The organism is Stenotrophomonas sp. AG209 (assembly GCF_003550055.1).
In the GTDB taxonomy this organism is placed as follows: Bacteria; Pseudomonadota; Gammaproteobacteria; order Xanthomonadales; family Xanthomonadaceae; genus Stenotrophomonas.
This window is the reverse complement of record NZ_QXDB01000005.1, coordinates 110,913-164,189: the sequence shown is the minus strand read 5'-3', so window position 1 is coordinate 164,189 and position 53,277 is coordinate 110,913. Positions and strand designations below refer to the sequence as shown.

Here is a 53,277-nt window from a genome sequence, read left to right as displayed (position 1 = left end):
TGAGCGTGCGCACCGGCAACGGCGCCACGCCCGGGCGGCGCTGCCACTCCGTGATGGGGGTACCGGTCAGGCGATAGACCTCCAGCGCCCGCTGGATCCGCTGCGGGTCGGTGGCATGGATGCGTGCGGCGGCCGCCGGATCGACCTTGGCCAGTTCGGCATGCAGTGCCGCCCAGCCGCGTTCGGCGGCTTCGGCGCTGAGCGCTTCGCGCGTCGCCGGATCGGCCTCCGGCATCGGCGACAGGCCCTGCAGCAGTGCGCGGAAGTACAGGCCGGTGCCACCGGCCAGGATCGGTGTTTTGCCACGCGCCACGATGTCGGCCACAACCCGGCCGGCATCAGCGGCGAATTCGGCCGCCGAGTAGGTCTGCCAGGGATCGCGCAGGTCCAGCAGATGGTGCGGTGCCTGCGCGCGCTCGGCCGCATCGGGTTTGGCCGAGCCGATATCCAGGTGTCGGTACACCAGCGCCGAATCGACGCTGACGATTTCGCCGTCCAGCTGCTGCGCCAGGGCAATAGCGGTGGCGGTCTTGCCACTGGCGGTCGGCCCCATCACGGCGATCGCCAGCGGGCGCCGGTCGATACCCATCAGTCTTCGTCCGGCCAACGGATCGTCGGCGCGGCGTCGGCGCGCGGCGTGGGCACCGCCTCGACCGCCTGCCAGACCTTCAACGCATCGACGGTGGCCGCCACGTCATGCACGCGCACGATGCGTGCACCGCGCTGCACCGCGATCAGATGCGCGGCCACCGAGGCCGCCACCCGCTCGGACGGCAGGTCGCGGCCAGTCAGCTCACCCAGGCTGCGCTTGCGCGACAGGCCGGCCAGCATCGGCACGCCCAGTTCCAGGAAGCGTTCCGAGCGCGCCAGCAGAGTCATGTTGTGGGCCGTGGCCTTGCCGAAGCCGAAACCGAGGTCGACCAGCAGGTTCTTCTTCGCGATGCCGGCCATTTCTGCAGCGAACAGGCGCTGTACCAGGAAACCGTGCACCTCGGCAACGACGTCGTCGTAGTGCGGATCAGCCTGCATGTGGCCGGGGTCACCCTGCATGTGCATCAACACCACCGGCACGCCGGCTTCAGCGGCGGCGTCCAGCGCCCCCTCCTGGCGCAGGCCGTAGATGTCATTGATCATGCCCGCGCCGGCGGCCACGGCCGCACGCATCACCTCCGGCTTGAAGGTGTCGATGCTGATCGGAACCCGGGTACGGGCAGCCAGCTGCTCGATTACCGGAATCACCCGGCGCAGCTCTTCCTCGACCGATACCGGCGCGGCGCCCGGGCGGGTCGATTCGCCACCAATATCGAGCAGGTCCGCGCCCTCCTCGACCAGCTTCAGGCCATGGGCGACCGCCGACTCGGTGGTGTCGTGCGCGCCGCCATCGGAGAACGAGTCCGGGGTGACATTGACGATGCCCATGACCCGGGCGCGGTCGAGGCGCAGGATGCGGCCGGCGCAATCGAGCTGGGGCGAGGTATCGAACATGGGCAATCCTGCAGGGACAACGGCGGGTAGTTTAGTTCGGCAGGGCGGCGCCCTGCACCCGCAGAGGCCAGAGCGACAGCAAGAGCCGGAGCAACAGCTGGCTTGCTGAGGAATGGCGGGGTGGGTCCGGTTGCGGGGGGCCGCTGCAAGTACGTCCATGTAAGCTCGGTCGCCGCATCCATGCGGCTCACGCCCCCGCAACCGGACCCACCCCACCTTCGACAGATTTCTGCGATCTGTGGGAGCAGCTCTTGGGGTCAGATCCATTTTCCTCCGGAAAACGGATCTGACCCCATTCTTGTACATCGATATCTGACAGATGTGTCGACCAAGGTCCACACCTACCAACAGCTCCCGGAATCTGTCAGAGGTGGGGCGGTGTGGGTTGGCAGGACCGTTGGCGCCATGGATGGCGCCATCGAGCCCCCATGGACGGGTTTACGGCGTGTCCTGCCAACCCACACCGCCCCGCCATCCCAAGGAATGCCCGCTTCTGCTGTTGCTGTTGAGGTTGCCGGTCAGCGGCCGGCACTACCACGGGTGCAGGGCGCAGCCCTGCCGACACCCTCAACGGCTGCGGCGCTTGCGATCCACGTACAGGGTCTTGGCGATGCTCAGCACGATGCCGACCGCGATACCCACCACACAGCCCAGCAGCAGGTTGTCAGCACCCAGCCCTACCCCCACGCCGACCACGGTGGCGATGATCATCTCGACGGTGTGGGAAATCGGTTCGGGCTTCGGGGCGGACATGCGGGCTCCAGCGTCAGTTCGGTACTTCGGGATGGGCCAGCGGCCCAGAAACGACGAAGCCGGGTCGCCCCGGCCTCGTCTGGTGTCACGTGCAGCGGGCCGTCAGTGCGACTCGGCCGGGCCTGCGATCGGCGGCAGCGGACGGGCATCGCCGCCCTTGTCGTTGCCACCATCCTTGTTCGACTTGTTCCAGCCGGCCGGCGGCGGCGGATCGCGGCCTTCCATGATGGCGTCGATCTGCGGCGCGTCGATGGTCTCGTACTGCAGCAGCAGCTGGGACATCGCGTGCAGCTTGTCCAGGTTGGCCGTCATCAGCTCGGTGGTGCGTGCGTAGGCTTCGTCGAGGATGTTGCGCACTTCCTCGTCGATGCGACGCGCGGTGTCGTTGGACACGCTCTTGTGCTGGGTGACCGAACGGCCAAGGAACACCTCGTCGTCCTCTTCGCCATAGGCGATCGGGCCGAGCTGATCGGACAGGCCCCACTTGGTGACCATGTTGCGGGCCATCTTGGTGGCGCGCTCGATGTCGTTGGAGGCGCCGGTGGTGACCTTGTCGGCACCGAAGATCAGCTCCTCGGCCACGCGGCCGCCGTACAGCGAGCACAGCTGCGACTTGATCGCCACGCGGTTCATCGAGTACTTGTCGCCTTCCGGCAGGTACATCGTCACGCCCAGCGCACGGCCGCGCGGAATGATGGTGACCTTGTAGACCGGGTCATGCTCGGGCACCAGGCGGCCGACGATGGCGTGACCCGCTTCGTGGTAGGCGGTGAGGGTCTTCTCTTCTTCGCTCATGGCCATCGAGCGGCGCTCGGCACCCATCAGGATCTTGTCGCGGGCACGGTCGAAGTGGTCCATACGGACTTCCTTCTCATTGCCACGCGCGGCGAACAGGGCCGCCTCGTTGCAGAGGTTGGCCAGATCCGCACCGGAGAAGCCCGGGGTACCGCGCGCGATCACCATCGGCTCGACGTCGTCGGCCAGCGGCAGCTTGCGCATGTGCACCTTCAGGATGTGCTCGCGGCCCTTCACGTCCGGCAGGCCGACCACGACCTGGCGGTCGAAACGGCCCGGACGCAGCAGCGCCGGATCCAGCACGTCCGGACGGTTGGTCGCGGCGATCACGATCACGCCCTCGCCACCTTCAAAACCGTCCATCTCGACCAGCAGCTGGTTCAGGGTCTGCTCGCGCTCGTCATGACCGCCGCCCAGGCCGGCACCACGGTGGCGACCGACGGCGTCGATTTCGTCGATGAAGATGATGCAGGGGGCGTGCTTCTTGGCCTGCTCGAACATGTCGCGCACGCGGCTGGCGCCGACGCCGACGAACATTTCCACGAAGTCCGAACCGGAGATCGAGAAGAACGGCACCTTGGCTTCGCCGGCAATGGCCTTGGCCAGCAGCGTCTTGCCGGTACCCGGCGGGCCCACCATCAGCACGCCGCGCGGAATCTTACCGCCCAGCTTGGTGAACTTGGAAGGATCGCGCAGGAAGTCGACCAGCTCGCCCACTTCTTCCTTGGCCTCGTCACAACCGGCGACGTCGGCAAAGGTGACCTTGATCTGGTCTTCGCCCTGCAGCTTCGCGCGCGACTTGCCGAAGGACATCGCGCCCTTGGCACCGCCGCCACCGCCCTGCATCTGGCGCATGATGAACAACCAGAAGCCGATGATCAGGATGACCGGCAGGAAATTCATCAGGATCGCGCCCAGGGAGATGCCGCTGGACGGCTCCTCCTGCACGATCTCCACGTTCTTGGTGCGCAGCACGTTGATCAGATCACGATCGAACGGTGCGGTGATGGTGGACGACTGCCCACCCCGGGTGGTGTAGGTCAGCTGGCTGGTGCCGCCGCGCATGTCGCCGCCGAAGGCGACCTTCTGCACGTTGCCGCTGTCCACCTGGTCCAGGAACTGCGAGTACGACGCACCCTGCGCCCCAGCCCCGGAGGTCTTGGGCGAGAAGCTCTGGAAGACCACCATCAGCACGACGGCGACGACCACCCATAGCAGGAGGTTCTTGGTCAAGTCGTTCATCCTCATTGGCTCCGGTGTTCCTCTCAGTGCTGGCGTTGCGTTGGGGTCGAACTTGCGTACATTGCGAGCTTACTTCATGTGGGCGCGTTTTCCCTGACCCAAGGCATACACCTCGGGAGAGCGCTTGCGCGAGGCTTCCGGCTTGCGGATGGAGACCTTGTCGTACCGGCGGCGCATGTCGCGCACGTAGTCGTCAAAGCCCTCGCCCTGGAACAGCTTGATCAGGAATGCCCCACCGGTCTTCAGGTGGTTGTCGGCAAAATCCAGGGCCAGCTCCGCCAGGTGCATCATCCGCGGCTGGTCGACCGCGCCCACACCACTCTTATTGGGGGCCATGTCCGACAGCACAAGGTCTACCGGCTGATCCCCGAGCATGGCTTCAAACTGCGATAGGACGGCTTCTTCCCTGAAGTCACCATGAAGGAACTCCACGCCGGCCAGCGGCGGCATGTCCAGGATGTCCAGGGCCAGCACGCGCCCGGTGTCGCCAATCTGTCTCCGAACCTGCTGAGACCAGCCACCCGGCGCCGCGCCGAGGTCGACCACCACCATGTGCGGCTTCAGCAACCGGTCACGTACGAGCAGCTCCTCGAGCTTGTAGGCGGCGCGCGAGCGCATGCCTTCGGCCTGCGCCTTCTTCACGAAGGGGTCGGAGAAGTGTTCCTTGAGCCAGCGCTGGCTGCTTTTGCTGCGGGTAGCCATTGAAAATAGGGGCTGATGGGGTCCTCATGATACCCTGATCGCCCCATTCAACCGTGTTTTCCTGCATGTCCATCGCCCTGACCGCCTCCCAGACCCGTTTCCTGCGCGGCCAAGCCCACGACCTGAAGGCCCTGCTGCAGACCGGCGGCAAGGGCGTGACCCCGGCCTTCATCGCTGAGCTGAACGAAGTGCTGGAGCGCCACGAACTGGTCAAGGTGAAGGTCGCTGCCGAGGATCGCGACGCCCGTGACGTGATGATCGGCGAGATTGTCGAAGCCACCGAGAGCGCGCTGGTGCAGCGCATCGGCCACGTCGCCGTGCTGTACCGCCCGAGCAAGGAACAGCGCCAGATCGTGCTGCCGCGCGGCTGATCGCCCTGACGCCATGCAGCTGAACCACGAACCGCCTGACTACGCCTACAGCCTGCGCGCCGCCGATGGCCGCTCGGCCAAGGTCAACGACCAGGTGCTGGGCAGCAGCTTTTTCCTGACCCCGGACCAGCTGGTCACGGACTGGCCGGTGGCGGCTGCCGCCGCGCTGCAGTTGTCGGACCTGGAACCGATCCTGGCGCTGAATCCGGCGCTGATCGTGCTCGGCACCGGTGACCGCCAGGTGTTTCCGCCGGCTGTGGTGATGGCCGCCTGCCTGTCGCGCGGCATCGGCCTGGAAGTGATGAACAACCCGGCCGCCGCGCGCACCTTCAACATCCTGGCCGGCGAAGGCCGCAAGGTCGCGGCCGCCTTCATCCTGGAAGGCTGAGTTCGGGTTGCCGGGCGCGTCCCGGCGCTAGCCGCCCGAAGGTGTGCAGCGGAAGGCCGAAAACTGCTGCAATCGACCGATCAGGCTGCCGCCCTGCCCCCAGCGGATATCCATGACCTTCCAGTCCGGGCCCTGCCGCTGCAGCAGGACCCGGTCGGTCCAGCGATAGTCGCCCACCGCCATGTCGACGCGGATCCAGGTGGCGTCACCGCTCGATCCGGGCGTTCCCATCGTTATCGTCTCCGGCCGGTCCGGCGCCAGCAGATAGGGGCTCTGGTCGAGCATGTGCGGCTTCTCGTCGTGCGCAGCAAGCGCAGCGCAGGCCCGCTCGTAAGTGCGCTGCGCGTCGACGGCTGAGCGCAGGGCATCGCCCAGCAGCGACGGAATGGTCGATTCGTTCGACGCCGGCGCCTGCACTGCGTCGTAGAGACGGGTGACCACGCCACGCGGATCGCTGGCTGCGATGGCCAGCGGCGCGACGATGAGCAACGCGAGAGCGAAAGCAACGCGGAACACGGGGCACCGGGACGGATGGGTCGGCTCAAGAATGCCGGGTATTCCCTACGCCGTGAAGGTGGGCCAGCGACACATAAGATCGCAAATGGCCGCATCTCTGCGGTACCCGGGTCGAGCATGGCTCGACGCTACAGGTCAACAACGCCGGGCAAGGCCCGGCGCCGCCTGATCCAACGGCGTCAACGCGCCGGCAGGTACTGCTGCGGGTCCACCGGCTTGCCGTTGTAGCGAATCTCGAAGTGGACCATGTCGCGGTTCGCACCGGTGCGGCCCATCTCGGCGATCTGCTCGCCGGCCTTCACGCTCTGCCCTTCATTCACAAGGCGCTTGCGGTTGTGGCCATAGGCCGACAGCCACTGGTCGCTGTGCTTGATGATGATCAGCTCGCCGTAGCCGACCAGGCCGGCACCGGAGTACACCACCACGCCGTTGGCAGTGGCCTTGACAGCCTGGCCGCTGGTACCGGCGATGTCCACGCCCTGCTTGGTCGCGTCACCTGCAACGTAGCGGCCGACGATCGCGCCATCGGCCGGCCAGCGCCAGGCGATGTTGCTCTTCACCGGACCAACCGGCGCCGGGGCTGGCGCGGTGCTGCCGGCGCTGCTGCCACCCGAGCGCGGCGGGGTGACAACCGTGGTCGGTGCGCGGCCGCCGCTGGCACCGGCCGGGTACAGCCGGATCACCTGGCCCGGATGGATGGTCGAAGGGTTGTCCAGGCTGTTCCAGGCGATCAGGTCGGCCGGCGTGATGTCATGGATGCGGGCCAGCGCGTAGATGGTGTCACCCTTGCGCACCACCACGGTCTGCCCGGGCTTGGGCACCGAAGTCTTCGGCGTGGTGACGCCACCACCGGCACTGCCGCCGCCGGGGCGGACCACGGTGGCGGTGCCGCAGGCGGCCAGGGTGGAAACCAGCAACGCCAGCGCGCCGATGCGCACTCCCTTGCTCAGACGATCAGGACTCATGCGAACTTCGACCTCCATACAAGCCAGACGATCAGCACCACCACCAGCGCGGTGGCGATCCAGCCCAGCGGTTCAATCCAGCGACGCAATGCCGCTTCGGCACGCGCACCACCGATACGGATGACCGCGGCCAGCACGAACACGCGCTTGCCACGACCGATCAGCATGCTCAACAGGTACTGCGGCATCGGTACGCCGACGATACCCGATGCCCACGTGAAGACCTTCATCGGGATGGGCATGAAGCCGCCCAGCACCAGGAAGGTGAACACCGCCCACGGCGACTCGACCATCTTCGCCTGCACGGTGGTGATGCCCTGCTCGATCGCCGGCAGCATGCCCAGCGCTTCGAACAGCGGCTTGATCGCCTCGAAGGCGTAGTGACCCAGCGCGTAGCCGACCAGCGCACCGACCATCGAGCCGGCCAGGCTGAGGGTGGCAAACCACCAGCCTCGCTTGGGCTGGGCCACGCACATCGGTGCCAGCATCACCTCCGGCATCACCGGGAAGATGATCGCCTCGAAGAAGCTCAACACCGTCAGGTAGGTCGGCGCGCGTTCGTGCGCGGCCCACTTCATCGCCCGCTCGTACAGCGGCCCGAAAATCTTCATGCAACCCTGCTCCGTGGATTAGTCGAGCATGCCAGACAGCAGCGGCACGAACGTGACCGGCGCCAGCACGCGTTGTTCGATGCTGCCATCGGGCTTGCGGTCCAGCTGCACCAGCGACTGCCCGCCCGGGCCACCGACCGGCGCCACCAGGCGCCCGCCTTCGGCCAGCTGCCCAACCAGTTCATCGACCAGTGCCGGCGCCGCGGCGGTGACCACGATGGCATCGAACGGGCCGTGCTCGGCCCAGCCGGCGCGGCCGTCGTCATGCTTGGTGCGGATGTTCATGCCCAGTGCGCGGAAGCGCTTGCGTGCCTGCCGCAGCAGGTCGCCGATGCGCTCCACGGTGTAGACCTCCAGGCCCAGTGCGCCGAGGATGGCGGCCTGGTAGCCGGACCCGGTGCCGACTTCCAGCACGCGCTTCGGCGCGACCTGGAGGACCGCCTCGGTCATCCGCGCGACCACCCAGGGCTGCGAGATGGTCTGGCCATGGCCGATCGGCAGCGCGGTGTCCTCATAGGCACGCGAGGCCAGCGCTTCATCGATGAACAGATGGCGCGGCACCACCCGGATCGCGTTCAAGGTGGATTCGTCGACAATGCCGACTTCACGCAGGCGGTCGACCAGACGATCACGCACGCGTTGCGAGGTCATGCCGATACCGACGGCTTCCGGCTGCAATCGCAGGCGTGGACTCATGCCGGCTGATCCAGCGCGGCACTGAGGCCGCCCACCCAGCTGGCGACCTTCTCCAGCGCCTGGTAGCGGGTGAGGTCGACCTGGATCGGGGTGATCGAGATGTGGCCGGTGCGCACCGCGTGGAAATCGGTACCGGGACCGGAGTCCTGCTCACGGCCGGCCGGGCCGATCCAGTACACCTCGTTGCCGCGCGGATCCTTCTGCGCGATGCAGCCTTCGGCACGATGGCGGTTGCCGAGGCGGGTGACCTCGAAGCCCTTGACCTCGCTCCACGGCAGGTCCGGCACGTTGACGTTGAGGATGGTGTCGGCCGGCAGCGGATCGGCCTTCAGCCGGGCGACGATCTCCACCGCGGCACGCGCGGCGGTCTCGAAGTGCTTCGGATCGTGGTTGCGGCTGACCAGCGAGACCGCCACGGCCGGCAGGCCGAGGAAGCGACCTTCCATCGCCGCCGAGACGGTGCCGGAATAGATCACGTCGTCGCCGAGATTGGCGGCGTTGTTGATGCCGGACACGACAATGTCAGGCTCGAATTCAAGCAGGCCGGTCAGCGCCAGGTGCACGCAGTCGGTGGGTGTGCCGGCCACCGAGACGGTGTAATGGTCGATGCGCTTGAGCCGGATCGGCAGGTCCAGGGTCAGCGAGTTGCTGGCGCCGGAGCGATCGCGGTCGGGCGCAACCACCGTGACTTCGTGACCGGCCTCGCGCAGGACCGAGGCAAGCATCCGGATGCCTGCGGCGTCGACACCATCGTCATTGCTGACCAGGATTCGCATCTTCGATTTAACCGCTTGATTTTCCAAGAATTCGATTCCATCACCGTGCAGTGTGGGCGGGACCGTCGCGCTCCCCTGCGGAAGCGGTCGACCCTGCAAGGGCATCGTCTATTGTGCCGCATGCGAGCCGCCGGTCCTACCCTGTCGGCGGTCACGGCCGACATCGAACCGTCATAGGCAGACCTGCGCCGGCGGTTTACCCTGTGCGCATGTCGCACCCTGAAGACGAAGATCCGGCCGCATTGTTCCGTGCGGCCATCGGCGAAGTGACGCCGCTGCGCAAGGATGCCGAGCCGGCACCTGCCGCGCCCCGGCCGAAACCGCGTGCACGCATGGCCGAACGTGACGAGGCCGAAGCGGCCGGCGAGTTCGCCCGGCTGCTGCGCGACAGTACGCCACTGGAAGCCGGCGACGTGGCCAGCTATCGCCGCGACAACCTGCCACCACGCCTGTTCCAGCGTCTCAAGCGCGGCCAGTACTCGGTGCAGGACGAACTGGATCTGCACGGCGCCACCGCCGCGCAGGCCGAAGCCCTGCTGCGCCAGTTCCTGCTGGAAGCGCATGCACACGAGTACGGCTGCGTGCGCATCATCCACGGCAAGGGTCTGCAGTCCGATGGCGGTGCGCCGGTGCTGAAGAACCTGGTCGATCGCCTGCTGCGGCTGCGCAACGACGTGCTGGCATTCCATTCGGCACCGACCGGACAAGGTGGCACCGGCGCGGTACTGGTGCTGCTGGCACGGCGTTGAGGTAAACCATCCACGCATGGCGTGGATCTACTGTGGCGAGCGGAGGAAAGTAGGTCCACGCCATGCGTGGATGCTCTTCGCCTCCGTCCCCTTTTCTGCTCAGGCCTGCGAGGCGTCTTCGACCGGGCCGAGCTCGTGCAGCACGGCGGTGGCGTAGCAGCCTGGCGGCAGCGCGAACGACAGTTCCAGCACGTCGTCGGCCAGCCACTGGTGCTGCAGCAGCGCCGGGCGCAGGCGCAACGCGCGGCGCTCCTGCTTCAGGCGCGCGTCTTCCAGGCCGGCCCGCAGTGCCTTCGACTCGTCGTCGGCCAGCGCGGCCAGCTCCAGCTCACGTGCCGCGTCGGTGCTGCGCAGCTCGCCTTCGCCCCACAGCGGTGCACTGGGATGGATGTCGAAACGCGCCAGCCGCTCGGCCAGCACATCGGTGTACGGCTCGGGGCCGAACACGCTGCGACTGCCATCGAGCATCCAGACTTCGCCATCGAGCGGCTGGTCCCAGTTGCCCTGCTCCACGCGTGCGGCCAGCACGCGATTGAACAGCGCCGAACGCGCCGCCGACAGCAGCAGCGAGCGCTGGTCCTTGCGCATGCGACGGCCACCGAACATCGCCAGCGCGGCCGGAACATTGCCACCGTCACGCCCGAAGCGCTGCTCACCGAACCAGTTCGGCAGGCCGCGCGCGGCAATCTGCTGCAGGCGCTCGCTGATCGCGGCGGCATCCCCCTGCACCTCGCGCAGCACCAGCTTGAAGCGGTTGCCGGCCAGTGCACCGCGCTGCAGCTTGCGGTTGTGCCAGGTCGCTTCGAGCACTTCGATCTCGTCACTGGCCAACCCGGCCAGGTCCGGCGCGATGCGCTTGGGCAGGTGCACGCTGAAACGCTGGGTGGTGACCGCGTGGCGGTCTTTCATCCCGGCGTAGCTCACCGCCATTTCCGGCAGGCCCGCCCACGTGGCCAGCAGCTTGGCCACATGCACGGTGTTGGCGCCGCGCTTGCGGATGTGCAGCAGCAGGTGCTCGCCTTCACCGGTGGCCTCGAAGGCCGGCAGTTCATCCACCTGGAAATCGTCCGGCGTGGTGCGGATGCGCGCCGTCAACAACGGCGCACCAAACGCCAACGGCAACGGAATCATGCCGCCACCAGCAGCACAACGGCCTGCGCGGCGATGCCTTCACCACGGCCGGTGAAGCCCAGCTTCTCCGAGGTGGTGGCCTTGACGCTGACCGCGTCCAGCGGCAGCTGCAGCAGCCCGCCGATGCGCTCACGCATGGCCAGCGCATGCGGACCGACCTTCGGCCGCTCGCAGATCACGGTGATGTCGGTGTTGCCGACGCGCCAGCCGCGCTCACGCAGCAGGCTGTCGCAGTGGCGCACGAAATCGCTGCTGTCGGCGCCCTTCCAGCGGTCATCACTGGGCGGGAAATGCTGGCCGATGTCACCCAGCGCCAGCGCGCCGAGCATGGCATCACACAGGGCATGCAGGATCACGTCGCCGTCGCTGTGTGCGAGCACGCCGCAGCTGTGCGGCACGTTCACTCCGCCAAGCATGATGTGATCGCCTTCACCGAAGGCATGGACGTCGTAGCCCTGGCCGATGCGGACGGGCGGGAACGGTGCGGTGCTCATGGATGCAACCCTTGCTACAGGGCCGCGCGGGTAATCAGCCGGCGCGGCGGGAAAGTACGAATTCGAACCGGTCCAGATCGGCCGGGGTGGTGACCTTGAAGTTGTCCTCGCTGCCTTCCACCAGCAGCGGGCGCTGGCCCTGGCGCTCCATGGCCATGGCCTCATCGGTGACTTCAATACCGGCGGCGGCGGCTTCGGACAGCGCGCGGCTGAGCTGGTGGCGGCGAAACAGCTGCGGTGTCAGTGCACGCCACAGGCGCTCGCGCGGCTCGGTGCCATCGATGCCACCGTCGTCGCCGGCGCGCTTGAGGGTGTCGCGCACCGGTGCGGCCAGGATCGCGCCGACCGGATCGGCACGGCCGACTTCAAGCAGGCGGCCAAGATCGGCCAGCGACAGGTTGGGTCGCGCGGCATCGTGGACCAGCACGAATTCATCGGCGCGCACCGAGTCCGGCAGCGCCTGCAGCCCGGCCAGCACCGAGGCGGCACGGGTCGCGCCGCCGATGCAGGTCAGTACCGGTTTGCCGGCCCATTCACTCCAGCCCGGCCAGTCGGCATCGTCCGGACCGATCACTACCATCGCCCCGGCCACGGCCGGATGCGCCAGCAGCGCGTCCAGGGTGTGGGCAAGCAGGATCTGCCCGCCCGCCTGCAGGTACTGCTTGGGCAGCGGCGCGCCGAAGCGGGCGCCACGGCCCGCGGCCGGAACCACCACCCAGATCGCCGCGCTCATGGCACGTCCGCCGGGTGTTCGCCGGCCTGGGCATTGACGCCTGCTGCGGGCTGCGCCGGGCGAACCGGCGCATCCTCGACCACGCGGTAGAACTTCTCGCCGGGCTTGATCATGCCCAGCTCGCTGCGCGCGCGCTCCTCGATGGCGGACTGGCCTTCCTTGAGGTCCTTCACTTCGGCAGCCAGTGCGTCGTTGCGCTGCTGCAGACCCTCATTGTCCCGCTCCTGGTTGGCGACCTGGGCTTCGAGCATCATCACTTCGCCCGAATTGCCCGGACCAAACCAGAAGCGGTACTGCAGCCAGCCCAGCAACAGGGCCAGCACCAGCAGCATCCAGCGCCAGTCGCGCATCGGCTCAGCGCTTCAGCGAAACGAACGCGTCACGACCGGCGTAACGCGCGCCGGCGCCGAGGGCTTCCTCGATGCGCAGCAGCTGGTTGTACTTGGCCACGCGATCGCTGCGGCACAGCGAGCCGGTCTTGATCTGGGTGGCGGTGGTGGCCACCGCGATATCGGCGATGGTGGTGTCTTCGGTTTCGCCCGAACGGTGCGAGACCACGGCGGCGTAGCCGGCACGGTCGGCCATGGCGATCGCTTCCAGGGTTTCGCTGAGGGTGCCGATCTGGTTGACCTTGATCAGGATCGCGTTGGCGGTGCCCGAGTCGATGCCTTCCTGGAAGATCTTCGGGTTGGTCACGAACAGGTCGTCGCCGACCAGCTGCACCTTCTTGCCGATGCGGTCGGTCAACAGCTTCCAGCCGGCCCAGTCGTTCTCGGCCAGGCCATCTTCAATCGTGATGATCGGGTACTGCGCGGCCCAGTCGGCGAGGAAGTCGACGAACTGCTCGGAGGTCAGGCGCTTGTTCTCGCCGACCAGGTTGTACTTGCCGTTCTCGAAGAATTCGCTGGAGGCCACGTCCAGGCCCAGCAGCACGTCTTCACCGGCGGTGTAGCCGGCCTTGCCGATCGCTTCGAGGATGGTGTCGAGTGCTTCGACGTTGCTGCGGAAGTCCGGCGCGAAGCCACCTTCGTCGCCCACCGCCGTGCTCAGGCCGTGGCCCTTCAGCACCGACTTCAGCGAATGGAAGATTTCGGTGCCGGCACGCAGCGCTTCGGAGAACGAGGTGAAGCCGACCGGCAGCACCATGAACTCTTGGAAGTCGACGTTGTTGTCGGCATGCGCGCCGCCGTTGATGATGTTCATCATCGGCACCGGCAGCGACGGGGTCACGCCGGTCTTGGCAGCCAGGTACTGCCACAGCGCCTGCTTGTTCGATGCAGCGGCGGCATGCGCGGCGGCCATCGAAACACCCAGCAGCGCGTTGGCGCCCAGGCGGCCCTTGTTCTCGGTGCCGTCAAGGTCGATCAGGCGACGGTCGAGGCCAGCCTGGTCGGTGGCTTCGAAGCCCTTCAGCGCATTGGCGATGGTGGTGTTGACGTTGTCGACGGCCTTGCGAACGCCCTTGCCCAGGTAACGGGTCTTGTCGCCGTCACGCAGCTCGACCGCTTCCTTGGTGCCGGTCGAGGCGCCGGAGGGAACCGCGGCACGACCGAACGAACCGTCCTCCAGGATGACTTCGGCTTCCAGCGTGGGGTTGCCACGGCTGTCGAGGATTTCACGGGCGTGGATGCTGCGGATCGTACTCATGGTCGGGCCGGTTACCTGTATGGAGAGGGGGCGACAAAACGAATGCCGCGTGATTATCCCCGGCTGCCCGCCACTTGCCAAATGGCCTGGGCGGCATCAGCCCCAGCTGGACCCGATCACGATCAGGACCATCGACACCAGCAGCGTCAGCAATGCGCCTGCAATGGTGGCGCAGACCGCTCCCCGCCTGCGTCGCCAGGCCAGCACCATCGCCACCAGGCTGCCGAAGAACGACAGACCCAGCATGACCAGAGCAGCCAGAATCCAGTACTGCATGGCCCGCATGCCGTGGTTGCCGTCACCCGGTGAGCCGAAGCTGGCCGCGAAGGCCATTACACCCAGCAGCAGGGACGTCCAGGCGAGCACGGACAGCCCCAGCGCGATCAGGCCCCAGGGCCAGCCGCGCGCTGACGTGCTCGTATTCATCAAAGCAATCCGTAGAACAGGGCGCCAAGCCACAGCGAAAGCAGGATGATCGCCAGGCCAGCCGCCACCTTGCCGCGATTCAGCCGCCACGCAAGTACAGCGGCAGCGACGCAGCCCACGGCACCGAGCAGCTCCGCGACCAGCAGCGCAATGAAGTACGTCCGCAGATCGAGCGCGCTGCTGCCATCACCCGGGGGACGCACCGACGCCGCACCGATCAGCGCCAGGCCGAACATGCCCACGGTGAACAGCACGGCCAGGCCCAGTGCGATCAGGCCCCACGGCCACTGCTTCCAGTGCCGGCGGTGGCGCTGGTCTTCCAGCGCCACCCACGGGTCACGACTCACGCGAAGCGCGAGAAGCCGTGCTTCTTGGTCACCGCGTCGAGCTCCATCAGGGTCTCGAGCAGCGCTTCCATCTGGTCCAGCGGCCACGCATTGGGGCCATCGGACAGGGCCTTGGACGGGTCCGGATGGGTCTCGGCGAACAGGCCGGAGATGCCTACCGCCACGGCGGCACGGGCCAGCACCGGCACGTGCTCACGCTGGCCACCGGAACTGGTGCCCTGCCCGCCCGGCAGCTGCACCGAATGGGTGGCATCGAACACCACCGGGCAACCGGTATCGCGCATCACCGCCAGCGAACGCATGTCGCTGACCAGGTTGTTGTAGCCGAAGCTGGCACCGCGCTCGCAGACCATGATCTGCTCGTTGCCGGTGGCCTTGGCCTTCTCCACGACCGGCTTCATGTCCCACGGCGCCAGGAACTGGCCCTTCTTGATGTTGACCGGCTTGCCGGCCGAGCACACCTTGCGGATGAAGTCGGTCTGGCGGACCAGGAACGCCGGGGTCTGCAGCACGTCCACCACCGAAGCCACTTCGTCCATCGGGGTGTATTCGTGGACGTCGGTCAGCACCGGCACGCCGATCTGCTTCTTGACCTCGGCCAGGACCTTCAGGCCCTCTTCCATGCCCGGGCCGCGGAACGCGGTGCCCGAGGTGCGGTTGGCCTTGTCGAAGCTGGACTTGAAGATGAAGTTGACACCGAGCTTGTCGGTGACTTCCTTCAGCTTGCCGGCGGTATCGAGCTGCAGCTGCATCGACTCGATCACGCAGGGGCCGGCGATCAGGAACAGGGGCTGGTCCAGCCCGACCTCGAATCCACACAGTTTCATGGCGTTTCCTTGTTGTCCGCGGCACCGGCTGGGCCGGTGCGCTGGGGGTTGAAGCGTGCAAGATGGGGGCCGGCGGCCCCCATCACAAGTCAGGCGCGGGCTTCCTGCAGCAGCTTGCCGCCGGCCTTGCGCTCGCGCGCGGCACGGATGAAACCGATGAACAGCGGGTGGCCATCACGCGGCGTGGACAGGAATTCCGGATGCGCCTGGCAGGCCAGGAACCACGGATGCGCATCGCGCGGCAGCTCGACCACTTCCACCAGGGTGTCGTCCATCGACTTGCCGGCGATCACCAGGCCCGCATCTTCCAGCTGGGTGCGGTAGCGGTTGTTGAACTCATAACGATGGCGGTGGCGCTCGGCGACCACGTCCTTGCCGTACAGCTCACGGGCCAGCGTGCCCGGCTTCAGGCGCTGCTCCTGCAGGCCCAGGCGCATGGTGCCACCCAGGTCGCTCTTGTCGTCACGCTTCTCGACATCGCCGGTGGCGGTGCGCCATTCGGTGATCAGGCCGATCACCGGGTTCGGCGACTGGCGATCGTTCTCGGTGCTGTTGGCGCCTTCCAGGCCGACCACGTTGCGCGCGTAATCGACGACGGCCGCCTGCATGCCATAGCAGATGCCGAAGTACGGCACGTGCTGCTCGCGGGCGAACTTCGAGGTCAGCACCTTGCCTTCGAAACCACGGTCACCGAAGCCACCCGGCACCAGGATGCCGTCGACATCGGCCAGTGCAGCCATGTCGGTGCCTTCCAGGTCCTGGGCTTCCAGCCACTTCAGGTTGACCTTGGTGCGCTGGCGCAGGCCACCGTGCTTGAGTGCTTCGCCGACCGACTTGTAGGCGTCCTGGTGGTCGACGTACTTGCCGACCACGGCGATGGTCACTTCGTCCAGCGGGTGCAGGGTCGCATCGACCGCGTCTTCCCACATCGACAGATCGACCGGGCCGGCCTTGTCGGCCAGCTTCAGCTGGTTGACCACGATCTCGTCCAGGCCCTGCGCGTGCAGGCCCGACGGAATGCGGTACAGCACGTCCACGTCCGGCACGCTGATCACCGCGCGCTCGGAAACGTTGGTGAACTGGGCGATCTTGCGGCGCTCCGAATCCGGCACCGCCTGCTCGGAACGGCACAGCAGCACGTCCGGCTGGATGCCGATCGAACGCAGTTCCTTCACCGAGTGCTGGGTCGGCTTGGTCTTCAGCTCGCCGGCGGCGCCGATGTACGGCACCAGGGTGAGGTGCATGAACAGTGCCTTCTCCGGGCCACGCTCGGTGCGCACCTGGCGGATCGCTTCCAGGAACGGCAGCGACTCGATGTCGCCGACAGTACCGCCGATCTCGACCAGCGCCACGTCGTAGCCTTCGGTGGCTTCGTCGATGCAGCGGCGGATCTCGTCGGTGATGTGCGGGATGACCTGCACGGTCGCGCCCAGGTAATCGCCGCGGCGCTCCTTGCGGATCACGTTCTCGTAGATGCGGCCGGTGGTGACCGAGTTCTTGCGGCTCAGGCGGGTGCGCACGAAGCGCTCGTAATGGCCCAGGTCGAGGTCGGTCTCGGCGCCGTCGTCGGTGACATAGACCTCACCGTGCTGGAACGGGCTCATGGTGCCCGGGTCGACGTTGATGTACGGGTCGAGCTTCATCATCGTGACCTTCAGGCCACGGGCTTCGAGAATGGCGGCCAGCGACGCGGCGGCAATGCCTTTGCCGAGCGAGGACACCACGCCGCCGGTTACGAAAATCAAGGGAGTCATGGCTGCAAGCATCCTGTCTGGAAATGGAAAACGGCAGCACCACGCGCACCCGGAGGGCGGGCATGGTGCTCGGAGGGGGTTTTCCGGTTCGCTGGGACAGCGAGGGAGGTGCGGGTCCGTGCGGCGGCACGCGCCGGACGGGGACCATCGTGCGAGGTCGGGGTGGCCGTGCCGGTCAAATCGACCGTCACCTGCGACCCGCCATGCTGGAAGCCACGCTTGGCCGCTCCAGCCCATTCGCAAATGGTGGACACGCACTTACTCCCGGAAAGCCATAGTTTACAGATTGATGGCCGCCAACCCAAGGGGCTTGTGCGGCCGATCCAACAAAAAACGCCCCGCTGGGCGGGGCGTTCCGGTGCGCAACCCTTGTCGCAAGGGCGCTTGGCAGGTTGCGGGATCAGCGCTTCTTCCGCGCCTCTTCCTCTTCTTCCTTCTGCGGGGCCGGCTGGCCCTGCGCCTTCATTTCGGCATTGGCCTGGGCCCGACGCTTGGCCTTGGCATCGGCCTCGGCCTGCGCTTTGTCGGCCTGGTCACCCTGCTGCGGGGCCGGCTGGCCAGCGTTCTGCGCCACCACCAGCGGCACCGCAACGGCGGCAGCGGCCAGGATTGCAATGGTCAGCAACTTCTTCATGAGGTCCTCCTCGCGGTATGGCTTGGACGTTTCGACCCAACGGGGGCCGCCGGCGTTCAGATTCCAGCGGCTGCCATTTTACCCCCTCCCCGGCGCCGAGGCTGAACCGCAGGCGTGCAAAATCGCCGTCCAGACCGCACACTTGCGCGTCGCTCCGCGCTTTAGAAGATAGATGAACGCCCGCTATAACGCCGCCGATATTGAAGTCCTGTCCGGCCTTGACCCGGTCAAGCGCCGTCCCGGCATGTACACCGACACTGCGCGCCCGAACCACCTGGCGCAGGAAGTGATCGACAACTCGGTGGACGAGGCCCTCGCCGGCCATGCCCGCTCGATCGAGATCACCCTGTACAAGGACGGCAGCGTGGAGGTCAGCGATGACGGCCGCGGCATGCCGGTGGACATCCATCCGGAAGAGAAGATCCCGGGCGTCGAACTGATCCTCACCCGCCTGCATGCAGGCGGCAAGTTCAGCAACAACAACTACACCTTCTCCGGCGGCCTGCACGGCGTCGGCGTCAGCGTGGTCAACGCGCTGTCGACCCTGGTGGAGGTGCACATCAAGCGCGAAGGTGCTGAACACCGCATCACCTTCCGCAATGGCGACCGCGCCACGCCGCTGGAAGTGGTCGGCACCGTCGGCAAGAAGAACACCGGTACCCGCGTGCGCTTCTGGCCGGACCCGAAGTACTTCGACACGCCGAAGTTCGCGGTGCGCGCGTTGAAGCACCTGCTGCGTGCCAAGGCCGTGCTGTGCCCGGGCCTGACCGTCAAGCTGACCGACGAAGCCACCGGTGAAGTCGATACCTGGTACTACGAAGACGGCCTGCGCGATTACCTGAAGCTGGAACTGGGCGAGCGCGAATCGCTGCCGGCCGACCTGTTCGTCGGCAACCTGAAGAAGGACACCGAGGTGGTGGACTGGGCCGTGGCCTGGCTGCCGGAAGGTGAGCTGGTCCAGGAAAGCTACGTCAACCTGATTCCGACCGCCCAGCATGGCACCCACGTCAACGGCCTGCGTACCGGCCTGACCGAGGCGCTGCGCGAGTTCTGCGACTTCCGCAACCTGCTGCCGCGCGGCGTCAAGCTGGCCCCGGAAGACGTGTGGGACCGAGTGTCGTTCGTGCTGTCGCTGAAGATGACCGACCCGCAGTTCAGCGGCCAGACCAAGGAACGCCTGTCCTCGCGCCAGGCCGCCGGCTTCGTTGAAGGCGCCGCGCACGATGCCTTCAGCCTGCTGCTGAACCAGAACGTGGAACTGGGCGAGAAGATCGCGCAGATCGCCATCGAGCGCGCCAGTGCGCGCCTGAAGACCGAGAAGCTGGTCGTCCGCAAGAAGGTCACGCAAGGCCCGGCCCTGCCAGGCAAGCTGGCCGACTGCATCAGCCAGGACCTGTCGCGCACCGAGCTGTTCCTGGTGGAAGGTGACTCGGCAGGCGGCAGCGCCAAGCAGGCGCGCGACAAGGACTTCCAGGCGATCCTGCCGCTGCGCGGCAAGATCCTCAACACCTGGGAAGTCTCGTCCAACAGCGTGCTGGCTTCGGAAGAAGTGCACAACCTGGCCGTGGCCATCGGCTGCGACCCCGGCAAGGACGACATCGCCGGCCTGCGTTACGGCAAGGTCATCATCCTGGCCGACGCGGACTCCGACGGCCTGCACATCGCGACCCTGCTGACCGCGCTGTTCCTGAAGCACTTCCCGGCGCTGGTCGATGCCGGCCACGTGTTCGTGGCGATGCCGCCGCTGTTCCGCATCGACGTGGGCAAGCAGGTGTTCTACGCCCTGGACGAGGAAGAGAAGCGCACGATGCTGGACAAGATCGAGCGCGAGAAGATCAAGGGCGCAATCAACGTGACCCGCTTCAAGGGCCTGGGCGAGATGAATCCGCCGCAGCTGCGTGAATCCACCATCCACCCGGATACGCGCCGCCTGGTGCAGCTGACCGTGGACGATGGCGAGCAGACCCGTTCGCTGATGGACATGCTGCTGGCCAAGAAGCGCGCGTCCGACCGCAAGGGCTGGCTGGAGTCGAAGGGCGACCTGGCTTCGCTGGAAGTCTGATCCCGGCGCGGGGTCGGATCCGTTTCCTGACAGGAAACGGCTCTGACCCGGTTGCCCGGTAGTGCCGGCCCGGGGCATTACACCCCCATCGGCAAACCCGGCGGCGCCATAATGCGCGTCCATCCGCGTGGACCACCGTATTGGCCAGCCACTCGCTGCTGTTCCCCGGCCTGCCGCTGCACAGTGCACGGCTGGTCCTGAGCCCGATCCGCCGTGACGACGCCGCCGCGCTGTTCACGCTGCAGTCCAACCCGGATGTGATGCGCTGGTGGAACCATCCGGCCTGGACGCGACAGGCCGAAGCGCGCGAGCAGATCGACGATGACCTCGCCGCCCATGCCATCGGCACCCAGCTGAAGCTGGCCGTGCGCGAATCGCTGGAAGGTCCGCTGCTGGGTATCTGCGTGGTGTTCGCGGTGGACCGCGATGCCGCGCGCGCGGAGATCGGCTACCTGCTGGCACCCGATCGCCAGGGCCAGGGCTATATGCACGAGGCCCTGCAACAGGTACTGGCCTACCTGTTCCGCACCCTGCACCTGCATCGCGTGGAAGCCGAGATCGACCCGCGCAACGCGCCCTCCGCGCACGTGCTGGAACGCCTGGGCTTCCACCGCGAGGGGGTGCTGCGCCAACGGTGGCGCATCCAGGGGAAACTGGCCGACTCGGCCGTCTATGGCCTGCTGGCCGACGACGACGCGGCAGCCACCCTGCCCGCTTGACCCAATCTGGCCAGTGGCGGCCTCGACGCGCGGCCATGCCTTTGGACACATACGGCATGGCCCGTCACCGGCCTAGCATCGGAACCCCCTTCCGCTGCCGATCCGGTGCCATGAAGTCCCTGTTGCATACTGCCGCGCTCTGCGTCGGCCTGCTCATCGCCCCAGCCAGCGTGCTGGCCGCGCCCGACGCCGAGGCCAAGCCTGATCCGAAAGAGGAGAAGACCGAAGCGCCTGCGCTGCCCGCCGACGCCTCGGTCCGCCAGAGCATGCGCCTGGCCGGCCGCATCCTGGACTACACCGCCACCGTCGGCACCCTGCCGGTACGCGATGCCAAGGGCAAGGTGATCGCCGACGTGGTGTTCACCGCCTACACGATGCCGGGCAAGGACCGGCCGGTGACCTTCGCGCTCAATGGCGGCCCCGGGGCATCGTCGGTGTACCTCAACATGGGTGCCATCGGGCCCAAGGTGGTGACCTTCGGCTCCGAGGGTGACAGCGCATCGGCGCCGGCCACCCTGCACGACAACCCGGGCACCTGGCTGGACTTCACCGACCTGGTGTTCATCGATCCGGTCGGCACCGGCTTCAGCCGCGCGCGCATCGGCGACGACGAAGCCAAGAAGGCGCTGTACAACCCCAGTGCCGACGTCGAATACCTGTCGCGTTCGATCTACGACTGGCTGCTGCGCAACCAGCGCATGGCCTCGCGCAAGTACCTGACCGGCGAGAGCTACGGTGGCTACCGTGGCCCACGCATCACCCACTTCCTGCAGACCCGGCTGGGCGTGGCGATGAACGGCCTGGTGCTGGTCTCGCCCTACCTGAGCCCGACCCTGGAAGACAACGCTGATGTCTCGCCGATGGCGTGGATGCAGACGTTGCCGTCGATCGCCGCGGCGCACCTGGAGCGCCAGGGCAAGCTGACCGATGCGGCGATGCGCGAGGTGGTGGAGTACACCCGTGGCGACTACGCCACCGCGCTGATGAAGGGCCGCAGCGATCCGCAGGCTACGGAAGCCATGCTGCGCCGAGTGACCGCGCTGACCGGACTGGACCCGCAGTTCGTGCGCCGCGCCGGCGGGCGCCTGGAAACCCAGGCCTACCTGCGTGAAGTGTTCCGCGACAAGGGCACGCTGGGCAGCCGCTACGACTCCAACGTGACCGCGTTCGATCCGTTCCCGAATGATCCGGAGCAGCGCGCCAACGATCCACTGCTGGACAGCATCATCGCGCCGACCACCACGGCGATGGTCGACTTCGTGACGCGCGTGGTCGGCTGGAAGGTCGATGCGCGCTACCAGGCGCTGAACTACGACGTGAACCGGTTGTGGGACCGCAATGGCGAGCTGCGCCAGGGCGCGGTGACCCAGCTGCGCCAGGCGGTGGCGATCGATCCGCATCTGCAGGTACTGATCGTGCATGGCTGGAACGACCTGTCGTGCCCGTTCATGGGCTCGATCCTGACCGTGGACCAGATGCCGACGATGGGCAGCAATCCGGACCGGGTGCAGGTGCGGAGCTATCCGGGCGGGCACATGTTCTACAGCCGGGCGGACAGCCAGGCGGCGTTCCGCAAGGATGTGCAGGCGTTGTTCCAGCGTAATTGAGGGGGTCGGCCGGGCCTGCGGCCCGGCACCCGCTGACTGCAACGGCAACGTCCAACGTCAAAAGCCGGGGTTCCGTGGGCTGGCGAGGTGGGGTGGGGTTGCAGGACACGCCGTGAACCCGTCCATGGGGGCTCGATGGCGCCATCCATGGCGCCAACGGTCCTGCAACCCCACCCCACCCCGCCGCTGACAGGTTCCTGCGGCGGTTGGGGAGGCGACCGTCCGCTGTCGGTGGGTGTCTACTTCCTGCTGATTTGGTGGGTGTCGACCTTGGTCGACACGCTGGATACCGAGAAACGATCTGCCCATGAAAAAAGCCCGCCGGAATACGGCGGGCTTTTTCGTTTGTCGGGGTCAGATCCTTTTCCCGCAGGGAAATGGCTCTGACCCCAAGGCCACTGGCATCAGGTCCAGCCGAACAGCTCGAACAGCTTCAGGATCAGGTACGCGCAACCGCCGGCGGCCGGGATGGTCAGGATCCAGGCCCAGACGATGCGCTCGATCACGCCGAATTTCAGCGAGCGCGGGTTCTTGGCGAAACCGACGCCCATGATCGCGGTGGAGATGCTGTGCGTGGTCGAGACCGGCATGCCGAAGTGGGCGGCCAGGGTCAGGATGGTGGCCGAGCTGGTCTCCGCGGCGAAGCCGTGGATCGGGTGCAGCTTGACCATCTTGTGGCCCAGGGTCTTGATGATCTTCCAGCCGCCCGAGGCGGTACCGGCCGCCATCACCACCGCACAGGTCAGCACGATCCACATGGCGATGCCGTCACCGGCATGCGCGTCCGGGTGCATGAAGGCCAGCCAGGACGGCAGGTCGTTCAATGCGCCGGTGGCTTCGGCGCCGATCAGGGTCATCGCGATGATGCCCATGGTCTTCTGCGCGTCGTTGTGGCCGTGGGCGAAGCCCATGTAGGCCGCCGAGGCGATCTGCGCCTTGCCGAAGAAGGCGTTGACGATGCGCGGGCGGGCCAGACGACCGATGGCACCACCAATCTTGGCCAGGCCGGCGATCAGCGCCCACAGCAGCACCATCACCACGATGCCGAGCAGGAAACCGGCGATCGGCGAGGTGATCATCGGCACGAACACCTTCCACAGCAGGCCCTTGTTCTGCGCCCAGCTGCCCAGGCGCTCGGACCAGATCAGCGCGTCCCAGTTGTTGTGGGCGGCGGCCAGGCCGGCGCCGCAGAGGCCACCGATCAGCGCGTGCGAGGACGAGGACGGCAAGCCCTTCCACCAGGTGATCAGGTTCCAGATGATGCCGCCCAGCAGGGCGCACAGGATCACCTGCGGGGTGACGTCAACCACGTTGGTGTTGAGCAGGCCCGAGGCGATGGTCAGCGCCACCGCGGTACCGGTCAGTGCACCGATGAGGTTCATGAAGGCGGCCAGCATCACCGCCCAGCCGGGCGAGAGCACCTTGGTCGCCACCACGGTGGCAATGGAATTGGCAGTGTCGTGGAAGCCGTTGATGAACTCGAAAACGAGCGCGGCCAGGATCACCACCAGGACAAGGGTCAACATGCGGCGGCGTCCGTCAGCTGTTCTTCAACACGATCTGGTACGCCACCACGCCGGCCTCGCGGCAACGGTCGATGGCCTTTTCCAGGATCTCGAAGAATTCCTTCAGCAGGAACATCTGCAGGTTGTCCAGGCGGCCCGAATAGATGTCGCGGTACAGCTCGAGCATCAGGCGGTCGGCCTCGTTCTCCAGCGAGCGCAGCTTCTCGTTGAGCGCGGTCATCCGGTCCAGGTTCATGTGGCGCAGGTCGGCCACCATCTCCACCACCACGCCGGCAGCCTGTTCCAGCATCGCCGCGCGCGGCGCGAAGTCGATGTGCTCCAGGTGGGTCGTGGCCAGCGAATAGCGATCGGCGAACTTCTCGATCTGCTTGGGAATCTTGTACAGCGCCGAGCCCAGCGCTTCGATGTCTTCGCGCTCGATCGGGGTCATGAAGCTGTCCACCAGCGCCTGGCTGATCTTGTCCGAGGCCGCGCGTTCGCGCAGGCGGGCCAGCTTGAAGGCGTCCAGCGCGGGCTGGCGGTCGGCCTCGCGCAGCATGGAATGCAGCGCCTTGGCGGCGTCGGAAGCCGCGACGGCAGCCTCATCGAGCAGGGTGTAGAACTGTTTGCCGGAACCGAAAATGGTCTGCAGAGAGAACATTGAGAAACCTGTCAGCCGTCGCGGGAAGGACGGCACCAGACGGAATTATGACGGCTAGATGACCATCACGGGTATCCCCGCCCCCTTTCGAGGCCTTGGAACCCCCAACCTGAACAGGCGGTTGCCACCCTGCCATGCCCCTTTGCTAAGATGCCAGCGCGCCTTCGGGCGCACCTTATGGACGACGACCCTTATCCCCCTGCGCCGCGCCGGACCCTGTTCCTGAGCGCCAGCCGCCATCGCAAGCACCCGCCCTCCCTGCCACCAACCGGGGACGACGCCCGTGTTTGAAATGATCCTGATTGTCTTCGCGCTTGTTCTGCTGAACGGCTTCTTCGCCATGTCCGAGATGTCGGTCATGACCTCGCGCAAGAGCCGCCTGAAGCAGATGGCCGCCACCTCCAAGCGTGCCGCCAAGGCGCTGGAGCTGTCGGAGAAGCCGGAGAGCTTCCTGTCCACCGTGCAGATCGGCATCACCGTGATCGGCGTGCTGACCGGCTACCTCGGCGGTGAAGCGCTGGGTGAAGCCTTCGCCGGCTGGATCCAGGGCCTGATGCCCGGCTTCGCCTACGCTGGCAACATCGGTACCGCGCTGGCGGTCAGCCTGATCACCTTCATCACGCTGATCTTCGGCGAACTGGTGCCCAAGCGCCTGGCGCTGACCCGCTCGGAGGCCATTGCCGGCCTGGTCGCGATGCCGATGAGCTGGCTGGCCAAGCTGGCCCTGCCCTTCGTCTGGCTGCTGTCCAAGACCACCCAGCTGGTGCTGCGCCTATTCGGCCTGGGCAAGGATGAAGTCGCCTCGGTGACTGAAGAAGAGATCCGCATGCTGGTGGCCGAGAGCCACGAGGCCGGTGTGATCGACGCCCACGAGCGCGACATGATGAACCGCGTCATGCGCCTGGGCGACCGCACCGCCGACAGCCTGATGACCCCGCGCAACCGCATCGCCTGGCTGGATACCCAGGCCGGGCTGGAGCGCAATCTGGAGATCATGGCCGAGCACGAGTTCTCGCGGTACCCGGTATACCGCGACAACGACATGGACGTGGTCGGCGTGCTTGAACTGAAATCGCTGGCCACGCGCATGGCGCGCGGTGACAACGCGCTGTTCCAGACCCTGCGCGAACCGCTGTACGTCTCCGAATCAACCCACGCGATGAAGCTGCTGGAGATCTTCCGCGAGGAACAGCAGTCGATGGCGCTGGTGGTGGACGAGTACGGCGAAATCCAGGGCCTGGTGACCATCAGCGACCTGATGGGCGCCGTGGTCGGCCGCCTGCAGGCGGTGGAGAACGCCGACGAAGATGCGCTGGTGGTGACCCGTGAAGACGGTTCGCTGCTGGTGGACGGCTCGCTGCCGATCGAGGACCTGCGCGAGCTGATCGGCAGCAACGATCTGCCCGATGCCGAGGATGGCGATTACTACACGCTGGCCGGCATGTGCATCCACTACTTCGGCCGCATCCCGCACGCGGGCGAGTACTTCGACTGGGCCGGCTGGCGCTTCGAGGTGGTCGACCTGGATGGTGCGCGGGTTGACAAGCTGCTGCTGCGCACGCTGTCCGACGAGCAGGCCGATGAGCTCACCGCCTGAGGCCGGCCAGGGTCCGGGCGTTGAGCGCCCGGCCTACCGCAACGAGGGCATCCGCACCCTGCTGGAGATGTTCGCCTCCGGCGACCCGGCCGAGCACATGCCGCTCGGCCAGATCCTGTGCAACCTGCAGCAGAGCGCGTTCGGCGTGTTCCTGTTCGTGGCGATCCTGCCCTCGTTCATCCCGATCCCGGGCATGGGCGGCGCGGTCAGCGGCCCACTGGTGATCCTGATCGGCCTGCAGATGCTGTTCTGCCTGCGCCGCCCGTGGCTGCCTGGCTTCATTGCCCGCCGTGGACCGAAGCGCGGCACCATGCACCGCTTCCTGGACCGCATCGACCGCCCGCTGCGACGGCTGGACCGGATGCTGAAACCGCGCCTGCCGCAGCTGCTGACACCGCTGCCTGCACACGCCTTCACTGGCCTGCTGCTGGTGCTGCTTGGCATCCTGCTGTCGCTGCCGATTCCCTTCACCAACTTCCTGTTCGGCTTCCAGCTGCTGCTGTTCTCGCTGGCACTGCTGGAACGCGATGGTGCGCTGATGCTGTTCAACTGGATCGCAGCGTTGGCGGCGATCGCGTTCTTCGGCTTCAGTTCGGGACAGCTGGTGGGCTACACGGTGGAGCTGTTCCAGCGTTGGTTCTGAACACCGGAATTCATCGGGGTTGCCCCATCCACGCATGGCGTGGATCTACTGACTGATCAACTGGATCGCGGCGTTGGCGGCGATCGCGTTCTTCGGCTTCAGTTCGGGACAGCTGGTGGGCTACACGATGGAGCTGTTCCAGCGCTGGTTCTGAGCACCGGAATTCATCGGGGTTGCCCCATCCACGCATGGCGTGGATCTACCGGGATGCAGTAGATCCACGCCATGCGTGGATGAAGCTCTCACCGCAGGTCGATGAAGCCATTGTCGGCCAACGGCGCGGGCTCGTCCTGCACGGCCGACAGCACGAAACTCAGCGCCGTCCCCAGCAGCGTGCCCGGGCCATCCCAGTATTCGGCCGAGTCGGCGCGCACCTGGATCAGGCGGAGGTTCGGGTCGTCCATGCCGCCCGGAAAGAACAGCTTCATCGCCGGCGACCACAGCTCTTCGATCTTCGCGCGGTCGTCGACGATGCGCGCACGCCCTGCCACCGACACATAGGTGTTCTTCGAAGGCGAGGCGTAGGCCACGTTGACGTATGGATCAAGTGCGATCTCGGCGACCTTGGGGCTGTCGGCGGTGATGACAAACCACAGATCACCGTCGAAGGTGACCTGCTGGGTGGCCAGCGGCCGGCTGTAGAGTCGTCCATCGACGCCGGTCGTGGCGAACATCGCCACCTCGACGTCCTTGATCAGTTCTGCCAGTTGGGCGATGTGTTCGGCGCGGATATCAGCCATGTGGGGGCTCCATCGGTGTGAGCCCCCATCAGACGCGGTTCGGCCGCAATGGGCCGTGACGCAATTGTTCAGCCCGCGTGGCGGGCATGCCAGGCGTGCATGGCCAGTTCGAACGAACGCAGGCGCGCGCGGTGGTCATACAGGTTGGCGGTAAGCATCAGTTCGTCTGGCTTGTGGCGCTCGACAAACGCGGCGATGCCTTCCGCCACCTGCTGCGGATCGCCCAGCACGGTGCAGGCCAATGCCCGCTCCACACCCAGCTTTTCATGCGGTTCCCAGAAAGTTTCGATATCGTCGATCGGCGCCGGAATCTTGCCCGGTCGACCTCGGCGCAGGTTGACGAAACTCTGCTGCTGGCTGGTGAAGAGGCGGCGCGACTCGGCTTCGCTGTCGCTGGCAACGACGTTCAGCGCCAGCATCGCGTGCGGCTGCTTCAACGTCGCCGAGGGGCGGAATTCGCGGCGATATACCGCCAACGCTTCATCCATCACATCAGGCGCGAAGTGCGAGGCGAACGCATAGGGCAAGCCCATCGAGGCGGCCATGCGTGCGCCGAACAGGCTCGAACCAAGGATCCAGGTCGGCACCCGCAGGCCGCCTCCGGGAACGGCCTGCACTGCCTGGCCAGGCTGCACCGGCTCGAAATAATGCAGCAGCTCGCGCACATCCTGCGGGAACTGGTCGGCGCTGTCGAAGTAGCGGCGCAATGCACGCGCGGTTGGTTGGTCGGTGCCTGGGGCACGACCCAGGCCGAGGTCGATGCGATCCGGATACAGCGAGGCCAGCGTGCCGAACTGCTCGGCCACCTGCAGCGGCGCGTGGTTGGGCAGCATGATGCCGCCTGCCCCGACGCGGATGCGCTTCGTACCACCGGCAACATGGCCGATCAGCACGGCCGTGGCGGCGCTGGCGATGCCGGGCATGTTGTGGTGTTCGGCCAGCCAGTAGCGGCGGTAGCCCAGCGCATCGGCGTGCTGGGCCAGTTCCAGCATGTTGGCGAAGGCAGCGGTGGTGTCACTGCCCTCGCAGACCGGGGCCAGGTCAAGGATCGACAACGGGATCATCAGCGGTTTTCCGTCACAGGATCCCCCATGCATGGGGTCGGCCAGGCGCGGCGGCCAGTGACGGTGGCGGGATGCTGATTCCCGTGGGGCCGGTTCATGGCGGGTCGCGCTTGATCCGGTGGTGCCGACCGCTGGCCGGCAGGCAAAGTGCCCTGGCAGCCGGCCAGCGGCCGGCTCTACCGGGGAAGCGTCAGAACGCGCTGGGGCGCGGCTCCGGTAGTGGCTGGTCGACCATCGGCTTCAGTTCGGCATCCAGCGCCACGCGCTCGTCGAACACGAAGCAGCGGCCTTCGTAACCTTCGCCGCCCACCTCCTCGAAGTAGCCGAGGATGCCGCCATCGAGCTGCAGCACGTTGTCCATGCCATCGTTGGCCATCCACAGTGCGGCCTTCTCGCAGCGGATGCCGCCGGTGCAGAAACTGACCACGGTGCTGTCCTTCAGCGCTTCGCGGTGCGGCGCCAATGCCTCCGGCAGGTCGGTGAACTTGTGGATGGGCAACACCAGCGCATCCTTGAAGGTGCCGTACTCCACTTCCTGCAGGTTGCGGGTATCGAGCATCACCACCGGCTTGCCAGCGTCGTCATGCCCCTGCCGCAGCCAGCGCTGCACCGTGGCCGGATCGACCGCCGGGGCACGCGGATAGTCCAGCGGCTGGCCGTCATCGCGGCGGAAGCTGATGATCTCGTCCTTCACCTTGGCCTTCAGCCGCGCGAACGGCTGGTGCTCGCTCAGGCTGGTCTTGACCCGCATATCGGCAAAACGCGCATCGGCATGCAGCGCCGCGTAGAAGCCCTCGACCGCCTCCGGCGCACCGGCCAGGAACAGGTTCAGCCCCTCGCCCGCCACCAGGATCGTGCCGCGCAGCTCCGCCGCCTCGGCGCGCGCCAGCAACTGGTCGCACAGGGCCTGGGGGGCGTCGATGACGGCGAAATGGTAGGCAGCGGTATTGGCGATCATCCTGCCATTTTAGCGCCTCCTGCCCGCACAGACAGATTCAGGGGGTCAGAGCCCTCTGCGCGGCAGAGGGATCCGACCCCGGCAGGCACCCGGAACCTGTCAGAGGCAGGGCGGTGTGGGCAGGCGGGACCGTTGGCGCCATGGATGGCGCCATCGAGCCCCCATGGACGGGTTTACGGCGTGTCCCGCCTGCCCACACCGCCCTGCCCACCACGGATTGCCTGCTGTTGCTGTTGCTGTTGTAGTTGCCCTGGCATCGGCGGGTGCCGGGTGCAACCCGGCCAGAAGCCCCCTACCCCCGCAACAGCATGAACGGCAGCAGCACCAGCGCCGCCGCAACGGCCATTCCCAGCAGTACCAGCAGCACGAACACCGGCCGCCGCCGGAACAGGCTGCCGAACGTCTCCGCCGTGCCGTCGCGCAGCGCCTGTTCGCGCTCGGCGCGGATGCGCGGCCCGCGTTCGGCCTGGTACTCGGCCATCAGCGCCTTCGCACGCGGATGATCAGCATCCTCGCGCAGCCACAGGCCGCCATTGGAAATGCCCCAGGGGCTGGGTTCGGTGCGATACCAGGCGATGCCGTGCTGATCGAGCAGCGTGCAGACATCGGCATATTCGTCGTCGCCGACATTGCGCAGATTGAGCAGGAGTTTTGCCATGTACCCATGATACCCGGCGCCGATGCGCTACCCTTGCCGCCCTCGCCCTGCGCCCTACCGGAGACGCCCGATGCGCCGCCTGCTGCTCCCCCTGCTGCTGTCCCTCGCCGCCGTTGGCTGCTCGAGCGAGCCCTCCGGCCCGCCGCCGGGCGGCACCCTGACCACCTTCGAACGTATCGATACCGTGCCCGGCACCGGTGCCGAGGCCGTCTCCGGCAGCAAGGTCACCGTGCACTACACCGGCTGGATCTACGACAACCGCACCGAGAGCAAGCACGGCAAGACCTTCGACAGCTCGGTCAGCCGTAGCGAACCGTTCACCTTCGCCCTCGGCGCCGGCCAGGTCATCCGCGGCTGGGATGAAGGCGTGGCCGGCATGAAGGTCGGCGGCAAGCGCACGCTGATGATCCCGCCGGACTACGGCTACGGCGACCGCCGGGTCGGCCCGATCCCGGCTGGCTCGTCGCTGGTGTTCGATGTCGAGCTGCTCGATGTCAAACCGTAATACCGCAACGCCCCATCGGGTCGCCGTCATCGGCGGTGGCCCGGCCGGCCTGTTCGCCGCCGAGCGCCTGCGCGTCGTTGGGCTGGAGGTGGACCTGTACGAGGCCAAGGGCTCACCCGGCCGCAAGTTCCTGATCGCCGGCAAGGGCGGCCTCAACCTCACCCATTCCGATCCGCGCCCGCTGTTCGACAGCCGCTACCGCGAGCAGTCCGCTGCCGTGGGCCGCTGGCTGGACGGCTTCGACGCGCAGGCGCTGCGCGACTGGGCTGCCGGCTTCGGCGTGGAGACCTATGTGGGCAGCTCCGGCCGCGTGTTCCCGGTTGACCGCAAGGCAGCCCCACTGCTGCGCGGCTGGGTGCGCCGACTGAAGGAACAGGGCGTGCGCCTGCATGCCAACCACCGCTGGATCGGCTGGGGCGACGAGGGCGTGCTGCGTTTCGCCACCGAGGCGGGCGAGATCGACATCCACGCCGATGCCACTGTACTGGCCACGGGCGGCGGCAGCTGGCCTCAGCTGGGTAGTGATGGCGCCTGGGTCGCGCCCCTGCAGGCGCGGGGCGTGGACATCGCGCCACTGCAGTCGGCCAATTGCGGATTCGACGTGGACTGGACCCCATTCTTCGCCCAGCGCAATGCCGGCGCGCCGTTGAAGCCGGTGGTCGCGCACTGGATCGACCTGGCCGGACAGCCACAGTCGCTGCAGGGCGAATGCGTGGCCAGCGAGTACGGTATCGAAGGCAGCCTGATCTATGCGTTGGCGGCCGACCTGCGCGAGACCATCAACCGCGATGGACACGCCATGCTGTGGCTGGACCTGGTGCCTGGCCGAGACGAGGCGCGCCTGCTGGCCGACCTGTCACGCCCGCGCAAGGGCCGCAGCTTCGGTGAGCACCTGCGCCGCCAGGCCGGCCTGGATGCGGTAAAGGCCGCGCTGGTGTTCGAGATCCTCGGCAAGGACGCGGGCAACGACCTGCCTGCCGTGGTCGCCACGCTCAAACGCCTGCCACTGCGCCTGCTGCGGCCACGGCCGATGGCCGAAGTGATCAGCACCGCCGGTGGCGTGCGCCTGGACGCACTCGATGATGACCTGATGCTGCGGGCGCTGCCGGGTGTGTTCTGTGCCGGCGAGATGCTGGACTGGGAAGCGCCGACAGGCGGCTACCTGCTGACCGCGTGCTACGCCAGCGGCCTGCGTGCCGCCGAGGGCGTGATCGGTTGGCTGGCCGGGCGGTGACGCCTGCGTTGTAGCGTCGAGCAAGCCCGGCTCTACATCACCATGGCCTGCGCATGCTCACCGAGGCCAGCGCCACACCGCTGGGATGCGCATAGGCTTCCTCGCGCACGCTGACAAAGCCCTGCCGTTGATAGAACGGCACGGCATTGAGCGAGGCCGACAGCACCACCTCACGCTCACGATCGGCCATCGCCAACAGGCGCTGCATCAGCGCCTGGCCGATCCCCTTTCCGCCACGATCCGGATCGACGAACAGCGCGTCGACTTCATTGGCATCGGCATCGAACACCCCGAAACCGAGCAGGCCGCCCTGTCCGTCCTCGGCCACCACGCAACCACCCTGCCCCAGCAGCCTCGCGTACTGCAGCGGCGGTGGCGAGGCCGACCACGGCGCGATGACCTCCGGCGGGTAATGGCTGCTGCAGGTCTCGCGCACACAGCGCGTGCGCAGCGCCCACAACGTGGCGACATCTTCGATGGTGCCGATCCTGAACTGCATGGCGCCTCCTTGTAGGGTCGAGCTTGCTCGACTGCGTGGAAAAGCAGTCGAGCATGGCTCGACGCTACAGAATCGTTATCGCGACTTGCTGGCGCGCAGCGCCTGGATCTTCGGCGGCGGCTGGAATGAATCGCTGCGCGCATCGGCCCAGAACGCATGGAACACTGCATGGTCGGGCACCTTGTGCAGCAGCTCGCCCGGTTCCAGGTAGCGGTACAGCGACGCCAGCGAACGGATTTCCACCGGCGAGACACGACGAAGGATGTGCTCCGGCCCCAGCTCGGCCGGATCGTTCAGGCCCGCCGCACACAGCAGCTCCTTCAGGGCGTGCAGCGTGTGCTCGTGGTAGCTGTAGACACGGGTGGCCTTGTCCGGTGCATCCAGGTGCTTCCAGCGTGCCGGGTCCTGGGTGGCGATGCCGGTCGGGCACTTGTCGGTGTGGCAGCTCAACGACTGGATGCAGCCCAGCGCGAACATGAAGCCACGGCCGGCATTGCACCAGTCGGCGCCGAGCGCGATGGTGCGCGCGATGTCGAATGCGCTGGTGATCTTGCCCGCCGCGCCGATACGGATGCGCTCGCGAAGATCCAGGCCGACCAGAGTGTTGTGCACCAGCAGCAGCGCCTCGTGCATCGGCACGCCGACATGGTCGACGAACTCCGCCGGTGCTGCGCCAGTACCGCCCTCGGCACCGTCGACTACGATGAAATCCGGCAGCAGGCCGGTTTCCTGCATTGCCTTGGCAATGCCGAACCACTCCCACGGGTGGCCGATGGCCAGCTTGAAACCGACCGGCTTGCCGCCGGACAGTTCGCGCAGGCGGGCGACGAACTGCAGCAGTTCGACCGGCGTCGAGAACGCCGAGTGGCGCGACGGCGATACGCAGTCCACGCCCATCGGCACGCCACGGGTCACCGAAATCTCGGCGGTCACCTTCGGCGCCGGCAGCACGCCGCCATGACCGGGCTTGGCGCCCTGCGACAGCTTGATCTCGATCATCTTGACCTGGTCATGGGTGGCGTTGGCGACGAAGCGCTCTTCGCTGAAACCGCCCTTTTCATCACGGCAACCGAAGTAGCCCGAGCCGATCTCCCAGACCAGGTCGCCGCCCATCTCACGGTGATACGGCGAAATCGAACCTTCGCCGGTATCGTGATAGAAGCCCCCCCGGCGCGCGCCCTCGTTCAGCGCGCGGATCGCATTGGCCGACAGTGAACCGAAGCTCATCGCCGAGATATTGAACACGCTCGCCGAATACGGCTTGGCACAGTTGGCGCCGATCAGCACGCGGAAGTCATGCTTGGCGATGGCGGTCGGCGCCAGCGAATGGTTGATCCACTCGTAATCCACCGCATAGGTGCTGCGCAGCGTACCGAACGGCACCGTGTCCATCTCGTTCTTGGCGCGCTGGTAGATCAGAGCGCGCTGCTGGCGCGAGAACGGCACGTCCTCCAGGTCGCTCTGCACGAAATACTGGCGGATCTCCGGGCCGATCGACTCCAGGCCGTAGCGGAAGTGCGCCATCACCGGATAGTTCCGGCGCAGCGTGCTGCGCTTCTGCAGCAGGTCCCAGGTCCCCAGCGCCACCATCGCGGCGGTCAGGCCGACGCCCCAGTACCAGGCCGGCCAGATCGTGGCCAACCACAGGCAGATGGGGAACATCAGGATGGCGAGCAGGTAGACGATATACCGGTGCATGGCGTTCCTTGGTTGCAACTGCCTGCGAGTCTACCGCGCTGCCCGCCGCCCGGGTTTACAGGCGATCGTCAACCACGTTGCGTGGCCAGGCCGATTTCACGTCGTAGACCAGGCCGCCCGGTGCCAGCAGCGACCGGATACCGACCTCGGCCATCGCCTTGAAGCGGGCATGGGCTACCGCCAGCACCACCGCGTCATAGGTCCCTGCCACGGGTTCGGCCAGCCACTGCACGCCCTCATCGGCCAATGCCGCCGGGCCGACCCAGGGATCACTGACCTCGACCTGTGCACCGGCATCACGCAGGCGCTGCGCCAGCTCCAGCGCACGGCTGTTGCGCAGGTCCGGGCAATCCTCCTTGAAGGTCACGCCGAGCACCAGGATGCGCGACTGTGCAGGTACGCGACCGCGTTCGGCCAGCATCGCAAGCACCCGCGACGCCACATGCTCCCCGACGCGGTTGTTGACCTGCCGCGCGGTGTGGATCAGGTCCGGGTGGTAGCCCACGCTCTCGGACTTGTGCAGCAGGTAGTACGGGTCCACGCCGATGCAGTGGCCGCCGACCAGGCCCGGCCGGAAGGGCAGGAAGTTCCACTTGCTGCCCGCCGCATCCAGCACATCCTGGGTATCGATGCCGAGCCGGTCGAAGATCAGCGCCAGCTCGTTGACCAGCGCGATGTTGACGTCACGCTGGATGTTCTCGACCACCTTGGCCGCCTCGGCCACGCGCATCGACGGCGCCGGGAACGTACCGGCGGCAATGATGCGCTGGTACAGGCCATCGATCACCGCAGCCACTTCCGCTGTCGACCCCGAGGTGATCTTGCGGATGTCGGCCAGGCGCCGCTGGCGGTCGCCGGGACTGACTCGCTCTGGGCTGTAGCCGCAGTAGAAGTCTTCGTTGAAGCGCAGGCCCGAGCCTTCTTCCAGCAGCGGCACGCAGACCTCTTCGGTGGTGCCCGGGTACACCGTGGATTCGTAGATCACCAGGTCGCCCGCGCGCAGATGGCTGGCGATCATCCGCGTAGCCGAACGCAACGGCTCCAGATCGGGCTGCTCATAGGCATCGATCGGGGTTGGCACGGTAACGATGTAGACATTGCAGGCATCGAGCAGGGCCGGATCGCTGCCGTACTGCAGCTGCTGTGCACTGGACAGCTCATCGGCCTCCATTTCCAGCGTGTGGTCCTGACCATCGCGCAGCTCGGCAATGCGATCGGCATCGATGTCGAAGCCCAGCGTCGGCCAGTGCCGGCCGAAGGCCACCGCCAGCGGCAGGCCGACGTAGCCCAGGCCGATCACCGCGAATCGCGGGGCCTCCGCTGCTGCAAGGGAAGCGCTCACTGGCATGTCCTGCGCAGTGGCATGCGTGCCGCCATGGCTTCGGCCGACCTGATCATTTACTGCACCACTCCGGGTAAATCCAAGCCAGAAAGGCTACAGCCTAACGGCCCGGATGCCTGGCCGCCAAGATGGGATCAGGAGCCCAGTGCGACTGCGGCCGGTTCCAGTTCGCCATCGGCGCCGGTCCAGGCCTGCAGCAGGCGCTCGAAGCCACCGCTGCCAAGCAGGAAGCCCGGCCACGCCGATTCGACGATCTGTGCCAGCAGCTCCGCATCGATGCGCCGGGTTCCCATCGACCAGCGCGGAAACGCCCGCTGCGCCACCGGTGCGCGGCAGAGCACCTTCAGCTGGCCATGGCTGCGCGCATTGACGATGCGCTGGTACACCGAATCGATGCCATCTTCGGGACCCTCCAGATACTGCAGAAAGCGCGAGCCGTCGAACATCAGCACACCGGTGACGCCGGCTACACGGTTGAATGCCGTGGCATCGGCCAGCAGGCGGTCAAGATCGGTTGTCTGCAGATCGGCGCGGGCCTCACTGGCATAGGCAATCGCGTGCAGCGACATCAGGTGGCTCCCCCCCTGGGAACGATGGCTGGGACTATGACATGAATAGGAACGACAGTTAAGCACGTCACTGCGCCGATGCAATCCAGCCGCCGTGCGGCGGGTGGGCTACAATCGGCGCCGCGCTGCAGGCCCGGATGGCGAAACTGGTAGACGCATCGGACTTAAAAGACCTTGCGGCCCTTTTTAGTTCAGCGGCTTACGCCGCTGGATTAGGCACAGTCTCGGCACAGCGCCACACCTCTGGCACACCAAAACCCCCTTAGCTGCCCTGTGCCACGGCACACACGGGCACAGCTAGGCACAGCTAGGCACAGCCCAAGCAAAGCTCGTAGGCCTTATTTCGGAACCCAACAGCATGAAGACGCCCGGCAAATGCCGGGAACGCCTTCGTACGTCCGATGCATGCACAGGCCGCATGCACCGTCAATACCGACCTGTAGATGGCAATTGTTGCTGACTATCGGGGCGAAGCCCACAACCCTTAGGAGAGACCTGAAGATGACCCTCAAGACACCTGGAGAGCAGGCGGTGTTTGACCACCAAGTCACCTAGTGCATGAGCACATAGACGCGGGTTAGACCTGCTACACGAACACCGTCGACGATGCCGCTGAGCGCGAATAGGCCCGCGACACCAAGCCTAGCACCCCATGATGGTCCTGTTTTGGTCCTAGTGGGTGGAAGTCTTGTCCAAGTCACGTGGGCAGGGCGTGGACCTGTCCCCGATCCATCTCGTGATGATTCACTCGCCAAAGCTATGGACCAAACGCTACAGGGGCGACTATCTGACCAACTGCCTGAATCCGCGCGTTATCCGCACCACCAGCAAGGGCCAGTTGCCCGAACAGGACGAAACCGAACTACCCAAGATCCTCGCGGCTCGCTGCTACTGTCTTTGTGATCCATCGCCGCATGCATGGTTCCAAGATCATGTTCAGCATGGCAACCGCAGGAAGCCTTTGGCCGGCCAGGGCTATCGTCCAGGCGCAGACCAACAACACGGTCCAGGACACCACGCTCGCTAGGCATGAGGAAACCTTGAAGAAGATCGATACCCTATCCGACCAGCTCTCAGAGGCCAACAAGCACATGGCCGTCATGGAGACACGATTCAATGACGAGGTGAAACATGGCGCGCGCGAGTGAGGAAGCGGCCGACACGCTGCACGCGCTGACGTTTGAAATCGTCCAGGAGGAAATCCTGGCATACCGCGAACGCGGCGAGCGAGTGCCGCCCGCCCCCCTAGGGCAGGCCGTCAAGCTCCTGAAGGACAACGATATCTCGTCCCCGGCAAGCGCCCAGAAGGTGGCCGATACGCTAGCCCCTCACCTGCCCGACTTCGGCCCGGAAGACATGGCGGGCAGCGTGCCGCATTAGGACTTGCGGGTCTTCTCGGCCTTCTGCGAGAGGCGGCTTAGCGACTCCCTCACTGCATAATGCGAACCGTACCCGATTATCAGCTTCTCCAGAAAGCTGGAGCTGGTCGCACGGTACAACTGCATCTGTTCTTCTCTATGCACGACGCCGTGGGGCTTCTGGGCTATGCATGCACGCGCCCTACGCACAGCTTCGGACATAAGCGCGAGTTCATTGGTCGCCTGCATTTCCCCTCGCGCGACGTGAAGTGCTCGCTTCGCATCCAAGGCACCGAGGAACATGTCGAGATTCTTCTGATCGCCGTTTGTGCGGCTGATGAAGTACACCACCGCGCCGACGACCACAATCGCAATTATTATGGGTTCCACACCACACGTCTTAGAAAGAATGGCGGCACATAGTGGCAGCCCGTGTTGAAATCCGCTAGGACCTGATGCTGAGGGTCTTACTCAGCTCAAACGTCCCATCTTCCGAGGCGAGGTGTAGGCGCACCTCCCCCGCCCGATGGAACTGGAACTTCAGGTCGGCAGTTCCCTCCCAGGCGTTCCACATCTGCATAGGCACCACGCTTTCGCTGTTGTAAATATCGTTGTCCCAGCCAGTCGTCGTTCCGCCCAAGCGCCATGACCACGCGGCGTCCTGCTGCTGAGGGCCTAGGCCCTCCATCCTCAGCATGAGTCGTTGTCCCCGAGGAACAATGGCCTTGACTCCGACAAACTCCTTCACCGCCACCGTGTTTACAGAGGGGGAGAGAATGTTACGGCCGTTGGGACTTGTTGCGGGAAACAGGATTCGTTCCGTAAGGAGGCCATCAGAAGGTGGAATGGCGACCGGCTCAGGTTTAGGCGAGCCCAAGTCCTCCTTAGCCTTTTCCAGCCTAACTTTCATGGTATCAAGGCGCTCCTTGAATAGCATGTACGCGGCGCCGAAGCCAAGCGAGACGCAAAGGAATCCGTATGAAAGGAAGAACCAAGGCGCGCCCTCAATAATGTCCCAGTGCTTCTCTACCGCTTCAAGCAGACTCATTTAATTTTCCCCGCGCCCGGGTTAACCGGACGCTTTCGCGCATTCAAAGGTCTGAGCCTTCCGGCTTGCCCTCCCCCTGTACCGTGCAGCCCTCCAGCAGGAAGGCACGCCTAAGCCCAATCATATCCGTGATATCGAGGTAGAACCCCCTTCATGTAGAAACACTGAGGGAACACCTGAAGCGATCCTGGTGTTTCCCATGAATGTCTCACGATGATTGAGCTGGTGCGGGGAGCGGGACTCGAACCCGCAAGCCGGAGGGCGGCGGCTTTTAAGGCCGCTGCGTTTACCATTTCGCCATCCCCGCTAGTACGACATAGAGAGTACCTGAGGGGTCCTCCATTTTGGTAGAAAAATCCGAAGGGGCATCGATAGGCCGGACCGCGCCACGTCCCCCATGCCGGGGTCGCCAGGACTAGGCACCGGGCACCCTCATTCGGCGGCCTTAGGCCACCTGAGGGCCTCATTTGGCGCACACATGGCACAACTGCCCGCTAAGTCATTGATTGCACTAACACGATCAACGGATAGCGAATCCGTAGCAGCGCCTACGAGGCACCTCAGGCCATCTGAGGGCTGGCGGGGAGCGCTGCGTATCCCCCGCTATCGCGGCTATCTGTTTTTTGGCCGAGCACCCTAGGCCCACCCGACACCGACCTAGTGTCTTGCCCGACCATGCACGCCTGAAACCAATGCCAGGCAACCTGAGGGCTTGGCCGGAGGTGTTCGGCTGGGACGTGCGGCGCGGCCGTTATCTGATCGTGGTCGGAGTGCTGGTCGCCTGTGTTGTGGCAATCGTGGTCCGGCGCAGCCGTGATCATGTGGAGCAGAGGGACAGGGTGGTTTTGCGTCCTGGTACTGAGGCGGACAACACCCAGTTACGTCGCCCAGCCCCGGTCCGCAGGCGCTACACTTGGAGATGTCCGATGCAACCTAAGCCCAAGACAATGGATGCCCAAAAGGTAGAGGCCGAGATTGCCAAGCTGATCGCGGAAACGTCCAAGATCAACGCGGAAAACCGCTGGTATCCCTTCATGGTGGGCGCGGCCTTCTTTGGTGCCGCTGCGGCCTTCGCTAAGCTGTTCCTGTAACACCTCTCAAACGCGTCCATTCGCGGCGCGCTGCGGCCCCTGCCGCCAATTCCCTTACCTACTCCCTAAGCGCCCCTCAGGCAGCCCGGCGATGCGCGTCTGCGCATCGGAGTGACCCATGAGCGAACTGCACCTGAGCAGCGTCCAGCCGCCGACTGATTCAGGCATCGCACGGTGCAGCGAAGACCTTGATCATCACCTGTACCTTGGAAGTCTGCATGCCGGTGTCCAGCAGGAGTTTCGCCAGGTGCCAGAGGGAGTTGCGTTCGATCATGGGGTGACTTCAATGCGCGAATGTACGGCACCTTCGTCAGACCCGATGCGCGGATTCCATGACCTCTGCGCCGGACTTGCGGAAGGCGCACAGCACTTTGGAAGTCAGAAGGCGCTATGCGCACCTCGCGCCGAGCAACCTGAAGCAGGCAATGAAGCTGCTTGAAGTGGCGAATGTTCCGTCAAACCTGCATACACCACCGGCAGCGGATGCACAGATTCGCTCAAATGGCACAAATGGAGCGCCTAAGCTCTGCGTTATCAAGTAGTTAGGCCGGGCCGCAAGGGACTTAAAATCCGCCGGGGGCAACCCCATGCCGGTTCGATTCCGGCTCCGGGCACCATGCATGCACTGCGCGACGGAACCTCAGATCGCACGCGAGTAACGCGGCTGCTCGTGGGCGGCACGCAGGTACGGGTCGAAGCACATCGCCAGCAGCCGCAGCAGCGGCCGCCCCGGCTCGCTGGCGCGCACTACACCGTCCCGATATTCGGCCAGGCCATCTTCCTGCAACCGCTGCACCGAACGCAGGTCTTCGGCAAAGTACCGCTCGAAATCAACACCATGGCGCTGGCCCAGCACCGTGCCATCCACCTCGCCCTGGCACATCAGCTGCTGGATCAGTTCCGCACGCAGCTGGTCGTCGGCACTCAACGCCACGCCGCGCCAGACCGGCAGCTGGCCCTGGTCCACCGCATCCTCCCACGACGGCAGGTCGCGCGGATTCTGGCTGTAGGTGGCACCGATGTGGCTGATCGCACTCACGCCCAGGCCGAGCAGATCGGTATCGGCGTGGGTGGTGTAGCCCATGAAGTTGCGATGCAACTGGCCGGCACGCTGCGCACGCGACAGATCCTCTTCCGGCAACGCAAAGTGATCCATGCCGATGTACTGGTAGCCGGCCGACGAGAGCCTCTCCACCGCCAGGCCCAGCAGCGCCAGCTTGTCTTCCGGTGAAGGCAACCGGCTCTCGTCGATCTGCTTCTGCGCACGGAACAGATGCGGCAGGTGCGCGTAGCCGTAGACCGCCAGGCGATCCGGGCGCAGCGCCAGCACCCGTTCGAGAGTGCGGCCGAAGCCTTCCAGGCTCTGCCCCGGCAACCCGTAGATCAGGTCGACGTTGACCGAACGCATGCCGCTGTCGCGGCACGCGCGCAGGATGTCCAGCGTCTGCTGCACGCCCTGTATGCGGTTGATCGATTCCTGTACGTGCGGATCGAAATCCTGCACGCCCAGGCTGGCGCGGTTGAAGCCCAGCCGCGCCAGCATGGCGACGTCGCGGGTATCAATGAAGCGCGGATCGAGCTCGATCGAGAAATCGCGCTGCGGCGAATCGCTGAAATCGAAGCGCCGGCGCAGCCCCTCCACCAGCGTGGTCATCGCCTCGGCATCAAGGAAGTTCGGCGTGCCGCCTCCGAGATGCAGCTGGATGACCTCACGACCGTCCTCGAACTGCGGCGCCAGCAGGTCGGCCTCGGCCAGCACGCGCGCGACGTAGCTGTGGCCACGGCCGCGATCGCGGGTGATCACCCGGTTGCAGCCGCAGTAGAAGCAGGGACTGGAACAGAACGGCACGTGCACGTACAGCGACAGCGCGCGTGCCAGCTGGTTGCTGTCGGCGATCGCCTGGCGCAGTGCCGGCGCGTCGAACCCATCATGGAAATGCGGCGCGGTCGGGTACGAGGTGTAGCGCGGGCCCGGCCGGTCGTGCCGGCGCAGCAGGTCGGGGTCGAAGGTCCAGGCCAGGCCACCGGCGGCGGGAGAGAACGTGTCCATGCCGCCAGCATCGCGCCGCGCAGCCGAGACTGCCTTGACCCAGATCAATCCTTGGCAGGGATGCCCAGCACCGGCAGGCCCACCTGCGGCCAGCGCAGCATCTGGTAACGCTTCCAGAACGTGTCACCGATGCGTGCGGCCACGTCGTTGGCCAGCTCCTGCATCGGCGGGTTGTTGCACTCGGCGGTGGTGATCCGGAACAGCACCAGCCAACGGTCGAACAGGTCCTTGTCCAGCTCGATGGCCATGTGCTTGGACATCGGCGAGCCCTTGAAGCGGCGGGTACCGCGCAGCATCGCCGACCAGAAATCGACCAGCTGCGCCAGGTGCTCCGGCCAGTCGTGGACGTGTGCCTCGAACACCGGCCCCAACCGCTCTTCCTCGCGCACGCGCGCATAGAAGTCGTGCACCAGGCGGGTCACTTCCTGCTCGGTGCACAACTCGGGCGAAGCGACGGGAAGAACAGGCGGCGGTGTTGCGTTCATCGGGGGTACCCAAAGCGTGCCGGCAGTGTGCCCCAGCCGGGCCGCACCACCGTTGATCCAGATCAATGTCGGCGCAGTCCGCTGCACCTAGGCTGGCACGCTTGCAGGAAGCATGCCCTGCGGATGCTGCGCCGGCCTCGGCGGAGTATACGCGCCGCCCTCATTCCGATCCGGGACAGCATGAACAGACCCTCTCCCAGCCGCCGCCAGCAGCTGATCCAGCACTGGGGCGCCATCCTCTGGCCCAGCTTCATCGCCGCGGGCCTGGCCAGCGTGGTGTTCTTCGCCTTCGTCGACCCGTTGCGACTGCAGGCGATCAGTTTCCCGGGCACGGCGATCAGCCGCGAACTGGGCTATACGGCAGGGTTTTTCATGTTCTGGTCGGTGACGGCAGTGTCCAGCGCGGTCACCTGGTACCTGCAGCGCCCGATGCCCAGCGACGACGACGACGAGCTGCCGCTGGGATGAGCATGCCCTGCACTGGAATTCCACGCCCCTGGCGTTGGCGCGGCGCGCTGAGCGTGCTCCTGCTGGCATTGTTCTATGCGTTGCCATGGCTGCGCTGGAACGGGCAGCAGGCGCTGCTGCTGGACATCAATGCACGACGCTTCGATCTGTTCGGCTGGACCTTGTGGCCCGGCGACGTCGGCGTGCTGATCGGTCTGCTGGCGGTGCTGGCCGTTGCCCTTGCGTTGCTTACCCACCTCGCCGGCCGCGTCTGGTGTGGCCACGCCTGCCCCCAGACGCTGTGGCGGCGTGCCTTCGACTGGATAGCGCACGGTATGGCTCGGGTCTTGCCGGTGCCGGCGGTACGCCCTGCCACCCAGGTGGCCTGGGGGTTGCTGTCGCTGTGGACCGGCATCACCTTCGTCGGCCTGTTCAGCCCGATCGGAGAACTGGTGGACGCTGCGCCACACGCCGGCTGGAGTGGCTGGGAAACGTTCTGGGTGGTGTTCTATGCCGCAGCGACCTGGGGCAATGCCGGCTTCCTGCGCGAACAGGTGTGCCGTTCGTTGTGCCCATTCGCACGCATGCAGCCACTGCTGACCGATCCGTACACGCCCCGCATGTTGTACGACGCGCGCCGCGGCGAACCGCGCGGCATGCGCCCGTCGGGCCTGGGGGGCGTGCTGGGCCGCGGCCGCGGCCTGCTCGACCCGACCACCGCGCAGGACTACGTATTCCGTGCCGCGCATCCGCTGCTGGCCGGACCGATGCCCACCTTCAGCGCCGACCGCCTGGGCGACTGCACCGATTGCGCCGCATGTGTCAGCGCCTGCCCGATGCAGCTGGACATCCGCCAGGGACCGCAGGCCGATTGCCTGGCCTGCGGCGCCTGCCTGGACGCCTGCGCGCGGCAGCAGCACCAGGCCGGTTTCGGCTCGGGGCTGGTGCGTTACTGCAGTCCGCAGGCCATGGCCGGGCAACCGCGGCAATGGTGGCGACCGCGGACCCTGGCACTGCTTTCGATGCTGCTGGCGTTGTTGGCCTGTGGCGCCTGGCGCCTGCTTTGAATCAACGGATCAACGCGGCCCGTTGGCGTGCGGCGGTACCAACTGCGCACGTCGGACAATGCCGAGCTGCTCGATGATCAGCGCCATTTCATTGGTGACCTCGGTACGCTCGGTCCCCTGCGGGACCAGGCGGTCCAGCACCTGCTGGTAGGTATCCCAGAACGCCGGACCGCATCCGTGTTTGTGATAACTGGCTTCCAGTTCGCGGCGTACCCGTTCAGCCAAGCCATGCATGCCGTATTCCATACGACCTCCGTTGGACTTGTTCTGCATCGTTGACGGTCTACCGACTCACTTGCGAGCTACTGAAAGACTCCCGGGCTTCACGCCCGGTTGATGCCAATTAGTCATAGATTTCACGACAGGTCAATTACATGCAGCGACTTTCGTGATCGAAATTATTAATCGTTCACGAAACCACATACGGGATGACTGGGTCCCCGGATGGGGCGGACCCGACACACTACCCGATCCCCCCACCCCCTGCTCCAGTAGGCATCACCGATGGCCGAGCCCCGTTCCATCGAAGTTTCCTATACCGCTAAGCATACTTAGCAAACCGCGCTTAGAGTGCTATATGCGACAAAATGCGGCGCAGTTCAGGCCTCTTCGGCCTCTGCGGCCTCAGTCGCCGGGAACAGATTGGGGTAGCGCTGATGCAGAATGTATTGGCGCAGCGCAGGAATCGGGAAGTCCCTGGGCCATTGCGACACCGCAGATCGGCTTATGCCAAAGAAGCGCGCCAGTTCGGCATCGGTCCGGAAACCCAGCCGGATGCGCACCTGCCCCTTGCTCCAGAATTCGGTCACGGTCGGTCCTTCTGTTAACCAGACTTATTCTTGGAACAAGGGAACTTTGCGATCCACGCGTTAAGCTGGCTTGCATAGATGAATACTCTCGGCCAACGACTCGCCATTGCCATGAAGAAAGCCGGGCACCCTCGCCCGGCCGATCTGGCCCGCGCCGCCGATTCGACGACGGCAACCATCAGCAACTGGCTCAACGACCATGTCAGCCCCGCCCATGTGAAGGCCGAACAGCTGTTCCGCATCGCCGATGCGGCCAAGCTGGACGCGCGCGAACTGCTGTATGGCGTGAGCGGGCTTGGCGTCGGTGAACGGGGCAATACCTACATCCCCAGCCAGGCCCACCTGGACGTCTGGCAGGACGCCTACGAACTGGTCAGCCATCTGGTGGAGGAGAAGGGGCTGGAGATCGATCATCGCCGCCACGCAGCATTGGACCTGCTGGCCTTCGAACTGCTGATGGACGGCTTCAGCCGCAGCAAGGTCATCCGGGTACTGACGACCTCGATGACGTGAATGCACTGCCGCTGGTAGCATGGTCGTCGATGGGGATGGGGCTCCCCCGATAACCGCCTGAAAGGGCTGATGGCTCCTGCCAGGACGAACCGGTGTTCGTCGACGGCAGGCCGTGCCCGCCCTCGGCGTTCGCCATCGAATCAGCGAACCCCTACCCGAGGCACGTGATGCACGCATTGAACAACTATTTGCTGGTCTTCATCGGCGGCGGACTTGGTGCCTGCCTGCGCCACGCCTGCAACCTGATCGGTGCGCGCGTGGCGGTCGGCAGTCCGTGGCCCTGGTCGACCTTCCTGATCAACATCAGCGGCGCACTGCTGATGGGCGTGCTGGTCGAAGCCTTCGCCCTGCGCAATGGCGCCTCGCCGCAGCTGCGACTGCTGCTGGCCACCGGCGTCCTCGGCGGCTACACCACGTTCTCCACCTATGCACTGGAAATCGGCCTGCTGCTGCAGCGCGGCCAGCATGGCCTGGCAGCGCTGTACGCCGGCGGTTCGGTGGCACTGGGCCTGGTCGGCCTGTTCGGCGGCATGAAACTGGCGCGGCTGGTGCTGGGCTGAGGCTTAGGCAGCGCCGGCGCGGGCCTGTCCGCGCCACTCCCGCGGCGACTGCCCGGTGTGCGCCTTGAACGCGCGCGACAGCGCCGCTTCGCTGCCGTACCCCACATCGTCGGCAATCCGCTTGAGCGGTCTGCCCTGGCGCAGCGCCTGCTGCGCCAGGCCCACCCGCCAACCCTGCAGATACTGGCCCGGCGTGGTGCCCATCGCCTCACGGAAGCTGGCGGCAAACACACTGCGCGACATGCCGGCGACGTCGGCCAGGTCTTCCAGCGTCCACGCCTGCGCCGGCGCTTCATGCATCGCCACCAACGCCAGCCGCAGCCGCGGATGGCCGAGCCCGGCGAACAGGCCACCACGCATCTCGCCGCCTTCCATCAACTGGCGCAGCACCTGGATCATCACCACCTCGAACAGCCGGTTGACCATCGCCGCACGCCCGCAGCGCTGCTCGAAGGCCTCTTCGAACAGCAGCTCCAGTGCTGCGCTGCCGCCGTAGAGATCCGCCAGCGGCATGCAGATGAATTCGGGCAACGCGGCGCTGATCGGGTTCAGCCGGCCGCCCTCGAAATGCAGGTTGGCGCAGGCCATGTCGGCGCCCTGCTGCGGATCGGTACTGAACCGGTGCGGCATCGGCCGCGGGTACAGCAGCAGGCTGGGGACGTCGACCTGGAGGGTCTGCTGGCCGTGGCTGACCTGCAGCGGCCCCCGCCGCACCAGGTGCAGCTGGCCGGCCTCATCTTCCCCCTGCAGGGTGTTGATGCCGCACAGCGCGCCGGCATGGAACACCGAGGCGGTGACCGCGAAACGTTCGAGCAGGATGGCGAGACGGTCGACCACGATGGGACTCCAGATCAAGCGAATAGGGTTCAATGCGTCAGATCGTATCGGAATCGCCACCACCATGATCGACTGAACACGGCCCTTTGCAGGAACTCACCCCTCCTGTGCATGACGGATCACCACGAAGCCCTCCTCCGGCACAGGTGCCACGAAGTGGCAGGTGATCTGCTCAAAGGCTTCATCGCTGGCCTGGAACGGGTGCTCACCGCGCGCGTTGCGGGCACGCAGACGCGCCTTGCAGATGGCGTCGGGAACATCGAGAAAATGCAGCTGATGGGCAACGCCGGCCGACTCGAACAGTTCGCGGCCCCAGGCGCGGGCGGCGGGCGTGTTGAACGGAACGTCGAGCACGACCGAGACGCCGGCCTGCAGGATCGCGCGGACATGCTGCGTCAGCGCAGCGCGCAGTGCTGCCGCGCGCTGCAGGTAGTCGGCGACGGAATGGATCTGGCAGGGATACAGCGCCGCCAGCCAGGCGTCTTCGCTGATCAGCACGTGGCACGGCTGCGCCACCAACCGCTGCGACAGAGTGGACTTTCCGGCGCCGATCTTGCCGCACACCAGGTGCAGGGTCGGGGCGTCGCCGGTCGATGAAAGAGGGTGCATCTGCGTTCTCCTCGGTGGATTCCAGTACCCGGGAGAGCGCCGCATGCAACCCGCCTTCCCGGGCGGGTTGCATGGCCATGACGACCGCGCGCTACCCCGCCTTCCCGTGGGGAATGCGGATAATCGACGCGGCAGTGTGCTGGGCCATGCCGCCAGCGTAGAGCGCAGCACGGCCGACCGGCAATCCCCTGCGGCAGTGCAGCGCGCGCAACAATTCGCGGGCATCTATGCTCGGCGCCATTCCCGGATGGAATGACCACGATGCGCCCCTTGCTTCGATGCGCCCTCGCCCTCGGCCTTCTGCTGCCTGCGGCATCGCTGCTGGCTGCGCCACCCACTGCACCACGCATGCTCAGCGGCGAGCTGCAGGGCGCCCCCTGGCGCCTGGACGTACCGGCTGGCTGGAACGGCGACCTGGTGATGCTGGCGCATGGCTATGAACCAGTGGGTGTGCCACGCTCTACGCCGATGACCGCCAATGACAGCACTGCAACGCTGTTGGCCGCGGGCTACGCCGTCGCGCAGAGCGCCTATGCCAGCCAGGGCTGGGCCGTGGCCGATGCGATCACCGACATGGAACGCCTGCGCCAGCACGCGCTGGGCGAACTCAAGCGCGTGCGCCACACTTGGCTGCTCGGATTCTCGATGGGCGGCGCAGTGACCTTGGCCAGCCTCGAGCGCTACCCGCAGCACTACGCCGGTGGCGTCTCGCTGTGCGGTGCCAACCTCAGTGGCGAACAGATCGCCACTGACCTGCTGACCACGCTGGTCGCCTTCGATTACTTCTTCCCCAACGCGGAAGGCCTGCCGGCCAGTGGACTGGCGTCGCATGAAGCGGCCGCGTTGCCGCAGGCAGCGCTCTATCAAGGCATCGCCGGCGCGCTGCAGCAGAACCCACAGCATGCCGAGGTACTGGCCAGGCAACTGCAGGTCGCTCCGGATGCGCTGGCCGGCACGATCAGCCTGCACGCACTGGTCCTGCACGAACTGGCGACACGTAGCGGCGGCATGCCGGTGGGCAACAGGGGCGTGGTCTACCGCGGCTTCGGCGACGACACGGCGTTCAATGCCGGCGTGCAGCGTGTCGACGCCGTGCCCGCGGCACAGGCCGATATCCGCGCCAAGCTGACACTGAGCGGCGCGTTGAAGCGACCGCTGGTGATCCAGTTCAACAACAACGACCCCACCATCGTGCCGCATATGCAGACGGTGTATCCGCAGCTGGCGGCCCATGCCGGCGCACGGCCGTTGCCGAAGGTGCTGCCTGCGGCAGGCGAAGGGCATTGCGGATTCGCTGAAGCCGACGTGGTCGAGGCGTTGAAGGCCGCCAGCTACTGAACTGACGATCAGCTGCGCAACAGCGGGGCGGCCTCCACCTCCAGCAGGCGCGCCGGCAACTGTTGCAGCAATGCGTCCACCGCCACCCGCGTCTTCAGCGGCAGGTGGGGCACCCGCGGCCACACCGCATGGATCGGATAGATCGCATTGGAGGCGGCCGGAAAAACTTCCAGCAACCGCCCCTGCTGCAGCGCATCGCGCACCAGCCAGTACGGCAGCCAGGCCACACCCAGCCCTGCCACGGCCGCATCAGCCACGCCCTGCAGATCGTCCATCTGCACGCGTGCATCCGGCTTCAACACCTGCGGCTCGCCCTCCACCCGCATCTTCCATTCCATCACCTGGCCGCGGCGGCTGTAGGCCACCGCCTCCAGCCCACGCAGTGCGTCGACGGTGTGCGGCAGCTCGCGCCCGGCCATGAACCCCGGCGAGGCGCAGATCGCCATGCGGTGTTCCCCCAGCGGCCGTGCCACCAGATCGCTGCTGTCCGGCAACGCGCCGATGCGGATCGCCAGGTCGATGCCCTCCTCGCGCAGGTCGAGCGTACGATCATTGAACTGCAGGTCCAGCACCAGCGCCGGATGCTGGCGGGCCAGCTCAAGCAGGATCGGTGCGATGCACAGGTGGCCGAACAACACCGGCAGGGACACGCGCAGGCGACCGGCAACCTGGGTTCGCCCGCCCTCGAGCGCGGCCTCGCCTGCACGGATTTCCTCCAGCGCGCGCAGGCAATGCTGGTAGTAGAGCGCCCCGGCCTCGGTCAACTGCTGGCTGCGTGTGGTGCGCAGGAACAACGGGGTGCCGAGCCGGGCTTCCAGCCGCGCAATGCTCTTGGCCACCGCCGAGCGGGTGACCCGCAGCGCGTCGGCCGCCTGCGCGAAGTTGCCGGCCTGCACCGTGGCCACGAACACGTCGATACCGTTCAGATCGGACAAGGCCACAATGTATCCAATCAGGAACCAATGGAAGGAAAAAATAGCGCCACTGGCGAAGTTTTTAAAGTCTAGAGTGGGCGCCCTCCCCTTCCACGCAGATCGACTTCCCGCCATGAGCAAGGTGCTTGTCCTCCACTCCAGCCTCAACGGCACCGCCTCGCGCAGCGCCGGCCTGATCAATCGTTTCCTCGCCGAGCGTGCCGCGCAGGGCTTCGATGACGTCGTCACCGTGCGCGACCTCACCGCACTGGACCTGCCAGTGCTGGATGAAGAGATCTTCCACGCACTGCGCGGTGCAGAGAACCCGGGGCCGCGCGCACGACAGGCCATCGCGCTGTCCGATGCGCTGATCGGCGAGCTGATGGACAGCGACCTGCTGCTGATCGCCGCGCCGATGTACAACCTCAACGTACCGACGCCGCTGAAAAACTGGTTCGACCTGGTCGCCCGCGCGCGCGTGACCTTCCGCTACACCGACACCTGGCCACAGGGCCTGGTCCAGGGCGTGGAAGCGGTGGTGTTCAGTCCGCGCGGCGGCGTGCATGTCGGCCAGGGCACCGACACGGTGACGCCCTACCTGCAATCGGTGCTGGGCCTGATCGGCATCACCGAGGTTGATTTCGTCTACGCCGAAGGCATGGACATCCGTCCACATGGCATCGAGCAGGGCATGGCCCGCGCGCAGGCACAATTGACCGCATTGGCGCAGCGCATGCCATTGCCGAACGCTTAGGATGCAGAGGCCGGCAACCGTCCTGCCGCCTCTTTCCCCGCTGAAGCAACGCACCCGATGGCCTTCTTCGAACGACTGAGCGACACCCGCTACCTGCCGACCGAGCATACCGGCGGCGCCTGGAACATCCGCGAGCAGCACATCGCACCGGCGATCGGGTTGCTGGCCCACCACCTGGAACGCGACGCTGCGGCGCGTGGCCATGGCTTCCTGATCGCGCGCCTGTCCTACGACATCCTCGGCACCATTCCGATCGAAGCGATGGACGCCGAGGTACAGGTGCTGCGCGGCGGTCGCACCATCGAACTGGTGGAGGCCACACTTCGGCACGATGACCGTCCGGCGCTGCGCGTGCGCGCCTGGTTGATGCGCCCGAACGATACCGGGGCCATCGCCGGCACGCCGATCAGCGGCATTGCGCCGCCGGAATCGATGCCGGCATGGGACCCGGGCACGGTCTGGCCCGGTGGTTTCATCCAGAGCATCGAGATCCGTCGCCACGACCAGGGCCCCGGCCGTGCAACCTACTGGGCCCGCGCAACGCAGTCGCTGCTGGATGGTGAAGCGGTCAGCCCATTGGCCCGTGCCGCCACCCTGTTCGACCTGTCCAACGGCATGGCGGTACGCGCCGATCCGAAGGAGGTCGCCTTCCCGAACCTGGACCTCACCGCTCACCTGTTCGGCATGCCCGAAGGCGAGTGGCTGGGCTTCGACACGTCGGTGTCGTTCGGCCGCCAGGGCATCGGCCTGACCAGCACCGTGCTGCACGATGCACGCGGCCCGATCGGAACACTCGGCCAGGCGCTGACGGTGCGCCCGTAAACGCAACGGGCGGCGTCAGCCGCCCAGCGTGCCCATGGTGAAGGTGTAGCCGGAACTCATCAGGAACTCGCGCATGCGCATTTCCGCGCGGCGCGGTGAGGCCAGATTGGCCGGTGCGTACAGCGCGTAGACCACGCCGGCGCCTTCGATTGACTCGCGCCGCACGCCACAGTGGCGGGTCTCCGAGGCGACCACCCAGCCATCCTTCAACCGGTCCGGCCCGATCGATTGGCCGTTCATCAGCCGGAACGTCAACCAGCGTACTTCCGCAGCGGATTTGCTCATCGGCGGCATTCCGGTTGCGTACTGCGGTCCATCATGTCCTTGCTCGCCATTGCAGCTCCCTAAGACTTGGAACCTGACCATAGCGCCTCCGCATGTCGCGGGCGAATGAGACTGGTCGGACGCTCAGGTCGCCAGGCCGAACCACTTCCACAACGCCTCGCGCCCCGGCGGGGTCAGCCGCAGTTCGCGACGGCCTTCAACACGCCGCAGCCAATCGTTGTTCACGAAGCTGTCCAGCATCGCCTCGCCGACCAGCCCGGCCAGATGCGGACGCCGCTCGGTGCAGTCCAGGCATCCCCGGCAATAGCGCGCGGGCCTGGCCGTCACCGGCTGCTGCAGCACCTCGGCCAGCGGCTGGCCGAGCTCCCGCAGGAACGCCGCCCCCTCTGCGCTCACCTGCCAATAGCCCTCGCGCGGCAGCACGTGCCCGGCCTGCAGCAGGTGATCGGTGATGGCCACCGCGTGCACGCCGGCCAGGTGGCGATAGCAGGAGCGCGCCTCGCGCAACGCCGGCAGGCTGCGTGACACGGCGGCGGTGCACGAGGGCGTGCGCTCGGCCACACGCAGGATGCCCTCCAGCATGTCCGCGACCTCGGTCGACGCCAGCCGATGGTAGCGATGGCGGCCCTGCGGGATGACCACCAGCAGATCGCCTTCAATCAAGCGCCGCAGGTGCGTGCTCGCCGTTTGTGGCGTCACCCCGGCCACCCGCGCCAGTTCCATCGCGGTGTACGCGCGGCCGTCCATCAACTGCAGCAACATGGCGGCGCGTGCCTGGTCACCGACCAGGGCACCGACACTGACAAGGGAACCGGAGGTGTGGACCATGCCGGCATTGTGGCATGCAGGGCCCGCCCGACAGTTCGATGCAGGCCGAAGCATTGCCGGCCCGCCCCGGCGCACAGTCACCGCCCCGCTCTTCCGAGAACCGCAGTGACGAACCCTTCGATCCAGCGTCGGCGCATCACGCCTTCGGTCCTCTACCCGGGCACGCCGGTACTGCTGATGACCACGCTCAATCCCGACGGCAGCAGCAACATCAGCCCGCTCTCTTCGTTCTGGGCGCTGGGCAACCGGGTGGTGCTCGGGCTCGGCACGCAGGGCCAGGGCTATTGCAACCTGCAGCTGCGCAACGAGTGCGTGCTGAACTTTCCGTCCTCTGCACAGGCGGCCCAGGTCGAGGCCATCGCGCGTGCGACCGGCCGCGATCCGGTTCCCGCTACCAAGCAGGCGATGGGCTACGTGCATGTGCGTGACAAGTTCGCGCTGGGCGGCTTCAACGCCGTACCGTCAGCAGAGGTGGCACCCGCTACGATTGCCGAGTGCCCGCTGCAGGTGGAAGTCACGGTAACAGCCATGCACGCGCCCAGTGATGACGATGGCCAGCACTTCGTGATCGTCGAAGGCCGCATCCGCTGCGTGCATGCGCATGAGGCGATCACCCATGCAGGCAGCCAGCACATCGATGTCGGCCGCTGGAAACCGTTGATCTATCTGTTCCGCCACTACCTGGGCGTGGGTGAACCGGTCGGGCGCAACTTCCGCGCGCAGACGCCGGCCCACGATCCGGCGTAGAGCTGGTGATTCAAGGTGTCGGCGATGATGGGTGGCCGGTCACTGAAATCCAGTACGACACCATGTCCACATAGCGGCCGTCGCGCTTCACCGCGCGTGGCTCGACGCCGGATTCGGTGAATCCCAACGATTCGTACAGTCCACGCGCAGCAGCGTTGTCCGCCAGCACCGTCAGCGTGAGCGACTCGATGCTGTCCATGCGTGCCGCCGCGAATGCCGCAAGGAACAGTTGACGGGCGATGCCATGACCACGATGGGCTGCGCCAACATGGACGCTGTGGATCTCCGCCGTGTGCCGCCGCGCCAACCGCACCGGGCGCACGTAGCGCAGGAAGCCAATCAGTGCCGCCTGGTCGAAGGCACCGAAGTAACGGGTATGAGGGTCATCAAGCTGCGCCCGCATCACCTGCGAGGAATCGCCGGCCGCCTCGGCCAGCGTGGACAGGAATGCAGCGGGCGACTCGCGCAGCGCCTGCAGGCGGGCCTCCCAGAGCATGTCCGCATCGTCTTCGGTCAGTAGCCGGATGATCATGTCGCGCGCCTGCCGCAATTTCTATGCTGGAGCCAGCGTAACAGCCCGGACATCATCAGCTACAGGCAGGCCATGCCCAT

66 protein-coding genes, 1 tRNA gene, 1 pseudogene and 1 riboswitch (2 of these 69 running past the window's edge) are annotated in these 53,277 nt (G+C 66.2%); of the genes and pseudogenes, 25 read left to right on the top strand and 43 right to left on the bottom strand.

Going from position 1 to position 53,277, the window contains the following annotated elements; all coding sequences use genetic code 11:
* The 5 genes from miaA to rlmE all read right to left on the bottom strand — a co-directional run.
* Positions 1-589 carry the 5' portion of a tRNA (adenosine(37)-N6)-dimethylallyltransferase MiaA gene (gene miaA, locus DFO63_RS19790; protein WP_119007650.1) on the bottom strand. It extends 365 nt beyond the left edge of the window, so 589 of the gene's 954 nt are visible here — the first part of the coding sequence; its start codon is at positions 587-589; the stop codon falls past the left edge of the window.
* Positions 589-1,485, bottom strand: a complete 897-nt coding sequence (gene folP / locus DFO63_RS19785; RefSeq protein WP_119007649.1) for a dihydropteroate synthase — start codon at positions 1,483-1,485, stop codon at positions 589-591. The genes miaA and folP overlap by 1 nt, the downstream gene beginning before the upstream one ends.
* A 567-nt stretch (positions 1,486-2,052) precedes the next feature.
* Positions 2,053-2,238: a hypothetical protein gene (locus DFO63_RS19780; RefSeq protein WP_119007648.1), complete on the bottom strand. Its 186-nt coding sequence runs from the start codon at positions 2,236-2,238 to the stop codon at positions 2,053-2,055.
* Positions 2,239-2,340: 102 nt separating this feature from the next.
* Positions 2,341-4,275 (bottom strand): ATP-dependent zinc metalloprotease FtsH, encoded by a 1,935-nt coding sequence (gene ftsH, locus DFO63_RS19775; protein ID WP_014036751.1) that lies wholly within the window; start codon positions 4,273-4,275, stop codon positions 2,341-2,343.
* A 69-nt stretch (positions 4,276-4,344) separates the two neighbouring features.
* Positions 4,345-4,977: a 23S rRNA (uridine(2552)-2'-O)-methyltransferase RlmE gene (gene rlmE / locus DFO63_RS19770; protein ID WP_119007647.1), complete on the bottom strand. Its 633-nt coding sequence runs from the start codon at positions 4,975-4,977 to the stop codon at positions 4,345-4,347.
* A 65-nt stretch (positions 4,978-5,042) separates the two neighbouring features.
* On the opposite strand from rlmE, the gene yhbY reads away from it, so the two are divergent.
* Together yhbY and DFO63_RS19760 are read left to right on the top strand one after the other, a co-directional pair.
* Complete coding sequence (yhbY, locus tag DFO63_RS19765; RefSeq protein WP_004152868.1) at positions 5,043-5,348, top strand: ribosome assembly RNA-binding protein YhbY; 306 nt, start codon at positions 5,043-5,045, stop codon at positions 5,346-5,348.
* 13 nt (positions 5,349-5,361) lie between these two features.
* Positions 5,362-5,736 carry an Mth938-like domain-containing protein gene (locus DFO63_RS19760; protein WP_119007646.1) on the top strand — a complete coding sequence of 125 codons (375 nt, stop codon included), beginning with the start codon at positions 5,362-5,364 and terminating at the stop codon, positions 5,734-5,736.
* A gap of 27 nt (positions 5,737-5,763) precedes the next feature.
* Here DFO63_RS19760 and DFO63_RS19755 read toward each other — a convergent pair whose 3' ends face one another.
* The 5 genes from DFO63_RS19755 to surE form a co-directional block, all read right to left on the bottom strand.
* Positions 5,764-6,252, bottom strand: a complete 489-nt coding sequence (locus DFO63_RS19755; protein WP_119007645.1) for a hypothetical protein — start codon at positions 6,250-6,252, stop codon at positions 5,764-5,766.
* A gap of 179 nt (positions 6,253-6,431) precedes the next feature.
* Positions 6,432-7,217, bottom strand: a complete 786-nt coding sequence (locus DFO63_RS19750; RefSeq protein WP_014036747.1) for a peptidoglycan DD-metalloendopeptidase family protein — start codon at positions 7,215-7,217, stop codon at positions 6,432-6,434.
* Positions 7,214-7,828 (bottom strand): YqaA family protein, encoded by a 615-nt coding sequence (locus tag DFO63_RS19745; protein ID WP_119007644.1) that lies wholly within the window; start codon positions 7,826-7,828, stop codon positions 7,214-7,216. The genes DFO63_RS19750 and DFO63_RS19745 overlap by 4 nt, the downstream gene beginning before the upstream one ends.
* A gap of 18 nt (positions 7,829-7,846) precedes the next feature.
* Entirely contained in the window at positions 7,847-8,524 is a 678-nt protein-coding gene (locus tag DFO63_RS19740) for a protein-L-isoaspartate(D-aspartate) O-methyltransferase (protein ID WP_075674795.1), read from the bottom strand.
* On the bottom strand, positions 8,521-9,300 hold the full coding sequence (surE, locus tag DFO63_RS19735) for a 5'/3'-nucleotidase SurE (RefSeq protein WP_049462715.1): 780 nt from the start codon (positions 9,298-9,300) through the stop codon (positions 8,521-8,523). Before surE ends, DFO63_RS19740 begins: the two co-directional genes overlap by 4 nt.
* 209 nt (positions 9,301-9,509) lie before the next feature.
* On the opposite strand from surE, the gene DFO63_RS19730 reads away from it, so the two are divergent.
* A complete protein-coding gene (locus DFO63_RS19730) occupies positions 9,510-10,049 on the top strand; it encodes a Smr/MutS family protein (RefSeq protein WP_014036743.1) in 540 nt (179 codons plus the stop codon).
* 99 nt (positions 10,050-10,148) lie between these two features.
* Here DFO63_RS19730 and truD read toward each other — a convergent pair whose 3' ends face one another.
* From truD to DFO63_RS19680, 10 genes are all read right to left on the bottom strand, one after another.
* Complete coding sequence (gene truD, locus DFO63_RS19725) at positions 10,149-11,180, bottom strand: tRNA pseudouridine(13) synthase TruD (RefSeq protein ID WP_119007643.1); 1,032 nt, start codon at positions 11,178-11,180, stop codon at positions 10,149-10,151.
* Positions 11,177-11,674, bottom strand: a complete 498-nt coding sequence (gene ispF / locus DFO63_RS19720) for a 2-C-methyl-D-erythritol 2,4-cyclodiphosphate synthase (RefSeq protein ID WP_005409005.1) — start codon at positions 11,672-11,674, stop codon at positions 11,177-11,179. The genes truD and ispF overlap by 4 nt, the downstream gene beginning before the upstream one ends.
* Positions 11,675-11,708: 34 nt before the next feature.
* A complete protein-coding gene (gene ispD / locus DFO63_RS19715) occupies positions 11,709-12,407 on the bottom strand; it encodes a 2-C-methyl-D-erythritol 4-phosphate cytidylyltransferase (protein ID WP_119007642.1) in 699 nt (232 codons plus the stop codon).
* Entirely contained in the window at positions 12,404-12,757 is a 354-nt protein-coding gene (ftsB, locus tag DFO63_RS19710) for a cell division protein FtsB (RefSeq protein ID WP_049445679.1), read from the bottom strand. The genes ispD and ftsB overlap by 4 nt, the downstream gene beginning before the upstream one ends.
* A gap of 4 nt (positions 12,758-12,761) precedes the next feature.
* A complete protein-coding gene (gene eno / locus DFO63_RS19705; RefSeq protein ID WP_014036739.1) occupies positions 12,762-14,054 on the bottom strand; it encodes a phosphopyruvate hydratase in 1,293 nt (430 codons plus the stop codon).
* Positions 14,055-14,150: 96 nt separating this feature from the next.
* The gene (locus DFO63_RS19700; protein ID WP_119007641.1) at positions 14,151-14,480 is read right to left on the bottom strand and encodes a hypothetical protein; all 330 of its coding nucleotides are present in this window, start codon (positions 14,478-14,480) and stop codon (positions 14,151-14,153) included.
* Positions 14,480-14,827, bottom strand: coding sequence for a hypothetical protein (locus tag DFO63_RS19695; protein ID WP_049445683.1), 348 nt, complete (start codon positions 14,825-14,827; stop codon positions 14,480-14,482). The genes DFO63_RS19700 and DFO63_RS19695 overlap by 1 nt, the downstream gene beginning before the upstream one ends.
* Positions 14,824-15,654: a 3-deoxy-8-phosphooctulonate synthase gene (kdsA, locus tag DFO63_RS19690; protein ID WP_014036736.1), complete on the bottom strand. Its 831-nt coding sequence runs from the start codon at positions 15,652-15,654 to the stop codon at positions 14,824-14,826. Before kdsA ends, DFO63_RS19695 begins: the two co-directional genes overlap by 4 nt.
* Positions 15,655-15,743: 89 nt before the next feature.
* On the bottom strand, positions 15,744-17,408 hold the full coding sequence (locus tag DFO63_RS19685; RefSeq protein ID WP_014036735.1) for a CTP synthase: 1,665 nt from the start codon (positions 17,406-17,408) through the stop codon (positions 15,744-15,746).
* A gap of 400 nt (positions 17,409-17,808) precedes the next feature.
* Positions 17,809-18,042: a hypothetical protein gene (locus DFO63_RS19680; RefSeq protein ID WP_014036734.1), complete on the bottom strand. Its 234-nt coding sequence runs from the start codon at positions 18,040-18,042 to the stop codon at positions 17,809-17,811.
* A 172-nt stretch (positions 18,043-18,214) separates the two neighbouring features.
* Here DFO63_RS19680 and parE point away from each other — a divergent pair, with 172 nt between their 5' ends.
* The 4 genes from parE to DFO63_RS22055 all read left to right on the top strand — a co-directional run bounded on the left by parE (position 18,215) and on the right by DFO63_RS22055 (position 22,817).
* On the top strand, positions 18,215-20,104 hold the full coding sequence (parE, locus tag DFO63_RS19675) for a DNA topoisomerase IV subunit B (protein ID WP_014036733.1): 1,890 nt from the start codon (positions 18,215-18,217) through the stop codon (positions 20,102-20,104).
* A 140-nt stretch (positions 20,105-20,244) separates the two neighbouring features.
* On the top strand, positions 20,245-20,823 hold the full coding sequence (locus DFO63_RS19670) for a GNAT family protein (protein ID WP_049445686.1): 579 nt from the start codon (positions 20,245-20,247) through the stop codon (positions 20,821-20,823).
* 110 nt (positions 20,824-20,933) lie between these two features.
* Entirely contained in the window at positions 20,934-22,430 is a 1,497-nt protein-coding gene (locus tag DFO63_RS19665; RefSeq protein WP_119007640.1) for a S10 family peptidase, read from the top strand.
* A gap of 147 nt (positions 22,431-22,577) precedes the next feature.
* A complete protein-coding gene (locus tag DFO63_RS22055; protein WP_147416487.1) occupies positions 22,578-22,817 on the top strand; it encodes a hypothetical protein in 240 nt (79 codons plus the stop codon).
* A gap of 17 nt (positions 22,818-22,834) precedes the next feature.
* Here DFO63_RS22055 and DFO63_RS19660 read toward each other — a convergent pair whose 3' ends face one another.
* Positions 22,835-23,956 (bottom strand): inorganic phosphate transporter, encoded by a 1,122-nt coding sequence (locus DFO63_RS19660; RefSeq protein WP_014036730.1) that lies wholly within the window; start codon positions 23,954-23,956, stop codon positions 22,835-22,837.
* Between the two features lie 13 nt (positions 23,957-23,969).
* Positions 23,970-24,596, bottom strand: coding sequence for a DUF47 family protein (locus DFO63_RS19655; RefSeq protein ID WP_004152833.1), 627 nt, complete (start codon positions 24,594-24,596; stop codon positions 23,970-23,972).
* Positions 24,597-24,888: 292 nt separating this feature from the next.
* Between DFO63_RS19655 and DFO63_RS19650 the strand changes: the two genes are divergently transcribed.
* From DFO63_RS19650 to DFO63_RS22445, 3 genes and pseudogenes are all read left to right on the top strand, one after another.
* Positions 24,889-26,193: a hemolysin family protein gene (locus tag DFO63_RS19650; protein WP_049445691.1), complete on the top strand. Its 1,305-nt coding sequence runs from the start codon at positions 24,889-24,891 to the stop codon at positions 26,191-26,193.
* On the top strand, positions 26,177-26,836 hold the full coding sequence (locus tag DFO63_RS19645) for an exopolysaccharide biosynthesis protein (protein WP_014036728.1): 660 nt from the start codon (positions 26,177-26,179) through the stop codon (positions 26,834-26,836). The genes DFO63_RS19650 and DFO63_RS19645 overlap by 17 nt, the downstream gene beginning before the upstream one ends.
* Positions 26,837-26,888: 52 nt before the next feature.
* Positions 26,889-26,990, top strand: a pseudogene (locus tag DFO63_RS22445) (exopolysaccharide biosynthesis protein); the annotation flags it as partial.
* A gap of 88 nt (positions 26,991-27,078) precedes the next feature.
* On the opposite strand, the gene DFO63_RS19635 reads toward DFO63_RS22445, so the two are convergent.
* The 4 genes from DFO63_RS19635 to DFO63_RS19620 form a co-directional block, all read right to left on the bottom strand.
* Entirely contained in the window at positions 27,079-27,576 is a 498-nt protein-coding gene (locus DFO63_RS19635) for a pyridoxamine 5'-phosphate oxidase family protein (protein WP_119007639.1), read from the bottom strand.
* 68 nt (positions 27,577-27,644) lie between these two features.
* Positions 27,645-28,640 carry an LLM class flavin-dependent oxidoreductase gene (locus DFO63_RS19630; protein ID WP_040008077.1) on the bottom strand — a complete coding sequence of 332 codons (996 nt, stop codon included), beginning with the start codon at positions 28,638-28,640 and terminating at the stop codon, positions 27,645-27,647.
* A gap of 190 nt (positions 28,641-28,830) precedes the next feature.
* On the bottom strand, positions 28,831-29,598 hold the full coding sequence (locus tag DFO63_RS19625; protein WP_087922178.1) for a sulfurtransferase: 768 nt from the start codon (positions 29,596-29,598) through the stop codon (positions 28,831-28,833).
* Positions 29,599-29,890: 292 nt separating this feature from the next.
* Complete coding sequence (locus DFO63_RS19620; RefSeq protein WP_119007638.1) at positions 29,891-30,256, bottom strand: DUF6164 family protein; 366 nt, start codon at positions 30,254-30,256, stop codon at positions 29,891-29,893.
* A gap of 70 nt (positions 30,257-30,326) precedes the next feature.
* Between DFO63_RS19620 and DFO63_RS19615 the strand changes: the two genes are divergently transcribed.
* Both DFO63_RS19615 and DFO63_RS19610 read left to right on the top strand, forming a co-directional pair.
* Complete coding sequence (locus DFO63_RS19615; protein WP_119007637.1) at positions 30,327-30,761, top strand: FKBP-type peptidyl-prolyl cis-trans isomerase; 435 nt, start codon at positions 30,327-30,329, stop codon at positions 30,759-30,761.
* Positions 30,748-31,995 carry a TIGR03862 family flavoprotein gene (locus DFO63_RS19610; RefSeq protein ID WP_119007636.1) on the top strand — a complete coding sequence of 416 codons (1,248 nt, stop codon included), beginning with the start codon at positions 30,748-30,750 and terminating at the stop codon, positions 31,993-31,995. The genes DFO63_RS19615 and DFO63_RS19610 overlap by 14 nt, the downstream gene beginning before the upstream one ends.
* A 37-nt stretch (positions 31,996-32,032) precedes the next feature.
* On the opposite strand, the gene DFO63_RS19605 is transcribed toward DFO63_RS19610, so the two are convergent.
* The 4 genes from DFO63_RS19605 to DFO63_RS19590 all read right to left on the bottom strand — a co-directional run bounded on the left by DFO63_RS19605 (position 32,033) and on the right by DFO63_RS19590 (position 36,103).
* On the bottom strand, positions 32,033-32,494 hold the full coding sequence (locus tag DFO63_RS19605; protein ID WP_119007635.1) for a GNAT family N-acetyltransferase: 462 nt from the start codon (positions 32,492-32,494) through the stop codon (positions 32,033-32,035).
* A gap of 75 nt (positions 32,495-32,569) precedes the next feature.
* Positions 32,570-34,192, bottom strand: coding sequence for an FMN-binding glutamate synthase family protein (locus tag DFO63_RS19600; RefSeq protein WP_100449783.1), 1,623 nt, complete (start codon positions 34,190-34,192; stop codon positions 32,570-32,572).
* Positions 34,193-34,247: 55 nt separating this feature from the next.
* Entirely contained in the window at positions 34,248-35,534 is a 1,287-nt protein-coding gene (locus tag DFO63_RS19595; protein WP_119007634.1) for a nucleotide sugar dehydrogenase, read from the bottom strand.
* 134 nt (positions 35,535-35,668) lie between these two features.
* The gene (locus DFO63_RS19590) at positions 35,669-36,103 is read right to left on the bottom strand and encodes a BLUF domain-containing protein (RefSeq protein WP_014036718.1); all 435 of its coding nucleotides are present in this window, start codon (positions 36,101-36,103) and stop codon (positions 35,669-35,671) included.
* 932 nt (positions 36,104-37,035) lie between these two features.
* On the opposite strand from DFO63_RS19590, the gene DFO63_RS19585 reads away from it, so the two are divergent.
* The 3 genes from DFO63_RS19585 to DFO63_RS22050 are packed head-to-tail and all read left to right on the top strand — an operon-like array spanning position 37,036 to position 37,884.
* Entirely contained in the window at positions 37,036-37,251 is a 216-nt protein-coding gene (locus DFO63_RS19585; protein WP_119007633.1) for a hypothetical protein, read from the top strand.
* Positions 37,235-37,483 (top strand): hypothetical protein, encoded by a 249-nt coding sequence (locus DFO63_RS19580; protein WP_119007632.1) that lies wholly within the window; start codon positions 37,235-37,237, stop codon positions 37,481-37,483. The genes DFO63_RS19585 and DFO63_RS19580 overlap by 17 nt, the downstream gene beginning before the upstream one ends.
* Before the next feature lie 59 nt (positions 37,484-37,542).
* Positions 37,543-37,884 carry a hypothetical protein gene (locus DFO63_RS22050; protein ID WP_147416483.1) on the top strand — a complete coding sequence of 114 codons (342 nt, stop codon included), beginning with the start codon at positions 37,543-37,545 and terminating at the stop codon, positions 37,882-37,884.
* A gap of 22 nt (positions 37,885-37,906) precedes the next feature.
* On the opposite strand, the gene DFO63_RS19570 is transcribed toward DFO63_RS22050, so the two are convergent.
* Together DFO63_RS19570 and DFO63_RS19565 are read right to left on the bottom strand one after the other, a co-directional pair.
* Positions 37,907-38,509, bottom strand: a complete 603-nt coding sequence (locus DFO63_RS19570; RefSeq protein ID WP_119007630.1) for a hypothetical protein — start codon at positions 38,507-38,509, stop codon at positions 37,907-37,909.
* A gap of 223 nt (positions 38,510-38,732) precedes the next feature.
* Positions 38,733-38,816, bottom strand: a tRNA-Leu gene (locus DFO63_RS19565).
* Between the two features lie 358 nt (positions 38,817-39,174).
* Here DFO63_RS19565 and DFO63_RS19560 point away from each other — a divergent pair.
* The gene (locus tag DFO63_RS19560) at positions 39,175-39,600 is read left to right on the top strand and encodes a hypothetical protein (protein WP_147416482.1); all 426 of its coding nucleotides are present in this window, start codon (positions 39,175-39,177) and stop codon (positions 39,598-39,600) included.
* Positions 39,601-39,718: 118 nt separating this feature from the next.
* Positions 39,719-40,039, top strand: a complete 321-nt coding sequence (locus tag DFO63_RS22045; RefSeq protein WP_147416480.1) for a hypothetical protein — start codon at positions 39,719-39,721, stop codon at positions 40,037-40,039.
* 201 nt (positions 40,040-40,240) lie between these two features.
* Here the strand turns inward: DFO63_RS22045 and hemN are convergent, their stop codons facing one another.
* Entirely contained in the window at positions 40,241-41,650 is a 1,410-nt protein-coding gene (gene hemN / locus DFO63_RS19555) for an oxygen-independent coproporphyrinogen III oxidase (protein ID WP_119007628.1), read from the bottom strand.
* A 44-nt stretch (positions 41,651-41,694) separates the two neighbouring features.
* Positions 41,695-42,135, bottom strand: a complete 441-nt coding sequence (locus DFO63_RS19550) for a group III truncated hemoglobin (RefSeq protein WP_014036652.1) — start codon at positions 42,133-42,135, stop codon at positions 41,695-41,697.
* A gap of 180 nt (positions 42,136-42,315) precedes the next feature.
* Between DFO63_RS19550 and DFO63_RS19545 the strand changes: the two genes are divergently transcribed.
* Positions 42,316-42,603, top strand: a complete 288-nt coding sequence (locus DFO63_RS19545) for a hypothetical protein (protein ID WP_049446085.1) — start codon at positions 42,316-42,318, stop codon at positions 42,601-42,603.
* A complete protein-coding gene (locus tag DFO63_RS19540) occupies positions 42,600-43,649 on the top strand; it encodes a 4Fe-4S dicluster domain-containing protein (RefSeq protein ID WP_119007627.1) in 1,050 nt (349 codons plus the stop codon). Before DFO63_RS19545 ends, DFO63_RS19540 begins: the two co-directional genes overlap by 4 nt.
* A 9-nt stretch (positions 43,650-43,658) precedes the next feature.
* On the opposite strand, the gene DFO63_RS19535 is transcribed toward DFO63_RS19540, so the two are convergent.
* Both DFO63_RS19535 and DFO63_RS19530 read right to left on the bottom strand, forming a co-directional pair.
* Entirely contained in the window at positions 43,659-43,895 is a 237-nt protein-coding gene (locus tag DFO63_RS19535; RefSeq protein WP_005416001.1) for a hypothetical protein, read from the bottom strand.
* A gap of 353 nt (positions 43,896-44,248) precedes the next feature.
* Positions 44,249-44,458 (bottom strand): hypothetical protein, encoded by a 210-nt coding sequence (locus DFO63_RS19530; protein ID WP_075674813.1) that lies wholly within the window; start codon positions 44,456-44,458, stop codon positions 44,249-44,251.
* 111 nt (positions 44,459-44,569) lie between these two features.
* On the opposite strand from DFO63_RS19530, the gene DFO63_RS19525 reads away from it, so the two are divergent.
* Together DFO63_RS19525 and crcB are read left to right on the top strand one after the other, a co-directional pair.
* Positions 44,570-44,971 carry a helix-turn-helix transcriptional regulator gene (locus DFO63_RS19525; RefSeq protein WP_005415999.1) on the top strand — a complete coding sequence of 134 codons (402 nt, stop codon included), beginning with the start codon at positions 44,570-44,572 and terminating at the stop codon, positions 44,969-44,971.
* A gap of 22 nt (positions 44,972-44,993) precedes the next feature.
* A riboswitch (Fluoride riboswitch) is annotated at positions 44,994-45,057 on the top strand.
* Positions 45,058-45,138: 81 nt separating this feature from the next.
* Positions 45,139-45,531 (top strand): fluoride efflux transporter CrcB, encoded by a 393-nt coding sequence (gene crcB, locus DFO63_RS19520; RefSeq protein WP_014036647.1) that lies wholly within the window; start codon positions 45,139-45,141, stop codon positions 45,529-45,531.
* 3 nt (positions 45,532-45,534) lie between these two features.
* On the opposite strand, the gene DFO63_RS19515 is transcribed toward crcB, so the two are convergent.
* Positions 45,535-46,368: an AraC family transcriptional regulator gene (locus tag DFO63_RS19515; RefSeq protein WP_119007741.1), complete on the bottom strand. Its 834-nt coding sequence runs from the start codon at positions 46,366-46,368 to the stop codon at positions 45,535-45,537.
* A gap of 96 nt (positions 46,369-46,464) precedes the next feature.
* On the bottom strand, positions 46,465-46,977 hold the full coding sequence (locus DFO63_RS19510; protein WP_049446079.1) for an ATP-binding protein: 513 nt from the start codon (positions 46,975-46,977) through the stop codon (positions 46,465-46,467).
* Positions 46,978-47,238: 261 nt separating this feature from the next.
* Here DFO63_RS19510 and DFO63_RS19500 point away from each other — a divergent pair, with 261 nt between their 5' ends.
* Positions 47,239-48,315, top strand: coding sequence for an alpha/beta hydrolase (locus DFO63_RS19500; RefSeq protein WP_049446454.1), 1,077 nt, complete (start codon positions 47,239-47,241; stop codon positions 48,313-48,315).
* Between the two features lie 8 nt (positions 48,316-48,323).
* Here DFO63_RS19500 and DFO63_RS19495 read toward each other — a convergent pair whose 3' ends face one another.
* A complete protein-coding gene (locus tag DFO63_RS19495; RefSeq protein WP_119007626.1) occupies positions 48,324-49,256 on the bottom strand; it encodes a LysR family transcriptional regulator in 933 nt (310 codons plus the stop codon).
* 106 nt (positions 49,257-49,362) lie between these two features.
* On the opposite strand from DFO63_RS19495, the gene DFO63_RS19490 reads away from it, so the two are divergent.
* Both DFO63_RS19490 and DFO63_RS19485 read left to right on the top strand, forming a co-directional pair.
* Complete coding sequence (locus DFO63_RS19490) at positions 49,363-49,983, top strand: NAD(P)H-dependent oxidoreductase (protein WP_101765242.1); 621 nt, start codon at positions 49,363-49,365, stop codon at positions 49,981-49,983.
* 57 nt (positions 49,984-50,040) lie between these two features.
* Positions 50,041-50,805 carry a thioesterase family protein gene (locus DFO63_RS19485; RefSeq protein WP_119007625.1) on the top strand — a complete coding sequence of 255 codons (765 nt, stop codon included), beginning with the start codon at positions 50,041-50,043 and terminating at the stop codon, positions 50,803-50,805.
* 15 nt (positions 50,806-50,820) lie between these two features.
* On the opposite strand, the gene DFO63_RS19480 is transcribed toward DFO63_RS19485, so the two are convergent.
* Together DFO63_RS19480 and DFO63_RS19475 are read right to left on the bottom strand one after the other, a co-directional pair.
* Complete coding sequence (locus DFO63_RS19480) at positions 50,821-51,090, bottom strand: hypothetical protein (RefSeq protein ID WP_042358614.1); 270 nt, start codon at positions 51,088-51,090, stop codon at positions 50,821-50,823.
* Between the two features lie 123 nt (positions 51,091-51,213).
* Positions 51,214-51,918 (bottom strand): winged helix-turn-helix domain-containing protein, encoded by a 705-nt coding sequence (locus DFO63_RS19475; RefSeq protein ID WP_119007624.1) that lies wholly within the window; start codon positions 51,916-51,918, stop codon positions 51,214-51,216.
* Between the two features lie 105 nt (positions 51,919-52,023).
* Between DFO63_RS19475 and DFO63_RS19470 the strand changes: the two genes are divergently transcribed.
* The gene (locus tag DFO63_RS19470) at positions 52,024-52,665 is read left to right on the top strand and encodes a flavin reductase (protein WP_119007623.1); all 642 of its coding nucleotides are present in this window, start codon (positions 52,024-52,026) and stop codon (positions 52,663-52,665) included.
* Positions 52,666-52,675: 10 nt separating this feature from the next.
* Here DFO63_RS19470 and DFO63_RS19465 read toward each other — a convergent pair whose 3' ends face one another.
* Positions 52,676-53,197 carry a GNAT family N-acetyltransferase gene (locus DFO63_RS19465; RefSeq protein WP_049446066.1) on the bottom strand — a complete coding sequence of 174 codons (522 nt, stop codon included), beginning with the start codon at positions 53,195-53,197 and terminating at the stop codon, positions 52,676-52,678.
* A 59-nt stretch (positions 53,198-53,256) separates the two neighbouring features.
* On the bottom strand, positions 53,257-53,277 hold the 3' end of the coding sequence (locus DFO63_RS22040) for a hypothetical protein (protein WP_147416478.1). Its footprint extends 279 nt past the window's final position; only the last 21 of its 300 coding nucleotides appear in the window; its start codon lies beyond the right edge, outside the window; its stop codon occupies positions 53,257-53,259.

Coding starts and splice junctions, on each gene's coding strand:
- DFO63_RS22050 (WP_147416483.1), top strand. CDS start 37,543: ATGCGAACCGTACCCGATTATCAGCTTCTCCAGAAAGCTGGAGCTGGT.
- DFO63_RS19630 (WP_040008077.1), bottom strand. CDS start 28,640: ATGATCCCGTTGTCGATCCTTGACCTGGCCCCGGTCTGCGAGGGCAGT.
- kdsA (WP_014036736.1), bottom strand. CDS start 15,654: ATGAAACTGTGTGGATTCGAGGTCGGGCTGGACCAGCCCCTGTTCCTG.
- DFO63_RS19760 (WP_119007646.1), top strand. CDS start 5,362: ATGCAGCTGAACCACGAACCGCCTGACTACGCCTACAGCCTGCGCGCC.
- DFO63_RS19680 (WP_014036734.1), bottom strand. CDS start 18,042: ATGAAGAAGTTGCTGACCATTGCAATCCTGGCCGCTGCCGCCGTTGCG.
- DFO63_RS19480 (WP_042358614.1), bottom strand. CDS start 51,090: ATGAGCAAATCCGCTGCGGAAGTACGCTGGTTGACGTTCCGGCTGATG.
- DFO63_RS19570 (WP_119007630.1), bottom strand. CDS start 38,509: ATGAGTCTGCTTGAAGCGGTAGAGAAGCACTGGGACATTATTGAGGGC.
- DFO63_RS19550 (WP_014036652.1), bottom strand. CDS start 42,135: ATGAACGCAACACCGCCGCCTGTTCTTCCCGTCGCTTCGCCCGAGTTG.
- DFO63_RS19700 (WP_119007641.1), bottom strand. CDS start 14,480: ATGAATACGAGCACGTCAGCGCGCGGCTGGCCCTGGGGCCTGATCGCG.
- DFO63_RS19580 (WP_119007632.1), top strand. CDS start 37,235: ATGGCGCGCGCGAGTGAGGAAGCGGCCGACACGCTGCACGCGCTGACG.
- yhbY (WP_004152868.1), top strand. CDS start 5,043: ATGTCCATCGCCCTGACCGCCTCCCAGACCCGTTTCCTGCGCGGCCAA.
- DFO63_RS19745 (WP_119007644.1), bottom strand. CDS start 7,828: ATGAAGATTTTCGGGCCGCTGTACGAGCGGGCGATGAAGTGGGCCGCG.
- ispD (WP_119007642.1), bottom strand. CDS start 12,407: ATGAGCGCGGCGATCTGGGTGGTGGTTCCGGCCGCGGGCCGTGGCGCC.
- folP (WP_119007649.1), bottom strand. CDS start 1,485: ATGTTCGATACCTCGCCCCAGCTCGATTGCGCCGGCCGCATCCTGCGC.
- DFO63_RS19730 (WP_014036743.1), top strand. CDS start 9,510: ATGTCGCACCCTGAAGACGAAGATCCGGCCGCATTGTTCCGTGCGGCC.
- surE (WP_049462715.1), bottom strand. CDS start 9,300: ATGCGAATCCTGGTCAGCAATGACGATGGTGTCGACGCCGCAGGCATC.
- parE (WP_014036733.1), top strand. CDS start 18,215: ATGAACGCCCGCTATAACGCCGCCGATATTGAAGTCCTGTCCGGCCTT.
- ftsH (WP_014036751.1), bottom strand. CDS start 4,275: ATGAACGACTTGACCAAGAACCTCCTGCTATGGGTGGTCGTCGCCGTC.
- DFO63_RS19685 (WP_014036735.1), bottom strand. CDS start 17,408: ATGACTCCCTTGATTTTCGTAACCGGCGGCGTGGTGTCCTCGCTCGGC.
- DFO63_RS19740 (WP_075674795.1), bottom strand. CDS start 8,524: ATGAGTCCACGCCTGCGATTGCAGCCGGAAGCCGTCGGTATCGGCATG.
- DFO63_RS19600 (WP_100449783.1), bottom strand. CDS start 34,192: ATGCACCGGTATATCGTCTACCTGCTCGCCATCCTGATGTTCCCCATC.
- DFO63_RS19590 (WP_014036718.1), bottom strand. CDS start 36,103: ATGTCGCTGCACGCGATTGCCTATGCCAGTGAGGCCCGCGCCGATCTG.
- DFO63_RS19585 (WP_119007633.1), top strand. CDS start 37,036: ATGTTCAGCATGGCAACCGCAGGAAGCCTTTGGCCGGCCAGGGCTATC.
- DFO63_RS19645 (WP_014036728.1), top strand. CDS start 26,177: ATGAGCTCACCGCCTGAGGCCGGCCAGGGTCCGGGCGTTGAGCGCCCG.
- DFO63_RS19615 (WP_119007637.1), top strand. CDS start 30,327: ATGCGCCGCCTGCTGCTCCCCCTGCTGCTGTCCCTCGCCGCCGTTGGC.
- DFO63_RS19650 (WP_049445691.1), top strand. CDS start 24,889: ATGATCCTGATTGTCTTCGCGCTTGTTCTGCTGAACGGCTTCTTCGCC.
- DFO63_RS19535 (WP_005416001.1), bottom strand. CDS start 43,895: ATGGAATACGGCATGCATGGCTTGGCTGAACGGGTACGCCGCGAACTG.
- DFO63_RS19490 (WP_101765242.1), top strand. CDS start 49,363: ATGAGCAAGGTGCTTGTCCTCCACTCCAGCCTCAACGGCACCGCCTCG.
- DFO63_RS19620 (WP_119007638.1), bottom strand. CDS start 30,256: ATGGCAAAACTCCTGCTCAATCTGCGCAATGTCGGCGACGACGAATAT.
- DFO63_RS19605 (WP_119007635.1), bottom strand. CDS start 32,494: ATGCAGTTCAGGATCGGCACCATCGAAGATGTCGCCACGTTGTGGGCG.
- DFO63_RS19545 (WP_049446085.1), top strand. CDS start 42,316: ATGAACAGACCCTCTCCCAGCCGCCGCCAGCAGCTGATCCAGCACTGG.
- DFO63_RS19525 (WP_005415999.1), top strand. CDS start 44,570: ATGAAGAAAGCCGGGCACCCTCGCCCGGCCGATCTGGCCCGCGCCGCC.
- truD (WP_119007643.1), bottom strand. CDS start 11,180: ATGATTCCGTTGCCGTTGGCGTTTGGTGCGCCGTTGTTGACGGCGCGC.
- DFO63_RS22055 (WP_147416487.1), top strand. CDS start 22,578: ATGGCGCCAACGGTCCTGCAACCCCACCCCACCCCGCCGCTGACAGGT.
- hemN (WP_119007628.1), bottom strand. CDS start 41,650: ATGGACACGTTCTCTCCCGCCGCCGGTGGCCTGGCCTGGACCTTCGAC.
- ispF (WP_005409005.1), bottom strand. CDS start 11,674: ATGAGCACCGCACCGTTCCCGCCCGTCCGCATCGGCCAGGGCTACGAC.
- DFO63_RS22045 (WP_147416480.1), top strand. CDS start 39,719: ATGAGCGAACTGCACCTGAGCAGCGTCCAGCCGCCGACTGATTCAGGC.
- DFO63_RS19750 (WP_014036747.1), bottom strand. CDS start 7,217: ATGAGTCCTGATCGTCTGAGCAAGGGAGTGCGCATCGGCGCGCTGGCG.
- DFO63_RS19660 (WP_014036730.1), bottom strand. CDS start 23,956: ATGTTGACCCTTGTCCTGGTGGTGATCCTGGCCGCGCTCGTTTTCGAG.
- eno (WP_014036739.1), bottom strand. CDS start 14,054: ATGAGTACGATCCGCAGCATCCACGCCCGTGAAATCCTCGACAGCCGT.
- DFO63_RS19780 (WP_119007648.1), bottom strand. CDS start 2,238: ATGTCCGCCCCGAAGCCCGAACCGATTTCCCACACCGTCGAGATGATC.
- DFO63_RS19465 (WP_049446066.1), bottom strand. CDS start 53,197: ATGATCATCCGGCTACTGACCGAAGACGATGCGGACATGCTCTGGGAG.
- DFO63_RS19500 (WP_049446454.1), top strand. CDS start 47,239: ATGCGCCCCTTGCTTCGATGCGCCCTCGCCCTCGGCCTTCTGCTGCCT.
- ftsB (WP_049445679.1), bottom strand. CDS start 12,757: ATGCGCGACTGGCGCTGGATGCTGCTGGTGCTGGCCCTGTTGCTGGGC.
- DFO63_RS19625 (WP_087922178.1), bottom strand. CDS start 29,598: ATGATCGCCAATACCGCTGCCTACCATTTCGCCGTCATCGACGCCCCC.
- DFO63_RS19540 (WP_119007627.1), top strand. CDS start 42,600: ATGAGCATGCCCTGCACTGGAATTCCACGCCCCTGGCGTTGGCGCGGC.
- DFO63_RS19475 (WP_119007624.1), bottom strand. CDS start 51,918: ATGGTCCACACCTCCGGTTCCCTTGTCAGTGTCGGTGCCCTGGTCGGT.
- DFO63_RS19635 (WP_119007639.1), bottom strand. CDS start 27,576: ATGGCTGATATCCGCGCCGAACACATCGCCCAACTGGCAGAACTGATC.
- DFO63_RS19510 (WP_049446079.1), bottom strand. CDS start 46,977: ATGCACCCTCTTTCATCGACCGGCGACGCCCCGACCCTGCACCTGGTG.
- rlmE (WP_119007647.1), bottom strand. CDS start 4,977: ATGGCTACCCGCAGCAAAAGCAGCCAGCGCTGGCTCAAGGAACACTTC.
- crcB (WP_014036647.1), top strand. CDS start 45,139: ATGCACGCATTGAACAACTATTTGCTGGTCTTCATCGGCGGCGGACTT.
- DFO63_RS19485 (WP_119007625.1), top strand. CDS start 50,041: ATGGCCTTCTTCGAACGACTGAGCGACACCCGCTACCTGCCGACCGAG.
- DFO63_RS19665 (WP_119007640.1), top strand. CDS start 20,934: ATGAAGTCCCTGTTGCATACTGCCGCGCTCTGCGTCGGCCTGCTCATC.
- DFO63_RS19610 (WP_119007636.1), top strand. CDS start 30,748: ATGTCAAACCGTAATACCGCAACGCCCCATCGGGTCGCCGTCATCGGC.
- DFO63_RS19655 (WP_004152833.1), bottom strand. CDS start 24,596: ATGTTCTCTCTGCAGACCATTTTCGGTTCCGGCAAACAGTTCTACACC.